Source organism: Deinococcus aquaticus (genome assembly GCF_028622095.1).
Taxonomy (GTDB): Bacteria; Deinococcota; Deinococci; order Deinococcales; family Deinococcaceae; genus Deinococcus; species Deinococcus aquaticus.
Genome location: NZ_CP115165.1, coordinates 717,501 through 775,171 on the forward strand (window position 1 = coordinate 717,501; position 57,671 = coordinate 775,171).

The following is a 57,671-nucleotide window of genomic DNA, read 5'->3' on the forward strand; positions in this document are numbered from 1 at the left end:
TGTAACCACAAGGAGGCCACAGGAAGGCCACAGGGAGGCGGCGAACGAATCAACCGTTCGCCGCCTTCCTCATTTCCTGCTTACGGTCGGGGGCGGGACTGGGCGCTGCGGGCCTGCTCCTGCAGGAAGTAGGCGGACGGTCCGGACTGACGGGCGTACGCCTCGAAAGCCCGGTAGTAGCGGCTGGCCAGCAGGACCATCGCGGCGGTAATGCCCATCAGGGCGCTGAGGTGACCCCAGCCGCCGCCGCTGCCCAGCAGACTGTTGAAGACCGTGTGCAGCACCACGCTGAGCAGCAGTCCCTGCACCACCCAGGCCCGGCCCCGCTGCCAGTGCAGGCCACCCAGCGCGTAGCCCTGCGGTGCGCTGAACAGCGCGTGCGCCAGGGTCGCCAGCAGGGAATGCCACGCGCCGGCCCCACTGCCGAAGCCCAGGGTGTAGGTCAGGTTCTCCATGAGTGCGAAGCCCAGCGCGGCCGTCACGGCGTACACCAGTCCGTCCATCGGTTCGTCGAAGGCCAGTTCCGTGATGGCGGTCGTGGCGGCCACGAACTTGAACCCCTCCTCGATCAGGGCGGTCAGGATCACCACGGTCAGGACGGCCAGCGGCACAGTGGACGACAGCATGCGGCCCAGGCTGGCTTCCAGCGCCGCCGCGATCAGCCACGCGAACATGCCCCACGCGAAGGTGCGGGCCAGCAACCACAGCGGCTCCGGGTGCCGGTCGCGCCGCACGAAGAACCACAACCACGCGAACGTGACAGCCACGGACACCAGCAGCGACAGCAGCAGCGACAGCAGCAGCGAGAGGGTCAAGCAGCGCTCCCGGAATCCTTCAGCGGGACCGGACGAGTCCGGCAGTGCGGGCCTGCGCCGTGCGGGTCTGCATGGACGCACTCGCCAGGTGCGTCAGGGCCAGGGCCAGGGCGTCGGCGGCGTGGTTATTGAACAGTTCGCGGATGCCCAGGCTGGCCTTGACCATGTAGATCACCTGCTCCTTGTCGGCGCGGCCCGTTCCGACCAGCGACTGCTTGACCTGCATGGGGCCGTAACTGTGGACCGGCACGCCCGCCTGCGCGCAGGCCAGCTGCACCACCCCGAACGCCTGCCCGACCTTGAAGGCCACGTCCGCCTGCCGGCGCAGAATCTGATCCTCGATGGCCACCGCGTCCGGCTGGTACTCCGCGATCAGGCGGCTGACCTCGGCGTGCAGGTACTGCAGGCGGCGCGGCATGATCCAGGCGCTCTCGGTGGTCAGGCACACGTGGTGCAGGTGCCGGGCCTTGCGGACATCTCCTTCCACCAGCCCCAGGCCGAGGTTGGCGAGTCCGGGGTCAATACCAAGAACGATCACCCCCCCAGGATACGCGATGCGGCACGCTCCGACCGGAAAAAACCCCCGCCAGTGCGGGGGCCGGAAGCACACGGGTAAAACAGGCGTTACAGGCGGCTCTTGGGGTCGAAGGCGTCGCGCAGACCGTCCCCCAGGAAGTTGAAGGACAGCACGGTGATCAGGATCGCCAGTCCGGGCCAGAACGCTAGGTAAGGGTGCTCCAGCACGACCTCATTGGCGTTGGAGAGCATGTTGCCCCAGGTGCTGACCGGCGGCTGGATGCCGAAGCCCAGGAACGACAGGGCCGCCTCGCCCAGGATCGCGCCGCCCACAGCCAGGGTGCCGTTCACGATGATCACGGCCACCACGTTCGGCACGAGGTGACGGAACATGATGCGGGCGTTGCGGGCCCCGAGCGCGCGGGCAGCGTCCACGTACTCCAGGTTCTTGAGTTTCAGGACCTCGCCGCGCACGAGGCGGGCGGTGCCCATCCAGCCGAAGAACGTGAAGATCCCGATGATGATGAACACGCTGGCGTTCGGCGTCTGGCGCAGTGCCACGATGGCCGGGGCGTCACTGGCGAGCAGCAGGGCGCTGAGGGTCAGCAGCAGCGGCAACTCCGGGATGGACAGCATCAGTTCGATAAAGCGGCTGATGACCGTATCTACCAGCCCGCCCAGAAAGCCGGACAGCAGGCCCATGACGGTGCCCAGGCCGACGCTGAAGATGGCGACGGTGAAGCCCACGATCAGGCTGACTCGGCTGCCGTAGATGATGCGGGACAGCATGTCGCGGCCCAGGCTGTCCTGCCCCAGCAGGTGCTGCGAACTGGGCGGCGAGTAGATGCCTTCCAGGTCCTGGGTGTTCGGGTCGTACGGAGCGATCAGCGACGCGAAGATGGCCATCAGGATCAGCGCGACGATGACGATCAGGCTGATCATGGCAGCCTTGTGGCGGCGCAGTCGGCGCAGGGCGATCTGCATGGTCGAGCGGCTCTTGGCGGGCCGGGCGGCCGGGGTGGTTACAGCGGTGGTCATGGCAGCCGTCCTTTAGGAGTACCGGATCCGGGGATCGACGAGGGCGTAGGCGAGGTCGGTCAGCAGCTGGAACACCACGGTCAGTATGGCCAGCATCATCAGGCAGACCATGACCACGTTGAAGTCCTTGGTGACCAGCGCGTCCAGGATGGCCTTGCCCATGCCCGGCCAGGAGAACACGGTCTCGGTGATGACGGCCCCGCCGAACAGCCCCGGAATGCTCAGGCCCATGATCGTCACGATGGGGGTCACGGCGTTACGCAGCGCGTGCTTGTACAGCACCCGGCGGTCCGCCAGTCCCTTGGCGCGCGCGGTGCGCACGTAGTCCTGCGTGAGCGTTTCGAGCATGTTGGCGCGCATGAACCGCATGGTCACGGCGATCTCGCGCAGCATCAGGACCATCAGCGGCAGCAGCAGGTACTTCAGTTTATCCAGCGTCACGGCCAGCCACCCGGCTTCCGGGGGCACGTCGCCGCCCAGACCGCCGGGCGGCAGGGACAGCAGCCCGCCCGTGAGTTGCGGCAGGGAAATCGCGAAGAAGTACAGGGCCAGCGCACCCACCCAGAACACCGGGGCGCTGACCGCCACGAACGCGAAGAAGGTCAGCAGGTAATCCAGCACCGAGTACTGCCGCACCGCGCTGAAAATGCCCAGCGGCACGGCGATCAGGGTGCTGATCACCAGGGCGGGCACGGTCAGAAGCAGCGTGTTCGGCAGGCGGTTCTGGAAGATGTACTCCAGCGCGGGAATCCCGAAGTCCTGCGAGTACCCGAAGTTCCCGGTCACGGCCTGCTGCAACCAGAAGAAGTAGCGGGTGATCCAGGGCTGGTCCAGGCCGTACGCGGCGCGCAGGCGGGCAATGTCCTCGGGGGTGATGTTACTGTTGCCGAACACCAGCTGATCGACCGGGTCGCCGGGTTGCAGGGCGGTCAGGCCGAAAATCACGAGGCTGATCACCAGCAGCAGCGGAATCATCTGAATCACTCGTCGTAGTGCGTAGGTTCCCATGTTCGAACTCCTGAAAAACGGCGCGGGAGGGAAAGCGTGTGTGCCTTCCCTCCCGCGCCAGGTACCGGGCGGTCCACGCGCGGTGGCCCCGCCCGCTGGCGTTTACTTCTGCTTGTACTCCTCGACAGCGCCCTTGCTGGCCCAGCCGATGTTGGCAGCGTTCCAGCTGGGGTACTGCGTGTAGGCGCTGAAGGTGTAGTTCACGAGTCCTGGAACCTTGGTGTAGGTATTCACGCGGAAGTACAGCGGCAGCGAGGGCACCTCGGCGTTCCAGATGGTCTGCATCCGGTCGAACAGCTTGATGCGGTCGGCCTGGTTGAATTCAGTCTTGGCCTGAATCTGCAGCTTGCTGAACTCGGCGTTGTTCCAGCCGGGGTTGTTCTGTCCCGAGTAGCCGTTCGCGGCGGTGGGAATACCGGACGACTTGAACAGGTTGCCTTCCTCGAAGATGGGGTTGTTGGACCAGGCGTACATGGCCATGTCCCACTTGCCGGTCTCGCCCTTGCTCAGGAAGTCCGGCCCGAAGATCACGCTGGAGGGGTAGTTCTGAATGTTGACCTGCACGCCCACGGCCTTCCACTGGGATTGCAGGATCTGCTGCACGCGCTCGCGGGTGGTGTTGCCGGCGGTCGTGGAGAAGTTCAGGGTGAGTTTCTTGCCGCCCTTCTGCAGGATGCCGTCGCTGCCGGGGGTCCAGCCGAGCGCCGTGAACAGCGCCTTGGCCTTGGACTGGCTGTAGTTGTAGTCGTTGACGTCTTTCTTGTACAGCTTGCTGATCGGCCCGATCCAGCTGTTCGAGACGGCCTGACGGCTCTGGAACAGCGCCTTGGTCAGGGCGTCACGGTCGATGGCGTACAGCAGCGCCTGACGCATGCGGGGATCGTCGAGGTCCAGGTCCTTGGAACGCTGGCCGCGGGTGTTGATGTCGATGTGCTCCCAGACGGCGCCGGGCACGAAGTAGGTCTTGTACTTCCCGCGTTCGCTGCGGGCCAGGTCCACGCCCTGGTCGAAGGTCAGGCCCACGGTGCCGACAGCGTCAAGCTGGCCGGACAGGATGTTGACTTTCAGGGTGTTGGTGTTCGGGATGAAGCGGTACGTGACCGTCTTGACGTAGTTGTCGAGGTCCTTTGGCTGGCCCCAGTAGTTGGTGTTGCGGGTCAGGGTCAGGCTGTTCCCGCTGCGCCACGCGGTGGGCTTGAAGGGCCCGGCCACGACCTTGGGCAGGTTGCGGGCGGTGGTGTACGCGGAGATGAACTTCTTCCACTCCTCGTTGGTGACCTTGGCGTCCTTCTCGTTCTTGGTCTTGGCGTCGAAGGCGTTCCAGGCGGCGCTCATGACGTGACTGGGGGCCAGGCCGGGGCTGGTCTGGTCCGCGAACAGGTACGGCGGCTCGTAGGTGATGGTGAAGGTGTCGGCGTCGGTGGACGTGATCTTGGCGCGGTTCCAGGGTTCACGGTCGGGTACGGGCACGCGGTCGTCGTTCTCCAGTTTCAGCCAGAACTGGAAGTCGGCGATCTTGATGGGCGTGCCGTCGCTCCACTTGGCGTCCTTGCGGATGGAGTACGTGACGCTGTTGCGGATCACGTCGCCCTTGGCGTCCTTGACGATCTTGTAGTCGCCGTTGGCGATGCTGGGCACACGGGTGGCGATGTCGGCGTAAGCCTCGCCGTTATCGTCCAGACCGATCAGGCCGGCGCCCATGTACCCGTTGATCTCGCTGGTGATGGCGAGGTTGTTGGTGTTCCAGGGATCGTAGATGTTCGGTGGCTCCTGCGAGGTCCCAACCACGAGGCTGTTGTTCGCAGGCCCGGCGAGCGCGGCGCCGAGCAGAAATACGGTAAGGGCAAAGGTCTTCTTCATAACTGGCCTCCCTGAACACTGGGCTGATGGTGCTGCCCCTTTCCTTGAATGATGAGCGTCAGTATAAGGCGCATTAAGGCTGAGTCAAGAGAGGTTACTACCGTTGCGTTAAGGCGGCTGCCCGCCCGCCGCACCACCCCCGACCGGCCGCCTACAGGCAAACGACCCGAACCAGTAAAGGGTTCGGGTCGCCTGAACTTCAGGAAGCTCGGGGCAGTGGGGCGGTGCAGGGGGTTAGTGGCTGGAGCAGCCGCCACTGCCTTCGCCGTCCGGGGACTGCGCGCTATCGGTACGGAAGGAGGAGCCGCAGCCGCAGGCGGACGTGGCGTTGGGGTTGTTCACCGTGAAGCCGCCGCCCATCATGTTCTCGACGAAATCCACTTCACTGCCGCGCAGCAGGGGCAGGCTCATGCGGTCGACCAGCAGTTTCACACCGCGGTCCACGACGATCAGGTCACCTTCGAGTTCGCGGTCGTCGATGGCCATGCCGTACTGGTAGCCGCTGCAGCCACCGCTCTTGATGAACACGCGCACCCCGGCGTTCTCCTTGCCGCTGTTGGCGAGGATGCCCTGGGCCCTCTGCGCGCCAAATTCGCTGATGCTGATTTCACGGGCGGGAACGCCGCCGGACTGTTCGGGGGTGGTGGTCGCGGTCATGCGTGAAGCGTACTACCATTCAGGCAATAAAAAAGTGCCTGGAAAGCAAATTGGGTTCCGCCCCCGTGACCTGCCCAGGAGGCCGTGCCTGCTGCGCGGCTTACATTCCTTGAGCGCCCTACTGTTAAGATGAAGTCATGACGAACCCGTATGCCGAGTGGTTCGAGCAGCTCCGCAGCGAGTACGGCGAGCAGCTCCGCACCATGCCCCTTCCGGACGGACTGCCGGAACACCTGCGGACCCTGATCAGTTCGAACGACGAAGACGCCATTCAGTTCATGGTCAAACTGGCCTGGCAGTTCGGCGCTCAGGTCGGGTACGCCGCCGGAACCCGCCAGGGCGACACGCCCGCCGCGAACATTCCCAGCACGCCCCGCGTGCAGGCCTGATACCAGCCGGGAATCAACGCGTTCACGCTTCACGCCGCCTCCTGATCGGGGCGGCGTTCTTCATGCCGTCACCCCGCTCCTGTTCAGTGCAGTCCGGACCTGGGGGCACTCCAGCAACCCGGCTGCGGGTCCGGGTCAGGCAGCAGTCCGCGCGCGATCAGTTCGTGCAGGGTGTCGCGGGCCAGTTCTGCCAGGGTCTCGGCGGGGGCGTCGGCGGGCGGCAGGTCGGCCAGCCCCAGCTGACGGGCGCGCAGGCTCAGGTGGAGGGCCAGTTCATCCATGCGGCCCATTCAAGCACGGAGCCGGGGCTCATGCACCGCCCGTATCAGCAGGCTCCTCTCACCGGACCCGCCTCATCAAAAACCTCCGCCCGGCGTAGGCCAGGGCGGAGGGAGCAGGAGTGCGGTCTGATTCAGTCGTCGGCGTGGGCGTGTGCGAGGCTTTCGCGCTCGTCCGCTTCACGCAGGGCGCGGATGCCGCGCACGATGCCGATCACGGCGAAGTACGACACGGCCGGCACGAGGAGGGTCAGGATCCACAGGATGGTGTTGGCGTTCCCGGTGGTCAGGAGGCCCGAGCTGATCAGTTCGGGTTTGTACCCGGCGACCGACATGACGATCATCATGGCGAAGAACGCGACACCGGCGGCCAGCCTGACCGGGTGGTTGGTGGGGTTCTCGGCGTAGTACTGGTTCTCGGTGGTACGGTCCAGCATGGGCACGGCAAACATCAGGGCCATGACGATGCCGGGCAGCACCAGCGCACCCACGAACTCAGCGCCGATCAGGCCGCCGAACAGGTGCCATTCGAAGCTGGGGATGATGGCCAGGGCGCCGAACACCCACAGCAGGTACCAGTCGGGTTTGATGTTGTTGATGGGCGTGGTGCTGGGCGGGCCGAAGAACTCGACCGGGTGGACCGGCACGAAGGCCGCGAACAGCATGACCAGACCGGTGAACAGCAGGGCCAGCACCAGCATGATGGGCGTCTGCTGGGTGATCAGGGGCACGCCCACGATCTTCTTGTACGCGAGGCGCTTGGCGTACTGCGGCTGCGTGTGCTTCTGCTTGATCATGATCAGCATGTGCGCGCCGGTCAGGGCCAGCAGAATGCCGGGCAGCAGCATGATGTGGTAGCCGTAGATGCGCGGGATGATCCCGGCGCCAGGGAACTTGCCGGCGAAGGCGGCCTGCGCGACCCAGTCGCCCACCCAGGGAATGGACGCGGTGATGGCGTACACGACCTTGACGGTGTTATAGGCGTAGTTGTCGTAGGGGAGGATGTAGCCGGTCACGGCGGTCAGCGCCGAGAAGATCAGCAGCAGCATCCCGATCCACCAGTTGATTTCACGGGGTTTCTTGAACGCGCCCGTGAAGTAGATGCGCATCATGTGAATCACGGCGGCCGCGACCATGATGTTCGCCATCCAGTGGTGGGTGCGGCGCAGCATGTCCCCGAAGGGCATGGCGTTGATCTTCAATGCAGAGTGGTAGGCAGCGGGCACCAGGTTGGGCTTGGTGGCCGTGCCCGGATCGAAGGTGTTCACGACCAGCGAGTTGCTGGGTTCGTACGCCAGGGCCAGCAGGATGCCGGTGATGATCAGCACGATCAGGCTGAACAGCGTGATCTCTCCCAGGAAGAAGGAGTGATGCACCGGGAAGGCTTTGCGCAGGAACTTGTCGTTCAGGCGCGAGATGTGCAGACGGTCGTCAAGCCACTGGTTCATGCGAGCTGCTCCTCCACTTCCTTCTTGAATTTTTCCCACTCAGTTTCACTGAGGAACGGGTAGGGCATGCTGGCGAAGAAGTCCGTCACGACCAGCTGATCTCCTTCGAGCTTGATGGGCAGCTGCGCCAGCGGGCGGGGAGGCGGGCCGCCAATAACCTTGCAGCCCCGTTTGGGGTCGTACTGACCGGAGTGGCAGGGGCATTTCATGCCGTCGCCCTGGTCGCTGTCGGCCACAGAGCAGCCGGCGTGGGTGCAGATGTCGCTGTAGGCGACGATCTCGCCGTCGACGGTGACGTCCAGTTTGGTGGGCTCCACGATCTGACCCTTGGGGAAGCGGTACAGGGCCAGGATGTTGTTCGGGTCGCCCTTGCGGATGACTTTGTTGCCGTCCTTATCCTTGCCCATGGGCCAGGCGCGCACCAGCTGCTCGCTGAGGTCACTGACCTTGATGAGCTCGCCTTCCTTGCTTTCCGAGGCGTGGACGAGCACGTCCCCCTTGACGGGCGGGGCCTTGTCGGGAGTCAGGCGGAAGACGGGGTTGGCGGTCCCCAGCGCGCTGACGAGGCTGACCGTGCCGACGGCGGCAGTGGTGCCCATGGCGACGTTGATGAATTTCCGGCGTGTGATCTCGGGGTCCTGTTTCTTGTAACGGGTCATGATTCAAACCTCTCGGCCAAGCCTCTTGGCTGGGGCGGTGAGCAGCCGGGGGCCGCTTACCAGGGGAATTCGCCGCTGGTGTCCTCGACCAGCACCTCGCCGTCCATGAAGTATTTCTTGTACAGGCCGATGCTCGCGGCGAGCAGCAGCAGGATCATGGCGGCGTAGAAGCCCTCGGCGGTCACGTTGGGCATGACCGGTTCCTTGGCGCCCCACCCGGCGTAATCCGTGACCATCTGGCGCACGAACAGAACGCTGAACAGGATGCTCAGGCCCAGGGTCGTCAGGATGCCCAGGGTGGCCAGGGGGGTAGAGCGGACCTTGTGAATGCCGGGGTGCAGTTCCAGACCTTCGGCCCAGACGCTGTACAGGCCGATCAGGCCGTAGGTGAGCAGCACCAGGATGAAGGTGCCCAGGAAGATCTCGGGCAGTTTGAGGTCTTCAGGAACGAAGCGGCTGCGGTTTTTCAGGACGGCCGGGTCGACCTTGGTCTGGCCTTCGGCCACCAGGGCGGGCGTCAGCAGTTCATCGGGCTTGTTGCCCCAGGAGTTCAGGACGTAGTTGGCGACCGCGTAGACCTCGTTGTCCTTGAGCTGCGGGAAGGCCGGCATGCCGCCCTTGCCCTTGGTGATGATGGTGTGCACATACACCGGATCCGTGAGGATCTTCGTGTCACCAGTCAGTTTGGGGCCCACGCCACCCTGGCCCTGCAGGCCGTGACAGCCGGCGCACCCGGCGGTCTGTTCAAAGAGAGTCTTCCCGAGCGTCGGGTATTCCTTACTGATGTTCGCCACGACCGCAGGGTCGATCACCACGGGTTCAGGCGCCGTTTCCTTGTTGAACAGGAACAGCAGGATGATCCACATGATGGCCGCGCTCACGATGGCGACCCAGGGCATGACAGCGTCGTTTCTTTCCACGTTCCCTCTCCCTCAGCGTGAAGTGGCCTGTACTTCCCCGCCACGTGGCGGCTGGAACCCCTTCTCGGCCTTCTCTCAAGACCTGTTACGGGTCAGCATAGCACGCCCCGAATGCGCTCCCAGTCGCGTTTTGAAGTGATATTCAAACGGCTACTTGACGTGCTGGCGGGCCGGCTGTCAAAGAGCTTTCCGGAGGACTCAGGCACCCTTCATGTTGCACCTTACCGAGCGGTTAAATGTCCCCCTGAATCCGGCTTTCCCCGGTGGAATCCGGCACCCTGCCGGACGCGGACAGCAAGGCCCACAGCGCCGGGGCCAGGGCCACAACGTCGCGGTTATCCGGATGTTCGCGCAGGTCGCGCCCACCTTCTGTCAGAAGGGCCACCACCAGCGGGCGCGGCGTGAAGACCACGCCCACGTCATGGTGCACGCCAGTCAGTTCACCGCTCTTGCTGGCCACCCGGTACAGCGGCGTTCCAGTCGCGTCGGCCGGTACGCCCCGCCCGATCAGGTCGCGGTACTGCTGGCGTTCCAGAATGCCCAGGGCCAGCGCCGTGTGCGCGGCGTCCAGCAGCTCGCCCGTCACGAGCCGCCGCAGCAGGGCCGCCTGATCCCGGGCGGTCGTGGCGTTGCGCTCGCCGCGCCGCTGGGCCTCGTTGCGCTGACCGGGCGGCAGTTGCAACTTCCCAACCAGCCGCGTGCTGCCCAGGCGCTGTTCGGTCAGCCAGTCGTTCACGTCGTCCACGCCCAGCTGTTCGATCACCAGATTGGTGGCGGTGTTGTCGCTGACAATGATCATCAGGGTCAGCACGTCCTGCCAGCTGAGGGCGAGGCCCGCGCCCAGTTCGTGAAGCACGCCCGCACCTGGCACCCGGTCCTCGGCGCGCAGGGTCACGCGCCCGTCCAGGCTCAGGTCGCCGCGCTGCGCGGCCTGAAGCGCCATGACCAGCAGTGGCACCTTGATGGTACTGGCAGCCGGGAACACCCGGTCCTCGTTCAGAACCGCGACGGGCTGACCGTCCAGCGTCCCCACCCACAGGCCCACCGTTCCAGCGAACCCGGCGTCACGCAGACGGGCCTCGAAGCCAGCCAGAGCCTGAGCTTCGTCCTGCTCTCCCCTCCCCCGCGTCATGTCAGTCCGGAAGGATCAGCCCGGCCAGCGACGCGAACGGGTGCGCCGTGCCCACCGGGCGCAGCGTGCAGAAGGGAGGCCCGCCGTCCGGTTCCACGCGGTGCGGGCACTCCGGGCACTCCGGGAACGCCTGATCGGTGTACGCGAGGTCCGGCTCGGCGCTCTCGATCACCCACTGGCGGTCGCACCCGGCGCGGAAGGTCACGGGCGCGGCCACCTTCGCGCGGCGGCTCATTCGAGGTTCGCGATTCCCTCGCGGATGGCGTACAGCGCCGCCTGCGTGCGGTTGTTCAGTTGCAGCTTCGTGAAGATCTCGCTGAGGCGGTTGCGGACCGTCTTCTCGCTGATGTCGAGGCGCAGCGCGATGTCCTGGTTCGAGAAGCCCTGTGCCAGCAGTTTCAGGATCATGGTCTCGCGCTCATTCAGGTCGGCGTGCTTCTCGCTGGGCAACTCCTCGCGCTTGTCGCGGAAGTCGTCCAGAACGTTCTGGGCCATGTCGGCGTCCAGCAGCGCCTCGCCCCCCGCGACCCGACGGATCACGTCGAGCAGGGTAGTCGCGTCGGCGTCCTTGAGCACGTAACCGCGCGCTCCGGCCTTGACGGCCTCGAACACGTACCGGTCCTGGCGGTACATGGTGATCATGATCACCCGCGCCGCCGGGTCGATTTCCAGGATGCTCTGGGTGGCCTTGACCCCATCGAGCTCCGGCATCTGAATGTCCATCAGGATGACGTCCGGGTGCGTATCGGCCGCGTAGCGGATCGCCTCCCGTCCGTTGGCGGCCTCACCGATGACGCGCATCCCCTCGGATTCCAGCAGGCTGCGCAGTCCCTGACGGAACAGCGCGTGATCGTCCACGAGCAACACGCGAATCATGCCCGCAGTGTAGGCCACCCGGCCCCGCATGAACGCAGCGCAGCCCCCCAAGTCCCCCGGCCGACCCACCCGCCCGCAGGCGGCGCGCACAGATGCAGAAACCTGTAAGTCCCGACCCGCTAGACTGACCGGCGTGATCACCTGGTTCGATGCCCTGCTCGTGACCCTCTGGGCCGTCCTGACTGCGCTTGGTGCCCGGCGCGGACTCGCCGGACTGGCCTGGGGTGTGGGCGGCATTGCCGTGTGCTTCCTGGCGAACTCCCTGGCCGCCGGGGCGCCCGCCGCGCTGATTATTGCCGCGCTGCTGGGCGTCGGGACGGCCGCCGCCATCGGCCGCCTGATTCCCGCGCCACTGGAACAACCCTGGCACCTGGGCGTGGGCGCTCTGGGTGGGTTCCTGCTGGGCGGCTTGCTGATCTCCACGCTGGCCCTGGGCTTCCCGATGGACGTGCGCGTGGACGCCAGCGGCGCGCGCGCCACCTACCCGTCGGCCAGCCTGCCGGACGCCGTGTACAGGGGCGTGCGCGACTCGGCGTTGCAGGGCAGCCTGCGCGGCGTCTGGAGCGGCGGCCCCGCCCTGAAAACCCTGCTGATTCCTGACCAGACCCGCTGAAGCCAGCCCCCGCAGCTCCGTCCGCCCGCTACTGCACCTGCACGGCGGGCGTTTCCGTGGACGCTTCCGCGTGCGGTTCGGGCGGCGGGTCGCCTCCGGCCCGCTGGCTCAGGACGGTCGCCGCGACCACCAGCAGCCCCCCCAGCGCGCCGCGCAGACCCACCTGTTCTCCGATCAGCAGGAAGCTGAACAGCGTGGCCGTGACCGGCTCCAGCGCGTAGATCAGGCTGGCGCTGGCGGCACTGACCGTGCGCTGCCCGACCGTCTGCATCAGCGTCGTGGCGGCCGTGGCGATCACGCCCAGGTACAGCAGCGGTGCCCACGCGCCCGCCGGGGGCCACAACGAACCCGGCGCGGCCACCAGCGCCCACACCCACGCCAGGGCCGTGACGCTCAGCACCTGCATCAGCGTGAACGGCAGGGCCGCGTGCCGGTGCGCCATGCGTTCCAGCGTCACGATGAACCCCGCGTACGTGACCGCGCAGGCCAGCGCCCAGACGTCCCCGGCGACCAGCGTGCCGCCCTCCCAGGACAGCAGGCCCAGCCCCAGCACCGCCAGCGGCAGCGCCGTCCACAGCAGCGCGGGCATGCGGCGACGCTGCGCGAACACCAACCACACCGGCACCAGCACCACACTGAGCGCCGTGAAGAACGCCGCCCGGTTCGCGGTGGTGGTCTGCAGCGCGATGGTCTGCGTGCCGTACCCGGCGATCAGCCACGCGCCCAGCACCGCGCCGTCCCGCCACAGCGAACCCCGCTGCCACCACGCGCCCGGAGCGGCCGGCCGGTCCGCCAGCGTCCGGGCAGGCCAGCGGATCAGCAGCAGCGGCAGCAGCGCCACCGACGCGATCAGGAACCGCCACGCGATCAGGACCGGCGGGGGCAGCAGCTCGCCCAGGGTCTTCACGACCGCGAAGGTGCTGCCCCACAGGCACGTCACCAGAACCAGAAGAATCACACCACGCGCCTGAACCGACATGCCCGCGATTGTAGAGCCCGTCAGCAGAACAGGCCCCCCGCGCGGGGGAGCCTGTCCAGTGAAGCCGATGAGGAACCGGTCAGCTATGAACCGATCAGCGGATGGTGGTCTGGAAGCAGGTGCGGCCAGACTCGCCGGGCGCCAGGGTGCCCAGCGACACCGTCATGGTGCCGCGCGTGAACGTGCCACCCGTGGTGGTCAGGCTGCCGCCGTCAGTGTCAGCGGCGCTGCTGCTGAGGTACGAGGTGAGCGCGCTGCGCGTGAGCTTCACGCCGAAGCCGGTCGCCGTGGTGGGTTCATCCGCATCGTAGGCGGTGGTCAGGGCGTTCGTGTTACCGGGCACGTGATCCACGACCACGAAGTTCGGCAGGGCCGCGCCGCCCAGGTTCTCGAAGGCGATGCAGTACTCCAGAATCTCGCCGGGCAGGCCGCCGCCGGACGTGCCGAACGCGGTGTTCGTCGTGACGTTCCGCACCTCTTTGGTCAGCTTGCCGTACACCATGTTCGTCACGGCGCTCGCCGAGTTGTTCGCGGGCGTGGGATCGGTGTTGGGGCCGCTGACGGACGCGGTGTTCGTGATCGTGCGGGCCGCCGGAGTGCTGCTCAGGGTGGCTGTCGACGGGGCCGTGGCCGTCACGGTGACGGTCACGAAGGCCGTGTCGGCCGTGGTCGCCGCGCCGGTATCGACGGGCAGGGTCGCCCCGACACTCACGTTGTTGCCGGTACCGCTGGAGGCCGCGCAGGTCGCGCCGCCCGTTCCGGCGCAGGTCCAGCTCACGCCGGTCAGGTCGGCGGGTACGGTGTCGGTCACGGTGGCGCTGCTGGCGCTGGTGCCGTTGTTCCAGGCGCGGATGGTGTACGTGACGGTCCCGCCGGGCTGCGCGAAGGCCGGGCCAGTCTTGCTGACCGCGAGGTCGCTGGTGACGGCGGCGTTCACAGTGACCTGCACGGTCGCCGTGTCGCAGGCGGCCGTGACCACCGCGTCGCACAGCTGGTACGTGACGGTGTACGTGCCGGCGGGCGTTCCGGCAGGCACGACCAGCTGGCCCCCGGCGTTCACGGTCAGGCCGGTGATGCCACCGTTGTTCTGGACGGTGACGGTGGCGTTGGTGGTGGTGGCAACCGCGCCGCCCACCGTGTCGTTGCCCAGCACGGTCACGGTTCCGCCCGCGCCGAAGCCGAAGTTGACGGCCGGATCGATCACGGCGTCGATGACGCGGGTCGTGACGGCGCCGCTGGTGTTGTTGGCGGGCGTGGGGTCAGTGGTGCCGGCGGGCGCCGTGACGCTGGCCGTGTTGCTCAGAGTGCCGCTGGCGGACGCAGTGCCGGTCAGGGTGTACGTCAGGAAGTTGCCGTCTGGGGTGGCGTTCGCTGTGTTCGTATCCAGGGTGAGGGTGCCGGTCGTGACGGTCACGACGTTGCCCGGGAAGGCCTGCGTGCCGCAGGCGGCCGTGCCGGTCGCCGCACAGGTCAGGGCTGTGACCGTGAACCCGGCCGGCAGTGTGTCCGTGATACTGGCACCCGTCACGCTGCTGGGGCCGTTGTTCCACACACGGATGGTGTACGTGACGACGCCGCCACTGCCGACCGCGAGCGGGCCGCTCTTATCGATGGCCAGGTCGGCGGCAGGCGTGACGGTGGTGTTCACGCTGGAGGAGTTGTTGCCGGTGGTCGCGTCCGTGATGCCGGACGGAGCCGTCACCGTGGCGGTGTTCGTGAACGTTCCGGTCGTGGTGGCCGTGCCCTGAATGGTCACCGTGCAGGTCTGCCCGGTCGACCCACTGAACGAACCGTTCAGGGTGCTGCCCGTGAAGGTCGCCGTGCAGGTCGTGCCGGTCCCCGCAGCGCTCACGACGCTCAGGCCCGTCAGGTTGGCAGGGACGGCGTCCGTGAAGGTCGCGTTCGTCACGGCGCTCGGGCCGCTGTTGGTCACGACGATCTGGTACTGCACAGTCGAACCCTGCGTCACGCTCAACGCCGTGGTCTGGAAGGTCCCGGTGGTCCCCAGGCGCTGTGATTTCACGATACCCAGGTCGGCAGCGGCGGGCGTGACCGTGATCGTCTGCGTGGCCGTGTCGCAGGCCGTGGTTGTCGTGGTCGAGCAGATCTGGTAGGTCACGGTGTACGTGCCGGGCAGGTTCGTCAGGGACGCCGCCAGGACCAGTTCACCGTTTCCGTTCACGCTCAGGCCTGTCAGGCCGCCCGCGTTGGTGATCGTGACCGCCACGTTGCCCGTGGTCGCGGTGGCCGCGCCGACCTTGTCGTTCGCCAGAACCGGGAAGGTCGCGCCCGTACCGAACGTGACGTTCACGTTCGCGTCGTTCACAGCGTCCACGATCTGCGTGACGGCGGCGGCGCTGGTGTTGTTCGCGGGCGTGGGATCGGCTGCGCCGGCAGGTACGGTGACGCTGGCCGTGTTGCTCAGGGTGCCGCTGGCAGGCGCGGTGCCGGTCAGGGTGTAGGTCAGGAAGTTGCCGTCCGGCGTGGCGTTCGCTGTGTTCGTATCCAGGGTCAGCGTGCCGGTCGTGACGGTCACGCTGCTGGCCGTGAAAGTCTGAGTACCGCAGGTGGCGGTGCCGGTCGCGGCGCAGGTCAGGGCCGTCACCGTGAACCCGGCGGGCAGCGCGTCCGTCACGCTCGCCCCGGTCACGGAGCGGGGTCCGTTGTTCCACACGCGAATGGTGTACGTGACGCTGCCGCCACTGCCGACTGCGGCCGGGCCGCTCTTGTCGATCGCCAGATCAGCCACGTCAGGAAGCGTGACGGGCGTGGGCGACTGCATGTCGCCGTTCGCCGTGGCGGGCGGGGTGCTGCCGTTGGTCGAGGTGTCGTTGGCCAGCAGGTCCACCGGGGGAATCGCCGTGCCGCCCACAAAGGTGTAGCCGGGGTTGGGGGCGCTGCCGGTCGTACTGGCGTACACGGTGTTGTTCAGGACGCTGCCGCTGGCGGGCACGCTCGCCTGGTCGGGGTACGTGACGCGCACCGTGAAGGTCACGGTGGCGCTGGCCCCGGCCGCCATGGTGTTCGCGCCGGTCAGCAGTGCGGTGTTCGTGGTGCCGTTGAAGCTGCTGTTGACCGTGACCGCGCCGCTCGTGACGGTCGGGCTGGCCACGATGCTCAGGGTGGGGGTGCCGGTCGTGAAGACGCGGGTCAGGTCCTCGGTGAGTTGCACGTTCGGGTTGCTGACCGTCCCGGTGTTCTTGACGGTCACGGTGTACGGCACGTCGAACACCAGGGCGCTGTTCGCGGTCACGGTCCCCACGGACTTCACGGCGTCGATCCGGTTATCCGGGAATACGCAGGACGCCCCGTCGGACTGAGCGGCCACGGCTCCGGTCGCCAGGGTCGTGAAGGCCCCGGTGGTCGTGCTGATGGTGCCGTACGTGCCGCCGTTCTGGTACGCATACAGGGTGCCGCTGACGTCGAAGAACGCGCTACCGATGTAGTTCGAGAAGTCACCCGCGCCTGCCGCCGGGCTGCCCAGCAGGGTGGTGGCGCCCGTGGAAGCGTCGATGCGGTACACGCCGCCCGGCGTGACGACACCGTACAGGAGGCTGTCCACGGGGTTGAACGCCAGATCGAAGATGTTGATGCCCGTCCCGCCGTTGATGGTGAGGGTGCTGGTCGCGCCCGTGCCGATGTTGTACTTGTAGATCACGGCGTCGTTCGTGAGTTTCTTGATGTACATGGTGCCGCTGGCGTCGATGGTCGCGGCCGCGATGGTGGATCCGGCCGGAATTCCCAGGTTCGCGGTGCCGACCTCGACTGCGCCGCTGCTACCCAGGCGGTACAGACGGAAAGGGTTGCCGGTGGTGAAGGGCGTGATGTTCACGGCGTAGAAGTACCCGTCGGCCTTGTTGAACGCCAGGGCGTTCAGGCCGGGGCCGAAGCCAGTGCTCCACTGGGCCGTGCCGCCCGAGGCGAGGTTGTTGCGGTCCAGCAGGTACAGGTTCGACAGCAGCGTGGCCGTATTCTGGCGCAGCTGGTAGAAGCGCGCGTCGCAGGTGAACGGTGCGCCCGCCGTGCTGGCGGTCGTGGTCAGGGTGGCCGTGGCGGGGGCGGCGCCCGTGGCGGCCTGGGCGTTCACGGTGCCGGTCACGTTCGCGGCGGGAATGGTGTTCGTGCGGGTGGTGGCGCCCGCGTTCACGATCGTGACGTTCACGGTCACGCTGCACGACCGGTTCGCGGGGATGCTGCCGCCCGTGAGGCGGATGGCACCGTCGTTACTTTCGGTGGCGTTGGCACCCGTCGTCATGGCCGTGTTGCCAGTCCCCGTGACAATAGTGCCTCCGCAGGTGTTAGCCGTGACCCGCAGCGGCAGCGGCAGGCTCAGGCCCATGGTGGCCGCGATGTTGTCCGTGACAGCCAGAGCGCTCGTGGCGAACGGGTACGGGTTGGCGACCGTGATGTTCAGGGCCGTCACGCCCCCCGCAGAAACGGTGGTGGGCGCGAAGGACTTGCTGACGTTGAAGGTCGGGGCAGTGATCGTCAGGCGGTAATCCTCGACCTCACCGCTGTCCAGGCGACCAGTGGGGTCCTCCACGCCTGCCGTGTTGTAACTGGCACGCAGACGCACGTAGTTCGTTCCGGTGGTCAGGCCGGTCAGTCCAGTCCAGTTCAGGACCACGCTGGTGGCACCGGCCGCGAAGGTGGCACAGGCCCGCTCGCCAGTGTCGAAAACCCCGTTTCGGTTGTAGTCCACCCAGCCGCATACCTGACCGGCAGCGCTGGCCCCGCTGATCGGCACGGTCAGGCTGTAGGCGTTGTCGGCGGTCGTCAATGCAGGGAACGTCGTGATGGCGTCCTCGTCGGCTCCGTCGCCGTTCGTGCCGTTGTTGTCTGTCCCAGCCGTAACGGCGTTGGGGCTGGACGCGACGGCCGTCCCACCGTTCAGGGTATCAGGGTTCTCGGCGTCAATCGTGGCGCCCAGCTTCAGGTCGCCCACCACATGACTCGCGGCGACAGCCGAGTCGTAGCTAGTCGGGGCGTCCCCGAAGTCCTCGTTCACGGTGAACGCAAGCGAAACGGCATCGGGAATGTTAGGATCATCAGCCAGATTCGTATCAGAACCGAAAATTCGCCTCTGGTTGAGCTGCATGTTGAACACAAGCTGACTGAACGTTCCGTTGATCCTGACAGTTCCGCATCCTGCGGTCGTCCCACGGTTGTTTGTCGTCGCCACACAGCTCGTTGCTGTGTCCGTGGAGTTGGCTGTCAGTCGGGTTGTGCCAACGCTGAGGTTATTCGGATTACCGAGAGCGGAGAAAGTTACTCCGCTGGTAGCGATGTTGAAGATCGCTTGTGAACGGTTATCGTACGTGGCACCCTCCGTACCTAAACTGCTCAAGCCTCCGAAGCCAGCGATGTGCATGATTGGATTGGTGACTGGTCTACTGAAATTTATCGTCAACGTTCCCTGATTACAGATATTTCCGCTTCCAGAACCCACCGTGCATCCAGTGCCAACTACCCTGTAAAAAAGAGCTGGCGTCGCAGCTACATCCAAGTTATTCGGGGAATAGAACGCAGCCGACGGTGAACCAATTGAGTTCAGCCGAACAGCGTCGATTGCTGTTGGCGTTCCTACAAATACAGAATTATTAATGTTAGACGATGCGGCAGTGATGGTTAAACCAGATACATACGAAGCATTTACAGGTCCACTTGTGTTGGCGTTATTGACACCTCCCGGTCCGGAGAAGGTGCCGTTGATCTGGTACGCGCCGGCCACTGTCGAGCAGATGGCGGTTGCGACCAGTAGAAGGTGACGCAGGAATCTGGGGGGTGCGGTCATGTGTGGTCCTCGCTTTCCGGGTGGGGTGGGGGGCGGGTCATTTCGTGAGATTTTCGCGTTCCGGATCTTGCGGTGGCCTTACAAGCAGGGTTGAAAAGTGCGTTCTCATGAAGGAAAAAGGGGGGAGGGCGGCGGGGTGTCCGCAGCTCTCCCCCACTGGGCGGGTAAGGGTTACTTGTTCTGGCCGAGGGTTTCGTCGATGGTCAGGTCGAGGCGCAGGTAGGCGCCCTGGCGGGTGTAGGTGTTGCCGATGCCGGTGAATCCGGCGGGGTTGTACCCGGCGGTGATCCAGGTGCCGGGCAGGGCGCGCAGGGACGCTTCGAGGCCGTAGCCGTACTGGGTGTTCTGGCTGGCGGGCTGGGTGATGGCGCGGCCCCAGGCGCCGATGCCGATGCGGTCGGTGACGTAGTAGGTGCCGCTGGCGCCGAACTGCGCGGTGAAGCTGCCGGGGTCGTTCAGGAGGGCGCGGGTGTCCAGGCCGGCGCGGACGGCCCAGGTGGGCTGGCGGTACTCGGCGGCGAAGTTGCTGCTCAGTTCGGGCTGGTTGCCGGCCAGGGTTCCGTTCACGTAGCGGACGGTGCCCAGGGAGTTGAAGGTGCGGTTGCGGTAGGCGTAGCCGAGGGCGGCGCGCTGGCCGTTCTTGCCGGCGCCGAATTCCATGAGGCCGTCGGCGGTGAGGCTGAGGTGGTCGCTGAGGCTGCCGCTGATGCCGGTGCGCAGGACGACGCCGAAGCCTTTGGTGGTGTACGTGAGGTCGGTGCCGGCGGTGGCGTTGATGCGGTCGGTGGCGTAGTGCAGGTCCGCGCCGGCGCCCAGGTTGGTCTGGGCGGTGCCGATGTCGTAGGTGGCGCTGCCGCGCAGGCCGGCGGTCAGGCGGTCGGTGAGGGGCAGGGTGGTGCTGACGCCGAAGCGGGCGCGGTTGCCCTGGCCGCCGGCGTTGGGGAGGTCGTACGCGACCTGGTAGTTGGTGTTGCCCAGGCGGCTGTCGAGGTTCAGGCTGGCGGTGTGGCCCTTGTTCCAGTTGATCTGGTCGGTCAGGCCGACGCTGACGCTGTCGGTGACGGCGTAGCGGGTGGTGATGGTGGTGGTCGTGTCGAGGTTCCCGGTGAGGGGCTGGGTGTGCACCACGTCCACGTCGATGGGTTTCTGGTGGTAGCCGGCGCTGACGACCGCTCCGATGCCGTACTGGTCGCCGAAGGCGTACTTGAGTCCGGCGCCGACGCTGAACGGCGCGAGGCGGTAGTCGGCGCGGCCGGTGACGCTGCCGCCGCTGGTGTCGGCAGCGGTGGTGCCCAGGGTGTTGTGGTACTCGGCCTGCAGGCTGCTGCTGAGGTTGCCGGTCAGGCGGCTGTCGACGCTGGCGCTGGTGGTCAGGCCGGGGCTGAAGGGCGCGAGGCCGTCGTACTGGCCGTCCTGGTAGCGCACGCGGGCCTGGATGGTGCTGCGCCCGAGGGTGGTGCTGAGGTCGGCGCTGCCCTGGATGCCGCTGGCGTAGGCGAGCAGGCCGTCGGCGCGGGTGGTGCCGTTGTCGTACGTGACGCGCGCGCCGGTCGTGACGGTCTGGTCGAGGCTGATGGCGGCCACGCCGGCCGTGTAGTTCTGGCCGGTGTACTTGACCTGCGCGCCGAACGCGGCCTTGCGCTGGGCCAGGGGGTTGTTCAGGCGGTAGCTGGCGAGGACGGTCACGTCGTTCAGCTGCGCGTCGCTGGTGTCCAGGGCGCGGGCCAGGGTGATGATGCCGGTGCGGTGGTCGAGGATGTAATCCGCGTTGCGTTGCAGGGTGACGCGGCGCAGTTCCTTGCCGGTGTCGCGTTCGGTGATCAGGACTTCCAGGGTTTCGCTGCCCGGGGCGATGTCGCCGTTGGCGAGGCGCAGCAGGCGGGTGCCTTCGGGCGTGACGCGCTCGTCGCTGACGCGGTCTTCGGGGACCAGGGCGGCGAAGGCGGACACCTCGGGGTTGCTCTTGCTGCTGACGGTCAGGGCGGTCAGTTGCTCGCCGACCGGGAGCACGTCGATGGGCAGGCTGGTCTGGCGGTACGCGGCGCGCAGGGACGGGTGGTCGTAGCTCAGGGCGACGGGGTCGATGCCCTGGAGGGGTACGCTCTCGGTGCTGCTGTCACCGTACACGCTGAAGCGTTTCAGGGTGTCGCGGTTGGTGGGCAGGCCGTCCTTGTCGGCCGCGACGTACAGTTTCCCGCCGGCCAGGGGCGTTTCGTAGGAGGCGCGGGCCGTCCAGGTCAGGTCGTCGGCGAGGCTCAGGTTGCCGTCCAGGCCGAGGGTGGCGCTGATCACGCCGACGCCCACGCGGCTGCCGTCGGGTTTGACTTCGAAGGTATACGCCTTGACATCCTGACCGACCAGCACGCCGAGTTTCAGGATGGCGGGCGAGGCCTGAGGGTGCAGGATCAGGTCGCCCTCGCCGTCCACGAGGTTGATCTGGTAATCGGCCTCGGTGGGGTTCTGGTCGGGCGTCTGCACTTCGAGGTTGCTGCGCACGGTCAGGCTGGACTGCGTGGTCAGGTTGCCGTGGGCGTCCAGGGCGCGGAAGTGCACGCGCAGCGGGGTGCTGCCGTCGGCGGTCATGAAGCTGGGCGTGACCTCGACGCGGGTGGTCGCGCCGACCAGTTGCACCTGAATGCGGTCCGCGCCGACGTTCAGGGCGTTCGGGCCGGGTTGCAGGGGCACGCCGACGTACGTGACGCGGCGGGTCCCGCGTTCCGGGTCGCTGACGACCTCGCCGACGCTGCTTTCGGGCATGACGGCGCCGTTCACGCGCAGGCTGGCGTCCTGGGTGGCGGGCACCTCGACGACCACGCTGATGCGGTCGCGGATGCGGATCTGGCTGCCGTCCAGGGGGTACTTGATGGCACCCGGGCTCTCGGTGAGGGGAGCGGCGGCGGCGGTGACGCTGCGCGCGGCCCCCAGGTCCGCCTGATCCACGCGGCCCTCGAGGGGTTCGCTGCGGCCACCACGGTAGCGGGCCAGCAGGGCCGGGGCGGGCAGTTCGGGCAGCGGGCCGGCGTGCGCGAGGTCGTAGGTGACCGCGCCGCGCAGGGCCGCGCCGCCGGCCGTGGCGGGGCTGCTGGAGGGTTCGGGCAGCACCCAGTACAGCGTGCCGCTGGGGCCGCGCACGGGGTCCGGGATGGGCTGCCCGTCCAGGCGGCTGCTGCCGGGCACCAGGGTGGCGGCCGCCGGGACGCTGTGCGCGATGACCAGTTCAGTCGCCTGCCGGGGCGCGTCGAAGGGCAGGGTGACGGTGCTGGCGCGGCGCTGCTCGGGGGCCGGGGTGGGCGCGGCAACCGGGACAGGCTGCGCGGCCAGCTGGCCGCCGACCGTCTGGGTGGCGGCGCAGTCCGGGGTGCGCAGGTACGCCTCGAAGGTCTGCGGTCCGGCGGCGGTCACGCGGGCGCGGTAGCTCAGCTCGCGGGTCTCGCCGGGTTGCAGCGTACCGCTGAACTGGGCGCTGCTCAGGGCTTCCAGACCGGCGGGGACCGTGTCGGCCAGCAGGTACGGCGCGGCGCGGGTGCCGGTGTTCGTGACGCGCAGCGTGACCGTGACCTCGTCGCCGACAGTCGCGTCAGGCAGCGGCTCGCGGCTCAGTTGCAGAGTGGTGACGTCCGGGCGGACGTTCAGGGTGACGCTCTGCTGCTGGCCCCAGGGGGACAGGCGGGCCGTGACGGTCAGCGGGCCGCTCTGGGCGGCGGTGCCCGTCAGGCGCAGTTCGCCGGGGCGGGCGGCGCTCAGGGTGCCCTGCAGGTTGTTCAGGCCCTGCACGTTCAGACCAGCCGTGTCGAGGCTCAGGTCCAGTGGCAGGTCGCCGGCGTAGGCGGTGCTGGCGCGGGCAATCAGGGTAACGGTGTCGCCCACGCAGACGTCGAGCTTGTCGCTGCTGAGGCTCAGGGCGACGGTCGGGCGGATCTGGATGTGCGCCTCGCCCTCACCGTTTTTCGGAACGGTGACGCGGCCGGTATCCACGCTGACGTCCGCGCCGGCGACCGGGTCGGGCACCACGGCGTACTGGCCGGGCGCGACGCGCTGCGTGAACAGGCCGTTCACGGTCACGGGGGTCGTACCGACGATGGCGGCCGCCGACGTGGGCTGCGCGCCGCCGGGCAGGATCAGTTCGGCCGTGACCCGCAGCAGCCCGGTCTGGTCGACGCGGCTGATAATGATGGGTTCGGGCACCCCGGCGCGGGTCAGGCTGAAGCCCACGGTGTTACTGAACTGGCGGGCCGTGGGCAGCTGGCGCAGTTCCACGGTGTAGTTGCCGGCCTGCGCGGGCAGGTTCAGGTCCGTGAAGCCCAGGTCGGCGCTGACGGTCAGGGGCGTGACGTTGCCCTGACCGTCGCGCAGGCGGGCCTGGAGTTCCTGGGGGCCGTCGCCGTCGTACATGCGCAGCACGTGAGCCTGACCGTCGGTGCTGACGTTCACGGCGGGCACCCAGTCCTGCGAGTGCACGTTCACGTTCAGGCGGTCGGCGCTGACCGACGCGCTGATCCCGGCGAGGCGCACGGCGAACGTGTTCTTGCCGTTGCCCTGCGTGACGGCCTTCAGGCGGTAGCGGCCGGCCGGGAGGGTCTGGTCGAGCAGGGTTTCCCACTCGTGCGCGCCGGGCGTGAACGTGCGGGTCAGAACGGCGGCGCCGTCCTCGCCGATCAGCGTGAAGGTGGTTGTGACGTCGCTACGGTTGGCGTCGTACTGCTCGTCGCCGTAGTAGGTGTCGCTGCGGTAATCGCTCTGGTCCAGGCGGGGGCTGTACAGCTCCAGGCGGACGGGACCGGCGAGCGGCACGCTGAGCGTGAGGTCCTGATCCCCGACCGACCAGGTGAGGCGGTCACCGACCGTGGTGAGCGGCAGGCTGGTGCTGATTTCCTGGGCGCTGGCGCCGACACTGACGGCCAGGAGGGCCGAGAGGGCAGTCGCGAAGCGTTTGAAGTCGGGTTGCACGTTCAGTACCTCCAGCTGATGACGGGATCGGTGGTGGCGGCCCGTGGCTCGCCTGTCCAGTCAAAGCGGTAGGTGAAGTTTCTCTCACCTGCACTGAGAGTACCCGCGTAGGTATTTCCACCTTCTTTCAAAACGGCACCTGTAGGCAGCGGGTCGGTCAACTGCACGCCTTCCAGGGCGCGGGGAGTGACGACGCGCAGCGTCACCACGTACCCGCCCTCGGTGGCGTACACGGCCTTCTCGACCGTCACGTCACCCACGGTCAGGGTGGTGCGGCGCAGGGCGCTGATATCGCCGCCCAGCGGGGCCAGCGGGAAGTCCACGCTGGTCAGGCCGCGCACGAACACGGTCTGCGTGCCACTCAGCGCGCCGTCCTGGGGGACTTTCAGCGGCGGGTACGGGGTGGTGTTGGGATCCAGGCGCAGGGCGTGCGTGCCGGTCGGAACGTTCGGGAACGAGTAACGCCCTTTCGGATCTGTCACAACCTGCCGTCCGCCGGCCAGCAGCACGCGGGCGCGCTCGACGGGGGTGTCCAGCAGCGGATCGAACAGGCCGTTGCGGTTGCGGTCCACGAACACGGTGCCCACGATGTCCGCGATCGGCGCGAACTTCAGGGGGTTCAGTTTGGTGGTGGCCGTGGCGCGGTTACTGGCGATGGCGCGGGCCACGCCGCCCGCCCCCTTGCCGCTGACTTCCACGGTGTTGATCAGGTCGCCGGTCGCTTCGGGCGTCACGCGGGTCTGGTACGTGATGACGATCGAGCCGCCGGCCGGGATGGTCCCGCCGTTCCAGGTGAGGACACCCGCCGCGATGGCCGGGTCGGCCAGCAGCTTGCCGCCCAGGGTACTGGTGCCGGGAATGTACTCCAGGCCGCGCGCGGGCGTGTCGGTCACGACCGAGTCGATGATGGCGGTCGTGGTGGACTCGTTGGTGATCTTCAGGGTGTAGGTCAGGCGGTCGCCGTAGGTGGCTTCCCGCGCGCTGACGGTCTTCTCGATCAGCAGTTTCGCCGTCCAGACCGGGGTCTGCACCTCGTTGCTGGGCAGCGGCTGGGTCAGTTCGGTGGTCACGAGGTTGAAGATGTTCTTCAGGGCCTCGCCGTCCTGCGCGCGGGTCGACACCTGCGTCACGACCGTCAGGCGGCGGGTCTCTCCGGGGGCCAGGGTGCCCAGGTTCCAGCGGACTACCTGCGAGCCCGGCTGACCGCTGACCGCGCCGCCGTCACTGGCGCCCATGAAGTCCACGTGCGCGGGGATCGGGTCGGTCACGACCGCGTTCGTCAGGGGGCGCGCGTAGGGGTTCCGGACCGTCAGGGTGTACGTGATGGTGTCGCCCTGCGCGACCGTGCCGCCCGCCGGGATGACCACGGTCTGCCCCGCGCTGCCCTGCGTGCTGGCCTCAAAGGACTTCGTGAGTTCCGGCAGGCCAGACTCGACAGCGCCGACCAGGTCGTGCGTGGTGTTGCTGGTTCCCCGGTCGCCGTTGACGGTGATCAGGGATTCCAGCGGCCCGGCCTGCTGCGCGTCGTAGCAGATGCGGACCAGCGCCGTCTGGCCGGGGTCCAGCACCAGCGGTTGCACCAGCGGCTGCCCGTTCTCGCCGTACAGCACGCTGGTGGCCGCGCCCTGCGGGTACGTGACGGTAATGCGGAAGTTGTCGCGCACGTCCCCGGTGTTCTTGACGGTGTGATCGAAGCACACCTGCTGCCCCACCACCGCGAACGGGCGGCTCTGCGAGTCGGCAGGCGTATTCTCGGGCGCTTCGGGCACGCCGACCGGACCGATCGCCACGGCCGGCAGGTACCGCACGTCGGCGCTGGCGCTGCCGCTGCTGCTCTTGCCACCGGTCTGCGCGGTCGCGGTGTTCGGAATGACCTGATTCTCGGCAAACGCACCGGCCAGCATCCGGAAGGTCAGGGTGATGCCGGCGCCCGGAGCGAGGCGTTCGGCACGCACGCGCACGCCGCGTACCGGCGCGACCTCCTGGGCCGTCCAGGTCACGCCGTCCTGGGTGTACTCCAGCGTGCCGGTGTTCGTGCGGGCGCTGCCAGTTACGAAGGTCAGGCCCTGCGCGGCCTGCTCGGCCAGCAGGTCGGTCAGGATCACCTCGCGGCTCTCGCCCTGGCCGGTGTTACTGGTCGTGACCGTCACGGTCGTCTCGCTGCCGGGCCGCACCAGCGCAGGCGTGAAGGACTTCTGCACGCCCAGCACCGGGGGCGGCCCGACCTGCACGCGGCTCACGTTGTTGCTGTCGGCATTCTCGCCACCCACGCAACTGGCGACCAGGTTCACGTACGCGTCGCCCTGCGCGTCACTGGTGTTCACGACCAGCAGCAGGGCCGCGCTGTCGTCGGGAGCCAGGGTCACGCGGCTCACCTCGGGCTCGTTCGTGTCCGGCTGACCGTTGCCGTTCAGGTCACGAATCACACGCAGCGCCGGGCTGATGGTACTGCCGGCCTCGCCGCGCGCCAGCACCGGGAAGTCCCCACTGGTGTTCCCGGTATTCACGACCGTGTACTGGAACACCGCCTGCTCACCGGGCAGCAGCGTGGCCGACTGCCCCGGCTGCGGCACCGTGCCGTCCGGCGTGACACTGACCGAACACACCGCCTGCACGACCGTGACGATGGTGTTCGACACCGCCCGGATCGGGTCCGGCGAGGTCGGAGGAATGAATTCCGCCTGCGCCTGGTTGGTGATCTCGGTACCGGCGGGGGTGCGGGCGGCGCCAGCCTGACCCGCCAGGATCAGCAGGCCAGTCAGCATCAGATTGGGGGTCAGGGGGAAGCGGGTCACGGGAGTCTCCTTGCGGGGCGCGCCGGGCAGGGCGCGCGGGGAAAAAGGGTGGCGCACTCAAATGTGCGAAATTCAATATTGGTTCTGCTGTTGTGAAGAGGCGCGCCCCGCCTCAGTGCAGGGCGCGCCTCGGGTAGATCAGTTGACGGTGACGGTGAAGTCGGCGGTCAGGGTGCCGCTGGGGGCCAGGGCGTCGGGGATGTTGTTGTTATCGGCGTCAACAGCCACGTCGATCACGGTACCGGCAGCCAGTCCAGCGGCGGGGGCCGTGGCACTCCAGGCGCCGGCCGTGGTGCTACCGACAGGAGTCACGCGGTAGATGGTCTTGGTGGGGACGGGGCTCAGGGCCACGCTGGCGAAGGTGGTGTTGGCGGGCACGGTATCGCTCAGGAAGAACTTGGTCACGGCGGTGTTGTAGGTGTTCTTACCGATGATCTTGTACCTCAGCGTGTCGCCGGGCTTGGCGCCGTTCGCGCCGCTGGCGGTGTAGTCGGTGGGGTTGTCGATGCCGTTCTTGGGGTCGGTCCCGGCAGCCACGCCGGCCTTGGCGATGAACTTGGCGACGGCCACGGTCCCGGCGGGGGCCACGCGGACGATGTTGTTCGTGTCGGTCATGGGGATGGTGCTGTAGTTCCCCACGGCGTTCTGCGTGACGGTGTAGTCGCCGGTGGCCGTGCCGGTCGGAATCTGAATGACGGCGAGAGGCTTGTACTCGGTGCCGGGGGCGACGACGGGCGTGATGAACTTGCTGTAGTCAGGGCTGGCCGGGTCGGTGCTGACGCGGGGCAGCAGGGAGCCGTCCGGCGCGTAGTACAGGACCGGGACGACCGTGGTGGTCGTGGCGCCCGTCACGGGGTCGATCACTGGGACGGTGACGGTGCCGCTCAGGGTGTAGCTGTCGTTGTACTGGCCGTTGTTCACGACGTCCATGGGGAACACGGCCGTCTTGTCCGCGATGTCCGGGCTGCTGATGCCGCTGGCCACGCCGTTGGGGTTCACGGTCTGGACCGGGGCGGGGGTAACGACGGCACCCAGCGTGCCGGTGGCGTCACCGAACTGCGCGGCGGGCGGCAGGATGGTGTTTTTGGTGTTGCTGTTCGACACCAGGTCGGCGTCCTTCAGCGAGTCCGCGCCGATGATCACGCTGACCGGGCTGATGGGGGCCGAGTCGTTGACGTCGGGGTAGGTGACTTCCGTGCGGTACACGGCGGTGCTGCCGTTCGGGACGGTCACGGTGGGGTACTGCGCGACGGTCGGGTTGGTGGGGTCGACGGACACCTTGATGGGTTCGCCCGTGACCGGATCCAGGAAGCGGATGGTGACGCCGGTCGCGGTGTTCGTGAACACGCCGGTGGCCGGGTCGAAGGTGTAGGCGGGGTCGGGCGTGCCGTCGGCCAGCGCGGGGAACAGCTGGACCTTGTCGGTCGCGCCGCCGGTGTTGGTCAGGGTGTTGGTGAACACGACCCGGTCGGGCGTGGCGTTCGTGTCGGCGATCGGGTAGGCGATCTGCTCGTCACCGGCGACGTTCGTGGCGATGGGCGTGCCGCCGGGGGTGGGGTCGGTCGCGCCGCCGGGCACGGGGCTGGGCGTGGCGGGGGGCGTGGTGGGGGCGGGCGTGACGTAGCCGGGCGCGCTGACGACGGGCGTGTTGTCGCCCACCTTGCCGACCGTTTCGGTGGGCACGCTGACACTGGTGACGGGCGGCACGCTGGCCGGGGGCAGGGGGTTGCCGGCGCTGTCGACGGGCGTGCCGGGGTTGCTGTTGGGGTTGTTGTCCAGCGCGGGGGCGTACACCGTGATGCGCGTGAACTGCAGATCGGTGTTGACCGCCTTGTTCTCTTCCTGAACGGTGGTGCCGCTGGCGTAGCCGTTGCCGGGGGTGACCAGGGGATCGGCGCCGGCGGTGCCGGCCACGGTACCCTCGGGGGACGCACCGAACACGCTGGTGGGGCTGATCAGGGCCGGGTCGGTGGGCAGGGTGATGACCTGCGCGATCTTCACGATGCCCTCGTCGGCGGCGGTGGCGGGATCGTCGGGGGTGACGGTCACGGGGGTGCCGGGCGTGATCTCGGCGCCCAGGCTGCCGTCCGGATTCACGCGGTAGTACTTGACGGTCGAGCCCGCAGCGCTGCCGGTGGTGTCAGCGTTCACGGTGATGTCCAGGGGCGTGTTGCCCTTGTTGACCAGCGAGTAAGGGGTGGTGATGATCTGACCGGGGACCGCGCCGGTGGTGAGGACCGGGGTGGTGGTGATGGTGTTGGCGTCGGCCGTGCCGTCGGTGTAAACGATGTCAAAGTCGGGCTTGGGCAGCACGACGGTCTGCACGGTGTTCGAGGTGCTGTTCAGGGGAGCGCCGGTGGCAGGGTCATCGAAGCTGGCGGTCGCGGTGTTCTCGATGGTGGTGCCGGCCAGGGTACCAGCGGCGCTTGCGGAACCGGCGGCCAGGGCGGCCATCAGGGCGATCAGTTGGGTGCTACGTTTCATGGTTTTCCTCCGGGAAAAGAAAGTGGGCGGGTCGGGGCGGGCGGGGTGAAACTCTGAGCTGAAGTCAGCGGACCTGGGCGCGGTAACCGAATTTCAGTGACTGGTTGGCGCTGATTTCACGGATCGTCCAGCGGACGGTCGTGTACTCGCTGGGTTTCACTTCCACCTCCTTGATCACGCTCTTGCCGTTCTCGGTGACCGTGATCTTCTTTTTCAGTGGGGCCACGGCGAAGGTCTTACCGCCGTCGATGGAGTACTCGGTGAGGGCCACGTTCATCCCTTTTTCCGGGGCGACGTACACGGTGGCCTTCGGCACGGGCAGCGTGACGGGCACGCTGGCCAGGACGTTCCTGGAGGTGTTGCGGACCGTGACGACCTGGCTGATCAGGTCACCCGGCAGCACGTTCCTGGGGCTGGGGGACAGCTGCTCGGTGACCTTGCCGTCGACCTTGACGCTGCGGACCAGGGCGGTGCTCAGGTCCAGGCTCAGCGGGCTGGCGTTCTGAGCCAGGGCCGTGCCGATCAGCAGGGTACTCAGGATGATGGGGATGCGGATGTTCATGCGTTCTCCTTGAGGGCGGCTGGCCGGGCTGTGCAGAGCAGACCGGGCGTACAACTGCTCGCAGCGTAAGAATCCGCGTCTTACCACCTACTTACATTCTTTGTGAGAATTCCGGCAGCATGGGCCTTCACAGGTGGCTTGCCGGGTCTCGCACCTCACGGGTAACGCAAAAAACTCCATGCAGGAGCCGGTTTCTGTCAGGCACACCCGGCAGATGCCGTCAAGAAGATCTGCATTCCCCCCTCTGGGGGTGTTGTGCAGCCGGCCCGGCAGGCCGGAAGGCGTACCCGCACGAAACCGCCCCGGATGACGCGGGACGGCGTGGCGACAGCAGGGGTCGGCACGGGCATGACCGGGACAGCGGAACCTACCGGCCGAAGCGGCGGTCGCGGCCCTGGAAGTCACGCAGGGCGCGCAGGAAGTCCACGCGGCGGAAGCCGGGCCAGTACACGTCGCAGAAGTAGTACTCGGAGTACACGCTCTGCCACAGCATGAACCCGGACAGGCGGATCTCGCCGCTGGTCCGGATGATGAAATCGGGGTCCGGGATGTCGGCGGCGTACAGGTGCGCGCTGATGTGCTCAGGAGTCAGGTCGGCGGCGGCCTGCGCGAGGGTGCGGCCGCCCTGCTCCTCGGCGTTCAGGTGGCGTTTGACGGCGTCCACGATCTCCTCGCGGCCACCGTAGCCGACGGCGATGTTCAGGCGCATGCCGTCGTAGTGCGCGGTTTTCTCTTCCAGGTCCTTCAGGGCGGCCAGCACCTGCGGCGGGAAGCCGTCGTGCTGCCCGATGGCGCGCACGCGCACGCGGTTGGCGTGAATGCGGGGATCGGTGGCGAGGTTCCGGGCTTCCTTTTCCAGCAGGCCCAGGATGTGCGCCAGTTCGGCCGGGTCGCGGCTGGCGTTGTCGGTGGACAGCACCCAGATGGTCGCGGCGGGAATCCCGAGTTCCAGGCACCACTGCAGGACCTCGTGGGCCTTGTCCGCTCCGAACGAGTGGCCCATTTCACGCTGGATGCCGCTGGCGCGGGCGAAGCGGCGGTTCCCGTCGAGGATCAGGCCCAGGTGGCGGGGCAGGTGACCGTGGGCCGTGACCTCGCGTGCCAGACGCTGCTCGTAGCCCCACAGCAGGGCGCCGCGGGCCGCATTCCGCGTTTTCTGAATGGACTGAACGGCGACTTTGAGCGGCTCACGCGACATGCACTCAGTCTAACGCCGCGGGCGGCGTTCTCGTCCCCCGAACGGACGAGGCGGTCCTGTGCGCCCGCGCGGTCACAGCAGCGCGGGCTGCGCGGCCAGGGCCAGCGCCTTCTGATCCAGCCGCGACAGGGCCTCCTGTGCAACCAAGTGGCGCGGCAGGTCAGCCTGCGCGGCGTACAGGTGCAGCGTGACGCGGCGGTGCGTCATGACGTGAGTCAGGCTGCCCAGGAACGCCCCGGGGTGGGCAGGCAGACGCGCGCACAGCCGCTCCAGGGCCGCCTGCGGGGTCTCGCCGCTGGCGAGCGGTTCGGCGGGCAGGCCCATCAGGCCGCCCAGCAGCGCGCCCACGCGGCGTTCCAGCACCGCCTGCTGCGGCGTGCCGATCAGCACGGCCACCACCGGCACGTCCCGCACGGCGGCGCGCACCTTCGGGGCGGGGTAGGCGGCGGGCGCCCCGGACGCGAACGCTGCGCACCACGGTTGCAGCGGGCACGCGCCGCAGCGGGGGGCGGCGGGCGTGCAGACGGTCGCGCCCAGGTCCATGACGGCCTCGTTCCACGCGCCGGGCCGCGCCGAGTCCAGCAGCGCGTCCGCGCGGGCCTGCACCCAGGCGGGCGTGGGCTGGGGTTCGGCGTGCAGGCGGGCCAGGACGCGGCGCACGTTGCCGTCGTTCACGGCGCGGGCCTCGTTCAGGGCGAGGCTGCTGACGGCCGCCGCCGTGTACGGTCCCACGCCCGGCAGGGCCAGCCACCCGTCGTACGAGTGGGGAAAGCCATCCTGCGCGACCTGCTGCGCGGCGCGGTGCAGGTTCCGGGCGCGGGCGTAGTACCCGCAGCCCTCCCAGGCTTTCAGCACCGCTTCCTGCGGCGCGGCCGCGAGATCCTGCACGGTCGGGAAGGCTGTCAGAAAACGGTCATAGTAGACCGTTCCGCGCGCCACCTGCGTCTGCTGAAGCAGGATTTCCGCGACCCACACGCGGTACGGGTCCCGCGCACCTTCCTGACCGCCGCGCCAGGGCAGGGTGCGGGCCGTGCGCCCAAACCACGCCAGCAGCGCTGCACGCACCGCGGACAGATCAGCCGGGTCCAGGGCAGCGGCGGGCGGCGCGGAGGCGGGGGATGCAATACGGGTCACGCGGGCAGTGTAGAGCCACCCGGACTGCGCGACGGGCGCGCCCGACACCATCCCACGCAGCTCCCTGCACCTGCAACGACACAACAGAACACCCCGGAGCTTCGACTCTCCGGGGTGCAGGACGGGTGGGCGGCGTTCAGGCCCGCGCAGCCTCGCGGGAGGGGGCGCGCACGCGGCGGCGAACGCCATCGGCGTACTCGGACAGGTCGGCCAGCAGTTCCGGCACGCCCACGCGCAGCAGGTACTGCCCGCCCGGCAGGGGCGTCAGGGCCAGGAAGGGCGCGCGGGTCAGGGTGTCCAGAATGCTGCCGAGTTCGGCGTAGTTCACGCCGCTGCCCAGCCGCTCGGCGAGGCGGGGCACGCTGACCACCGAATGCGCCGGCTGCTGCGACAGCGTGAGCAGCACGAAACTGAACGCGCCGCGCTGCGCGAGGTGAGAACTGACCAGTTCCGCCACGCTGGCCGCCGATTCCAGGTCGATGCTCCCGGCCTTCCAGTACCCGCGCAGGTCCACCGGGGACAGCGGCGCCAGCTGTGCGTGCTCGATCAGGGCGGCCAGCGCCTCACGCGTCAGGCAGGGCGTGTTCGCCGGGCGGCTGTCCTCGTCAGTCAGGAGCACGCAGTAATCGGCGTTTTCCTTCCAGGCGGGCGTCTGCACGGCGCTCTCGCTGGTGGCGACCAGCACCGAGTACCCGTGGGTGCCCAGTTCGGCGTTCAGGCGCAGCACGCCGCCGCCCAGGTGTTCCAGGCGGTAGCCGGTCAGGGCGGCCAGTTCGGCCAGTTGCGCCCCGGCATCCAGCGTGACGGCGTCCAGCGTCGCCGCGTCCGTCCGCGCGGCAGGCACGGCGGGAGCCGTCAGGACAGCCGCCGGGCTAGCAGCCGGGCCAGCAGGAGGCAGGTCGAAGTTCACGTCCAGCGGGCGCAGGGGCGCGGCAGACCGGCCGGTGGCACCCGAGGGCGCATGGGCCGCTTCAGGCGCGCGGCGTTCGGAGGTCCGGGCGTCCGTGACACGGTTCCCGGCGGGACGGGATTCGGTGGCCCGGCCTTCCGGTGCCACCCGGGCTTCCGGGGTGCGGACCTCAGTGACCCGGGATTCCGTGACGCGCACCTCGGCCGCGCGGGCCTCCGGGGCGGCGGCCTGCGCCTTCTGCCCGCCGTCCTTTTGCCCACCTTCCTTCTGCGCGCCGTCCTTCTGGCCGTCCGGGCGGGCCGCGCCGGACTTCTGCGCCGGCGCGGGCGGGGTGACCGGCACGGTCTGCATGCGGATCTCGCGGACGTGCGGGGTGGACGACACGACCACGCGGCGCGTTTCGGGCGGGCGGGGCGTCTCGCGGCGCGGCTGCGGGGCCGGCGCGTGCGGTTTCACGACCGCCTCGACCTGATACCTGCCCGGTGCCAGGGGCGTGAGCGTCAGTACGTCGTTCACGCCCAGGTGCTGCGCGTGGTACAGCCCGCCCAGCCCCCACACCCGCATGCGGTCCAGGTCCACCTGCACCGCGTGCTCATCGCCTTTCTCGTCGACCAGCACGGCGGGCCCCGCGTTCGGGAAGGTGCTTTCGAGGTACTTGAGGAGGCGCAGGCTGCCTTCCTGAAGGCAGGGGCGGGTAACGATGTACCGGATTGATTTCACGCGTTGACTCCTCCGTTGAAAGCGTCCCTGGGCGTTCTGGGCGCGGCAGGTGTGGGTAAATTGTTCCTAAACTAGCAGAAATACTCGCGTGCAACCGCACATTTCTTCGCAGGGCAGCATCACCGGGCCTCATGAGGGGAGGCTGGGCGTTCCATGACCCGCGCACGGACGGCCCGGCCGGGCCCCTGCCGTATCCTGACGGGCATGACCGACGCCACCTTGCAAGCCGTTCAGCTCGTGCAGGCCTACTACGCCGCCTTCAACCGCGGCGACGCGGCGGGCATGCTGGCCCTGCTGACTGACGACGTGCGCCACGACATCAACGAGGGCGACACGCAGACCGGCCTGGACGCCTTCCGCGCCTTCCTGGCGAAGATGGACGCCCACTACCGCGAGCGCGCCGAGGATCTGGTCGTCATGGCCACCCCGGACGGCACGCGTGCCAGTGCCGAGTTCGTCATTCACGGCGAGTACCTGCGCACCGACCCCGGCCTGCCCGAAGCGCAGGGGCAGCGCTACGTGCTGCCGGTCGGCGCGTTCTTCGACGTGCGCGGAGGAAAGATCGCCCGCGTGACCAACTACTACAACCTCGCGGACTGGACCCGGCAGGTCGAGCAGGCCAGCGCTTGAGCCTGAGCGTCACCACGGTCGGCGGGCCGGACCTCGCGCCGTTCATTCCGGCACTGGCCCGCCTGAGAACCCTGGTGTTCCGCGCGTACCCGTACCTGTACGACGGCGACCCCGGCTACGAGGAACGCTACCTGCAGACGTACCTGGACGCCCCCGACGCCATCATCGTGCTGGCCCGCGACGGCGAGGACGTGATCGGCGCCAGCAGCGCCCTGCCGCTCACGCAGGAAACCGACGACATCCGCGCGCCCCTGCACGCCCCGGAATTCGACCCGACTGACGTGCTGTACCTGGGCGAGAGCGTCCTTAAAGCCGAGTACCGCGGGCGCGGCCTGGGTCACGCCTTCTTCGACCACCGCGAGGCGCACGCCGCACGCCTGGGCCTGAACACCACCGCGTTCTGTGCCGTGCAGCGCCCAGACGACCACCCAGCGCGGCCCACCCCGTACCGCACGCACCACGCCTTCTGGGCCGCGCGCGGTTACACCGAACGCCCGGACCTGACCACCACCCTGACCTGGAAGGACCTGGGCGACGACCACGAAACGCCCAAACCCATGCGCTACTGGATCAGGAAAACCCAGGCAGGGGGATAGTCACGGACGGGTGAAAGGAACGGGCCGACCGCTCAGCGGTGACCGTTCTGGGCGGCCTTCTCGGCATCCAGGCGTTTCTTCGCCTGCGCCCACGAGAACGACCGGAAGGCGTCCACTGCGAACCACACGGCCAGCACGGCCGCCACCGCCACCCACACCCAACTCTGGGACTGCGTGGCAAGGAACGCCAGGACCGCGCAGAGCACGGCCAGCGCAACGCTAGAGGCGAACACGATATGGGGGGGTACGCGGCGACCGAACATGCCACGCAGCGTACCCCCCGCACTCTTACTCGCCTCTGTCGCGCATCCTCCGGCTGAGAATCACGCCCCGCGCCCCGCCGGGCCCGTCCCCGCAGACCTGCGTTCTGGCGGATTGCTGACGCTCTGCCCTGGCGCGGGCGTGGCAGACTGCGCGGGATGCCGGATTTCGATGTGATCGTGATGGGCGCGGGCCACAACGCGCTGGTGACCGCCGCGTACGCCGCGAAGGCGGGCCTGAAGGTGGGCGTGTTCGAGCGGCGGCACATCGTGGGGGGCGCCGTGAGTACCGAGGAACTCGTGCCGGGGTACCGCTTCGATTACGGCGGCAGCGCGCACATCCTGATCCGCATGACGCCCGTGGTGCGCGAACTGGAACTCACGCGGCACGGCCTGCACTACCTGGACGTGGACCCGATGTTCCACGCGTCGGACGGCGAGACGCCCTGGTTCATCCACCGGGACGCCGGGCGCACAGCGCGGGAACTCGAGGCCCTGTTCCCCGGTCAGGGCGAGGCGTACACGAAATTCCTGGACGACTGGACGCCGTTTGCGCGCAGCGTGGCGGACCTGTTCAACTCCGCGCCGGGACCTCTGGACATGGGCAAGATGGTGGTCAGCAGCGGCAAGGGCAAGGACTGGATGGAGCAGTTGCCGCGCATCCTGCGCCCGTACGGGGACGTGGCAAAGGAGTACTTCACGGACGAGCGGGTACGCGCCCCGCTGGTGTGGATGGCGGCGCAGAGCGGCCCCCCGCCCAGCGACCCGCTGAGTGCGCCGTTTCTGCTGTGGCACCCGCTGTACCACGAGGGCGGCGTCGCGCGGCCCAAGGGCGGCTCCGGCGGTCTGACGCAGGCCCTGAAACGCGCCATCGAAGCGGACGGCGGGCAGGTGTTCGTGAACGCGCCCGTCAAGGACATCCTGGTCAAGGATGGGAAGGCTCAGGGCATCCGGCTGGAGAACGGCGAGACGTACACGGCCCGCGCCGTCGTGTCCGGGGCGCACATCCTGACCACCGCTGGCGCCCTCCCCGACGAGTTCGTACCCGCTGCCGCCCGGCAGGTCCGCGTGGGCAACGGCTTCGGCATGGTCCTGCGCCTCGCCCTGAGCGAGAAGGTCAAGTACCGCCACCACAAGGAACCCGACAGCCGCGTCGGCCTGGGCCTGCTGATCAAGAACGAACAGCAACTCATGAAAGGCTACGGCGAGTACCTCGCGGGCGAACCCACCAAGGACCCGCCCCTGATCGCCATGAGCTTCAGCGCCGTGGACGACTCGCTCGCCCCGCCCGGCGGCGAGGCCCTGTGGCTCTGGGCGCAGTACTACCCCTACGAACTGAGCAGCGGTTCATGGGAAACCCGCACCGCCGAGGCCCGCGAGAACATCCTGAACGCCTTCGAACACTACGCACCCGGCACCCGCGACACCATCGTCGGCGAACTCGTGCAGACGCCCCAGTGGTTAGAGACGAACCTCGGCCTGCACCGCGGCAACGTCATGCACCTCGAGATGAGCTTCGACCAGATGTTCTCTTTCCGCCCCTGGATGAAAGCCAGCCAGTACCGCTGGCCCGGCGTGCAGGGCCTCTACCTGACCGGCGCCAGCACCCATCCCGGCGGCGGCATCATGGGCGCCTCCGGCCGCAACGCCGCGCAGGTCCTCGTCAAAGACCTGACGAGGCGCCGGTGGCGGTGAGCAGTTGATGGTGGATGGAGGATGGAGCATGGATGTAGCTTCCCCCCTCTCCCCTGGCGAGACTCGCAGAGCTCCGCAGGAGAGAGGGGCCGGGGGTGAGGGGGCCACCCCGCCGCGTTCCCACCCATCTCATGGGCAGGGAGACTTGAACTGCCGTGTGGGTGCAGGCGTTGTTGTCCTGCACGCTGAGACCGTCCTGCTGGTCCGCCGGAGCGATAATGCCCTGTGGGACGTGCCGGGCGGCGGCGCGGAGGCCGGGGAGTTGCCGGAGGACACGGCGCGGCGTGAACTGCGCGAGGAAACAGGCCTGAGCGTCGGCGCGCTGCGGGGGCTGGGCGTGTTCCCTCACCGGCACACGTACCCGGAGGGGAACGTGGTCGCCTGGGAGACGCACGTGTTCACAGCCGACTTTGCAGGTGGGGAGCCGCGCGCCTCGGATGACGCGGCGCAGGTGCGCTGGTGGCCGCTGGCAGCCCTCCCCGACGACGTGTCGGACGCGACCCGCGCGTATTTCACAGCGCTTGTTCAGCTCCCTCTCCCTGGGGGACTCGTCAGAGCCGCTTGCGGAGAGGGCCGGGGTGAGGAGTCCTGATGAGGTTCTCCCCCACCGTGTGGCGGTTCGGACTGGCGTTCGCGGCGCTGGGCGTGGCGTTCCTGGGGGCGTTGCTGGTCATGGGCAGGAATCCCGTGGGTTGGGTTCTGATTGCGCTGGGCCTGCCGTTGTCGGGCGTGCTGGCGCTGGCGGGGGACGCGCTGGGTCCGGCGTTCCCGGAGGTGCTGGGCGAGCGGCTGGCGGGCCTGCTGTCGGCGACGCGGCTGTGGATGGCGCTGGTGGCGCTGTACGTGGCGCTGAAGATTCCGGTGCCGCTGTGGCCGGAGGGGTTCCCGGTGCTGGGGCTGGCGAGTACGGCGGCGTTGTGCGCGGCGGCGCTGGCGTTCGTGTGGGAGCGCGTGGGGTGGCTGCGGGCGGCGCTGATGCTGGTCGTGTCGTTCGGGGTGGGGCTGGGCGTGGAGTTGCTGGGGAGCCGGACGGGCATTCCGTTCGGGGAGTACACGTACGCGGGGGCGCCCGCGCCGACGCTGCTGACCGTGCCGTTGATCGTGCCGCTGGGGTGGTTCGCGTTGACGCTGACGGCCACGAGCCTGTCGCGCGGGCGGCCGTGGCTGGCGGGCGCCCTGATGATGCTGTGGGACGTGGGCCTGGAGCCACTGATGACCGCGCAGGGGTACTGGACGTGGACGGATCCGCTGCCGCTGTGGGCGGGCGCGCCGGTGCAGAACTTCCTGGGCTGGTGGGCGGTCGGGTGGGGCCTGTCGTGGGTGTTCGCGGGGCTGGCGCCGGGGCTGTTCGGGCGGGCCGGGGTGGGCTGGGCGCTGCCCGGCTGGCTGGAGCGGGTGGACGGGAACGTGCAGGCGAGCCGCGTGCCGTCCCTGAGCCTGCTGCCCGGTGCGCGCCGGGCCGGCGAGGGCCTGGATTTCCGGGTGGTGTACGCGACCGAGGCGTTCTTCCTGCCGGGCGGACTGGTGCTGGTGGGCCGCTACGCGGAGGCGGCGGTGACGCTGAGCGCCATGGGGCTGGGGTTGGGGCTGGCGCGGGCGCTGCGGCCGGGTCGGCGTGCGGTGGCCCGTGCCCGGTAAGCCCAGGTCCGGGCAGCCTGGGGGCGGGCGGCACGCCTGGACGACGTGGCTGCTGTCGCGCAGCGTGAGCCGCAGTGTGCGCGGCGCTCTGGGCGGCGTGTGGGTGCGCGGGCCGGTCCCGGCGGGCGGCGCGGTTCTGGCCCCGAATCATCACAGCTGGTGGGACGGGTACGTGCTGCGCGAGGCGGCCCTGTGGGCGGGCAGCGAGTTCACGGTGCTGATGGGCGCGCGGCAGCTGTCGCGCTTTCCGTTCCTGCGGCGGGTGGGCGCGGTGCGGGCCGACGAGGTCCGCGTGGGCGTGCGCCGGGCGCGGGTGGGGTGGCTGGTGGTGTTCCCGGAGGGCGCGGTGCAGCCGGCCGGGCCGCTGCGGGCCGCGCAGCCGGGCGCGGTGTGGATTGCGGGCGCGGCGGACGTGCCGCTGGTGCCGGTGGCGCTGCGGGTCGTGATGCGTGGCGCACAGGCGCCCGAAGCCTTCGTGCGCTTCGGGTGGCCGGTGGCGGGGGCGGCGCTGGAGGACGCCCTGCAACGTGAACTGGCCGCCCTGGACGCCGAGCTGCTGGACAGCGACCCGGAATCGCCGCCCGCCGGGTACCTGCGGGCCGTGCCGGGCCGCGCGAGCCGTTCGGAACGGGTGGATCTGCCCTCCAGGCTGCTGACCTGGATCACTGGGGACAGAGGATGAGGATTCATTGGACTCCCGCGTGGGGGCGGGCGCAGCGGCCCGTGCAGGCGCTGCTGCTGGGCTGGCTGGCGACCAAGGCGGCGGTGCTGGCCGTGAACGCCGTGACCTTCCCCCGCCTGCGGCCCGCGCCCACCCCGGCCAGGGGGCCGCGCGTGTCCATCCTGATTCCCGCGCGGGACGAGGCGCACAACCTGCCGCGTACCCTGCCCGGCGTGCTGGCCCAGGGGGCCTTCGAGGTCCTGGTGCTGGACGACGGCAGCGGCGACGGGACCGCCGACGTGGCCCGCCGCCTGGGCGCGCGGGTCCTGACGGGCGAGCCCAGACCGGACGGCTGGAACGGGAAACCCTGGGCCTGCCAGCAACTGCTGCGCGCGGCGCGCAGCGAGGTGCTGATCTTCACGGACGCGGACGTGGACTGGCACGCGGGCGCGCTGGGCGGCCTGCTGAGCGAACTGACCCGTTCGGGCGCGGACCTGCTGAGCATCCAGCCCCGGCAGTCGAACGCGGGCCTGGGCGCCCGCCTGCTGACGCCCCTGGTGGACGCGGCGGTGCTGTCGTACTTCCCGTTTCCGCTGACGCGCCTGCGCCACCCCATGACTTCCATCGCCAACGGGCAGGTCATGGCGTTCCGCCGCGCCGCGCTGCGCAGCGTGGGCGGGTACGCGCCCGTCCGCGCCGAGGTGCTGGAAGACACCCGCCTCGCGCAGCACCTGGGCGCACAGGGGTTCCTGGTGTCCACGGCGCTAGGCCGCGCGTGCATCGGCGTGCGCATGTACCGCACGTACCCGGAGTCGGTGGCGGGCTTCAGCAAGAACGTCCTGCCGCTGCACTTTCACTCGCGGCCGCTGCTGCTGCTGGCCGCCGCCGGGCACCTGGGCGCGTACACCCTGCCGTGGCTGCTGCGCCCCTGGCTACGCGGCCCCGGCTGGACGGCCCTGCGCGTGGCCGGGCTGCTGGAACGCACGCTGGTCAGCGTGGTTGCCGGTCGCCGCGCCCCCGCCGACCTGGCCGAGGGCCTGCTCGGCCCCCTCACGCCGCTGCTGGCCCTGCCCGTGTACCACCGCGCCCTGCGCCGCACCGTCACCTGGAAGGGCCGCGAGTACCGGCAGTGACGGAGACCCCTCACACCCATCAATAGGCTTCTGTCCCCTCTCCGTTGGGGAGAGGGCCTTGCCGCAGGCAAGGGGTGAGGGGTCTCCCCTGCCTCCACCCCCGCCCGTTCATGTGCAGCTCAGGTGTGGGGTGGAGGCTCGGGGCATGATCGGTTCACGGGCGGTCCTGATGGCGTGTGCGGTTCTGGCGCTGGCTCCGGCGGCGCTGGCGGCGGGATTCCGGGAGAAGTCGTTCGTGCAGGTGAACGGGGGCGCGTGGCAGCCCGCGCGGTTCTGGTGCGACACGCCGGAGCGGGTGCTGGCGCTGTCCGGGGGCGGGGCCGGGTCGGGCATGCTGACGCAGTGGGCGGGCGGCGCGGGTCGACTGACGGCGCGGTCGCGGACGCCCGTGACGGTCGGCGCGGACGATGCGGGCGCGGGGCAACTCTACACGCCGCTGACCTTCGTGGGCGGCGCAGCCCCGCCGCCGGGTTTCTTCGTGCACAGCAGTAACGTGGAGAACGTGCAGGACCCCGCGTACCGCATGACGCACGTGAACGAGTTCCGCGTGCCCGCCGGGTCGTTTAACTGCCGCTACGTGCCGCAGGCGGCGGTCGTGGCGGCCACGGCGCGGCACAGCGTGACCGTGTGGGAATCAGGCGGGCGGGTCACGTACGCCAGTCGCAACCGCGACGGCACGCCGGGCGTGCAACTGACTGGCGGCACGCACGTCACGGGCGGGGAACGGGACGAGTACCGCTGGAACCGGGGCGGGTACAGGTACATGCTGGTCGTGGGCACCGCGCGGGCTCCGGGCGGCGAGTTGCGGGTCGAGCGGGCCGGGGGGGTCCTGAGCCGCGAGCCGCTGCTGGCGTACACCGTCAGCCGCGCCCGTTGAGGGCCGCGTGCGCCCGCCCCTGCCCGCGTTGCGTGCCTCCCGCTGCTCTATGCTCGGCAGCGTGAGCACAGGTCAGGGTGTGGGGGCGTGAGGCGGCAGCCGCAGCATGTCGCGGTGATCGGCGCGGGCTTTGCGGGCCTCGCGGCGGCGCTGCGGCTGGCGCGCGCCGGGGCGCGGGTGACGGTACTGGACGCGCTGGACGGGCCGGGCGGTAAGGCGGCGCTGGGCTTCCCGGAGTTCTCCAGCGGCCCGACGGTCGTGACCATGCCGCAGGTGTTCCGGGCGCTGCACGCGCGCCTGGACCTGCCAACGCCCACGCTGACGGCCGCGCGGCCCACCACCACGTACCACGGGGCGCGCGGCCGGGTATTCGCGCCCGAGGCGCTGCACGTGGCCGGCAGTCTGGACTCCACGCTGGCGCAACTGTCGCCCGCCGAGGGAAGGCGCTACGCGGCGCTGCTGGCCTCGTCGCGGCGCATGTACCTGGACGCGCAGGACACCTTCCTGTTCGCGCCCCCACCCGGCCCGGCCCGGCTGGCCCGCTACGCCCTGACGCGGGGACGGCGGGCCGCGCCCCTTGTCCCGCTGCGCGGCCTCGTGCGTTCCGGGTCGTTCATGACGCCGTTCTGGTTGCGGTTCGCCACGTACCTGGGCGCCGACCCGTACCGCGCGCCCGCCGTGCTGCACAACATCGCGTGGGTGGAACTCGGGTACGGCGTGTGGCACCTGCGCGGCGGCCTGCTGGACCTCGCCCGGACGCTGCACGCGCAGGCCGCCTCGCTGGGCGTGCGCTTCGAGTTCGGCACGCGCGTCACCAGCCTCAGCACGCACGGCGGTCAGGTGCTGGGCGCACACACCACGCAGGGGGCCTTCGCGGCGGACGCCTGGGTCAGCGCCGCCGACCGCGCCCTGACGCTCTCCTGGCTGGGCGAGAGCGAGAAACCCACGCCGCGCGGCGTGAGTGGCTTCGCGCTGCAACTGCGCCTCTCGGAGGACCGGGGGCAGTCGCATCACATCTACTGGCCCGCCGAGTACGCCCGCGAATGGCAGGACATCCGCGCCGGCCGCCTGCCGCGCGACCCGACGCTGTACCTGCACCTGGACGGCACGCGCGCCTTCCTGCTGGTGAACGCCCCACCGGACCCCGGCCTGACGGACGACCCGCGCGAGTACGGCGCGTGGCTCCTGGCGCGCCTCCAGGACCGCCTGCGCACCGGGGACAGCGGCCCGCTGCCCGTGCAGGAGTGGCAGGCCCTGTCGCCCGCCGAGTACGCCCGCACCGCCAAGGCCGGCGCGCTGTACGGCCGCGCCCCACACGGCCTGAGCGGCAGCCTGCGCCCCGGCTGGCAGCTGCCGCACGCCCGGAACCTCGCGCAGGTGGGCGGCACCGTCCACCCCGGCGGCGGCGTACCCCTGAGCATCCTCAGCGGCTGGAACGGCGCTGGCCAACTGCTGGGCCTCCCCTTCGACGACCTGGACGGCCGGCGCGTGCCAGGCATGACTGGCACCACAGCAGACACCTGGGACAACCTGACCGGGCCGGAATTCTGAACCGGGGGTAGGATCGCGGCGCTGCGCAGCCAGACCGAATACGCAGCCGGACTGAAGCGGAGGCCAGATGACGCGCCTTCACCCGGGGCATAAGATGACCTCATGACGGCCCCGCCCGAGCTGCTGACCTTCGGTGCCCTGCGGGCGGCGCAGGTCCCGTTCCGGCGCGAGAAGCCACTGCTGCTGCTGGCGTACCTGAGCCTGCGCGGCCCGCAGGAGCGCCGGGCCGTGGCGCGACTGTTCTGGCCGGACGCGACCGATCCCATGAACAGCCTGTCCGTGGCGCTGGGGCAGCTGCGCCGCGCGTCCAGCACGCTGGCGCTGGTCCACACGACCGACACGCAGCTGACTACCACCCTGACCTGCGACGTGCCCGCCCTGCTGCGCGCCTGCGCCGACACCGACCTGAGCGGCGCGCAGACCCTGTACCGGGGGGCTTTCGCGGCGGGCCTGCCGGACGCGGACCTGTCGGATGAACTGGCCGGGTGGGTCACCGCGACCCGCGAACACTGCGCGGCCACGTACCGCGACCTGCTGCTCGGTCAGGCCCGTCAGGCGGCAGAAACCGATGCCCTGCGGGCCGGGGAGTGGGCCGCCCAGGCCTACGCCGTGGCCGGGGCTGCGCCGCCCGCCCCGCCGCTGTTCCGGGAACTGCACGTCCTGCTGCGCGCCGCCGGACACCCGGACGTCCCGCTGCTGGAACGCGACGCGGCCAGCCTGAACGTCACGCTCAGCGCGCCGGCTCCGCCGCTGCCGGGCCGGCAGGCCGAACTTCAGCAGTTGACGCACCTGTCGGCCGGCGAGACGCTGTGGGTACGCGGACCGGCCGGGATCGGCAAGAGCGCACTGCTGCGCGCCGTTCCAGCCGGGACACTGCTGCGCGCCCGGACGGGGCAGCCCTACGCCACGCTGCTGGGTCTGCCAGACCTGCCTCACCCCCCGCCGGCGGACGGGCCGGGCTGGGCGCGGCACCTCGGCGCGCAGCCCGGCCCGCTGCTGATCGACGACTGGGAGACCTGCGACCCGGAGTCCCGCCGCGCGCTGCTGAGTCTGAGCGCCACCCGTTCGGGACCGCCGCTGATCCTGGCCAGCCGCGAGGGTCCGCCCACGCTGCTGCCGCAGCTGATCCTGCGGCCACTGCCGGCCGGTAACGCGCAGGAGCACGCAGAGACCGGCGGGCTGCCGGCGTTGCGGCCCGCCGGGCGCGGCGGCCTGTCCCTGGCGGACGCCTACGCCGCGCTGCTGGCCCCGCATGCGCCGCGCGTCCGGCAGCTGCTGGCGTGCCTGGGCGTGCAGGACACCCCGGACCTGCGCGCCACGCAGGCGGCGCTTGAATTCGGCGGTGACGATATGGCCGCCGCGCTGGAGCGGCTGCGGCAGGCCTACCTGCTGGAGGGCACCCGCCCGACTGCGCCCGCCGCCTTGCGCGCGTGGCTGGATACGCAACCCAGCCTGGAAACCGAGGTCCTGACCCTGCTGGCGGCGCAACTGCTGCCTACCGACGCCCTGGGGCACTACCTGCGCGCGCACGCCCTGACCGGCTCCAGCGACTTTCCCGGTTTTCAGGCGGCGCTGGCCGGACGCGCCCGCGCGCTGCTGGCCGCGGACCGGCACGTGGAGGCGCACGAGCTGCTGCGCCCCCACGCCCGGTCGCCCGGCACCCGCCTGCTGCTAGCGCGCGCCCTGGACGCCATGGGTCACCACCGCGAGGCGCTGGGCATCCTGGGTGACCTGCCGGACACACCACTGGTGCAGGTGTACCGGGGCCGCGCCGTGTGGCGGCTGGGCGACCGCGAGCAGGCGACCGTGCTGGCGAACGCCGGCCTGAACGGCGACATGGAGGCGCGCGCGCAGGCGTTCAATCTGCTGTCCTCTCTGGCGCTGGCCGCCCAGGAGTACGCGCAGGCCCATGACGGAGCGCAGCGGTCCGCCGGACTGTTCCTGCTGCTGGGCGACGACCTGATGCGCCTGAAAATGACCTGCGTTCAGGCGGTGGCCGCGCAGCACCTCGGTCTGGATGTGAGCGCCCTGCTGCGCGAGATGCTGGACGCGCCACTGGATCACCTGCCGCCCCAGATGCTGCTGAATATCGGGTGGGTGCTGGAGGAACGCGGGCAGCTGGAGGAGGCCCTCGGGTACGCCCGGCAGGCCGCCGCGAGCGCCGAACGCACCCACGACCTCTCGGTGGCGGCCACCGCGTGGAACAACGTGGGGGTCCTGAACCACAAGCAGGGGCACCCGGAACCCGCCGCCGCCGCGTACCGGCAGGCCATCGGTATCGCCCGGCAGAGCGGGGAGGTCCGCGTGCTGGCCATGGCGCTGGGCAACCTGGCCGAGCTGCAAGAAAGCCTGCCCCTGATCGACGAGGCACTGAATATTCTGGAAGGAGCCGGGCACGACGACCTGGCCTCCTATTTCCGTCAGCAGCAGGCGGCATTCAGGGGTCGTTCAGGGGAGACCTGACAGGCTGCGGGCATGCCAAGGAGCGCCTACCTCATCGACGGAACGCCTGGGCCGGAGGACACCCATGAACAAGCACACGCTGATTTCCCTGCTGGCACTGACCCTGGGGCTGGCCAGTGCCACCGGCCTGTCCCCGGTGCCCGGTTCGGGCCGGCCGGACGCCTTCGCGCGCGCAGGCGACCGCCTGCCCCTCAGGTCGCTGGGCCTGGACACGGTGACCGGGGCGCAGATTCAGATTCCGGGCGTCCCGCCCAGGACGCTGAAGATGACGGTGAACGCGGCGGGCAGGACGGAGCTGACGGTACCTGACCTGCCGCCGGGGCGGGTGACCGTGACCCTCACCCGCGCCGGGCAACGGATCACCCGTGAACTTGATGTCCTACCGCCCACCACTGGCCACCCGGCCTTCCGGAGTCTCACCAATCCCGGCCTGAGCTTCGAGCGGGAACAGGTGCTGCCCGATCAGGTGCAGGTGCTGCTGAATCCAGCCCTGACCGGCGCGGCACTGAACCGCCGCCTCGAAGCTCTGCGCCGGTACGGGACGATCACGACCGAGACGCTGCGGCTGCCCACCACGAACGCCCGGCTGGCCCCGCCGACCGGATCGCCGTGCGGCGGCACCCTGGCCGTCATTCAACTCGGGCGCGGTCAGGCGCTGGAAGAAGTTCTCAACGCCCTGCTGGCCGACACCAGCGGCGACATCTGGTACCCCGACCCGATCAGCAGCACCAAGACGCCCGCCGCCCTCGCGCAGGTGCGGCCGGGACCCTTCCAGTCCGCGCCGCTTCAGCAGGCCGTTCCTGGCGTGCGGGGCAACCTCCCCGCACCGCAGACCGGCAGTTTCTACTACCAGCCCAACCTGACGCCGTCCGGGCCTCGGCCAGCGCTGGGGATGCCCCGCCGGGGCCTGGGTGGGGCAGGCAGCACTATTGCCGTGCTGGACACCGGTTTTTCTCCGGTGCTCGACCTGCACGGCGAACTGCCGTCCAGCCGGGTCATGACGCCCCTGAACGCCCTGCAACCGGCCGGGGCGGGCACCTTCACCGGCACCGGCGATTTCTGGGAGGGACACGGCACGCAGGTCGCCATCCTGGCGGCCGGGGGCCAGAGCGGCGTGGCCCCGCAGGCCACGGCGCTGCCCGTCAAGGTCTGCGGACCTGACCTGGACGGCCGGGCCGTCTGCACGACCCGCAGCGTTCTGCGAGGCGTCTGCTTGGCGCTGGACAGCGTGCCTGCCAACCGACTGGTCCTGAACCTGAGCCTGGGCGGGTCCGTTCCCACGAACGCCATTCACGCCGCCCTGAACTGGGCCGAGCAGCAGGGTGTGGTGGTCGTCGCGGCCGGCGGGAACCAGGGCCTGAACGGCCACCCGCCCGAGTACCCGGCGGCCTTCGCGCGGCCGGGCGTGGGTTCACAGAGGCAGCTGAACCTGCTGGCCGTCGCGTCGGTCAGGCCCGGCGGTCCGGCAGGCTGGACGTACTCGGGTTTCAGTACCAGGGGCAACTACCTGAACGTCAGCGCGCCCGGCGAAGCGCTGGACATCGGTCACCCGTACCTGTACAGCGGCACCTCGTTCGCCGCGCCGCTGGTCGCCGGGGCCGCCGCGCTGGTGCAGGGCGCCGGACTGAACCGCGCGCCCGCAGCGCCGCAGAACGCCCTGAGCACGGCGCTGTCCGCACAGGCCGCCAGCGCCTTGCAGGCGGTGAGCGTCAAGGCGTTCATGCTGAGTCCCGCACGCGTCCGGTCCATGCCGGGTATCGAGCCCACCCCGGACCTCTCGAAGTACTGATACGGACCCGGTTGAAGCGGGGCTACGCCACGCCGCCACGCCGCTGCGCCGCCCTGCTCCTTCCAGGCCTGACAGAACACCACCCGCGCCCCTCTTCGCGCATGACCCCCGCCCCGAGCGGGGGATTTTCTTTTGGCGGTACCGGCCCGGCAACGGCCCGGCGAGGAGGGCCGCGCCCTTGTTCAGCAGCGTTCAGGGGCCGTTCAGGGGGGGACGCGCACACTGCCCTCATCACAGGAGGTTCAGCCACAGCGCCACAGCCGAGAACCACGTCACTGTCCGCCCCAGGTCGTTCGAGTTACCCACCGGAACCCGCCCGGTTCCACAGGAGAAGATCATGCCCGGAATCACTGCTCTGTCTGCCCCGCGTTCCCTCGCCCGCCTTTCCCTGGCCGCCCTGGCCATCAGCGCCTCCCTGAGCCTGAACCCGGTCTCGGCGCAGCGCACGGCTCCTGGCACCCTGCCGGGTGTTCGCGCAGCGAACGACCTGCGGGGCCTGCCGGACCTGCCGGAGAGCGCCTTGCCGGTCGACGCCGCCGGAACTCTGAAGGTGGCCGCGCCGAACGCGGCCGAGACGGAACTGGCGCGCGGCTGCCGGGACAACCTGCTCCAGAACGGCGACATCAGCGCCTTCACCATGGGTGGGAGCAGCAACTTCCCGCCGTCGGTCGTGCCCGGCTGGAGCCCGTCGGTGTACACGCCGCAGGTCGTTCCCACGTCCGGCTTCGGCGGCTCCAAGGGCTGGCTGCTGGCCTGGGGCTACGGTCAGGGCGGCGAATCCTTCCAGCAGAACGTGGCCCTGCCCGCCGGCACCTACAAACTGACGCTGGCAACCCGTCAGTACAACGCGGCGACCACGCCCACCCCCGCGCAATACCGCATTGCCTTCCGGAGCGGCGCAACGCCCAACCCCTGGGGCACGCCCGGCGTCGTCACGCTCGATTCGGCCCCCATGACGAACGCGAACTGGGCCGCCCAGACCTACACCTTCACGACGACCACGGCCACCAACGTCATGCAGGTGAATACCTTCAACGTCAACCCCGCCAGCGTCGTGAACGGTCACCCGGAGCGGGTGTCGTGGATGGCCTACGACTCCTTCTGCCTCCAGAAGGTCAAGCCGGCGGCGCTGCGGCGCGGTATGACCTGGACGGTGCGCGAGGTCAAGGATCGCCTGGTGAATGTCGGTAATCACTCCGCCACCAACGCCTATCTCGGTGACACGCCCGAAACGGCGGTACTGCCTATGCTGTGCATCCTCCCGGGCACTCTGCCGGTGCCGGCCGGGATCACCCCGGACTTCTACCACGGCTGGTCAAAGAGTCAGGTGCGCCTGACGACACCGGTGTCCGGATCGGTGATGAATTCACAGATTCTGGCTGACGGCATCTGCGCCACGCAGTTCGGGCAGGGCTGGCGCATGGGCGAATTCCATGACGGCAGCGGTGGGCACTCCTTCTGGGCGGTCGCAGGAGACCCGAGCGTGTTCGCCGCGTTCAAGCTCGGAACCAAGTTCTGGACCTTCATTAATGACCAGAACGCCAACGTCTGGAACTCGGTGCCCTGAAATCCGTTACCGCGCCCGCACCCGGACAGACACTGCCGGGTGCGGGCGCGGCTTGTGCCAGAGTGCGGTTCCTGACAGCATGCCGGGGCATGCGTGACTTCCGTTTTCTGCCCGAACCGCCGACCCGTCCGGGGAACGGGCATCTTCAGGACTGGGCTCTGAGTCCTCTGCCGCTGATCGAGGAGGGTGCGGGGCGGGCGCGCTCGGCGGGCGTGGATGTGTTCCGATTGCGACTGGGCCTGCCGGCGGTGGTGGGGGTGGGCGCCGCGTGGAACCGGGCGGTGCTGACGGACCTGGGGACCTTCCGGAGTGCGGGGAGCCTGTCGCGGATCGTGCCGTACCTGTCGGGTGGGGTGATCCTGTCGGACGCGCCGGGGCACGGCGGGCGGCGCTCGCTGATGAATCCGGGGTTCGGGCGGGCGCACATGCTGGCGCTTCAGGCGCGGACGCGGGCGGCGCTGCCGGGCGTGCCGGGCGGGGAGTTCGATGCGCTGGCCTGGGCGGATGGGGCGGTGCTGAGGGTGCTGAACGCCGCGTACTTCAGTGGGGAGTTCGACGCTGGGCTGCTGCACGCGTTTCTGGCGCCGCTGCGCCGTCCGTTCCCGGTGCCGGCGATTCCGCGTCCGCTGCTGTTCGCGCGGGTGGATGCGGAGGTGCGCCGCCTCGCGCACGCGCGCCTGACGGGGCGGGGGCATGACGATCTGCTCGCGGTGCTGGCCCCACTGCCGGGCGGGCTGGAGGAGGCGCGGGTGTCGCTGGCGGCGGCGCACGACACGACCACGCACGCACTGGCGTACGCGATCTGGTTCCTGGCGCAGCATCCGCAGTGGCACGCGCCCGAACATCACGCGGCGGTCCTGAAGGAAGTGCTGCGTCTGTTCCCGCCGGGCTGGATGGGCAGCCGCCGCCTGGGCCGCGACCTCGACTGGAACGGCGTACGGTTGCCGCGTGGAGCGCTGGCGCTGTACTCGCCGTACCTGAGTGGGCGTGACCCGGCCGTGTGGGACCGCCCCGACGAGTTCGATCCGGGCCGCTGGGCCGCCAGACCCCCCGCGTGGGCGTACCTGCCGTTCGGGGGCGGCGAGCGGCTGTGCCTGGGCATGCACCTCGCGCAGATGCTGATTCACGACACGCTGGCGGCGCTGCCTCCCCTGCGGGCCGTGCGGGGCGACCCGGCGCCCCTGCCGGGCCTGACCCTCGGGCCGCGCGGGCCGCTGGTCGTGCAGGCAGGCCGCGCATAGCCTTGACCGCCGCTGCATACCGCGCTATGGTTTTTATCAACACCGCCCTCCGGGGCGGATTTTTATTACCGTGCAGTCTCGCCGGATGCTGGCCGGGTTGCCTGCTAGCCTGCGGGCATGACCGAGCCCGCTGCCGCGCCGCTGCCCCCTGACGCCGTTCCGCCGCAGCCCGCGCCGCAAGGGCCGCAGCGGGGGCCGGTGCAGGACCGCTCGCCGCTGCCGGACGTGCTGCGCGGCCTGAGCCTGCTGGGCATCCTGGTCGTGAACATGCAGGACTTCGCGGGCTTTCTGGAGTGGCGGCAGACGGGCCTGGACCGCGTGGCGCAGGTTGTCACGGACGTGCTGGCGAACGGGCGTTTCATCTCGATCTTCGCGATGCTGTTCGGGTGGGGCGCGGCGGGCCTGCTGGCTCGGCACGGGGCGGGCGTGTTCCTGCGGCGGCACGTGGCGCTGCTGCTGGTCGGCGCGGCGCACTTCATTCTGGTGTGGCACGGGGACATCATCAGTCTGTACGCGCTGGTGGGACTGGGCCTGCTGGCGACCGTGCGGATGAACACCCGCGCGCTGCTGGTCCTGGCGGGCGTGCTGGGCGCGTGGTACCTGGGCCTGGACCTGCTGGCGGCCCTGGCCAGCCGGGGCGAGGCGGGCACGCGCTGGGCGAGCCTGCCGGACCTGAGCAGCACTTACGCGGGGAACGTGGCGGCCCGCGCCGCCGAGTTCTCGCCGGAACTGCTGGGCAGCGCGCTGTTCAACGGACCGTGGCTGCTGGCGCTGTTCTGCCTGGGCGCGGCGGCGCAGCGTTCGGGGCTGCTGCTGCGCCCGCACGAGCACACGCGCACGCTGCGGGGGCTGGCGGTGGGTGGGCTGGCGGTGGGCCTGCCGCTGGGGGCGCTGCTGGCGTACCTGAACACCCGCCCGGAGTACGCGGCGGGCGCGCTGGCCCTGCCGGTCCGGATGGGGGGCGGGCTGGCGTCCGCGCTGGGGTACGTGGGCGTGGCGGGGCTGCTGGCCGCGCGGGGGCGGCTGGGGTGGCTGCGGCCCCTGGCGGCCAGCGGGCGCACCGCCATGAGCAATTACCTGATGCAGAGCGTCCTGATGACCGCGTTGTTCTACCCGTATGCGGGCGCGCAGTTCGGGCGGTGGGGCGCGGCAGCCGCGCTGCTGCTCTCGCTGCTGCTGGGGCTGGCTCAGGTGCCGCTGAGCGCGTGGTGGCTGTCGCGGTTCCGGGCGGGGCCGCTGGAGTGGCTGCTGCGGCGCGTGGTGTACGGCCCACCGCGCCAGTAATACGGATTCCGTCTGTTTCGTTAACAACCCGGCAGGGCACCGGGTTGCCAACTCCACGTCCGGAATCCTCTTTGCTCCTCCTCGCCTCCGCTCGGATTGAACGGCTTTGCAAGCCATTCAATCGGAGTCCGTATAAGACCGCACGGATGGGCGGCGTGGAGGGGCCACGTGGAGCACAATGCGGGGCGTGACTGACTTTCAATCTCCTTCCGTTCCCTCTGCGTCCGGGCGTCCGCTGCGGGTGCTGGCGCTGTGCCTGGGGAACATCTGCCGCAGTCCGGTGGCCGAGGCGCTGCTGCGGCGTGAACTGGAAGCGGCGGGCGTGGCAGCCGTGGTGGACAGCGCCGGGACCGGCGACTGGCACGTGGGGAGGGGGGCCGATCCGCGCAGCCGTGAGGTGGCGGCCCGGCACGGCCTGCACCTGAACGGGCAGGGTCGGCAACTGTCGATGGCAGATTTCTACGAGCAGGACGTGATCCTGGCGATGGATACCTCGAACCTCGCGGACGCGCGCCGCCTCAGCCCGCCGGACGGGGAGGCCCGCCTGACGCTGATGCGGGAATTCGATCCGCTCTCGCCGGGCGCGGACGTGCCGGACCCGTACTACGGGGGCGCGCGGGGCTTCGAGGACATGTTCGTGATGCTGGAACGCAGCGCCCGTACCTTCGCGGCGGCGGCCAGAGCGGCGACCACAGGGGGCAGGGGCGGTGCAGGCGGGGATTCCGACTCAACGGATTGAGGGGGCCGCGCTAGACTGCGGCGTATGGATAACCGCACGAACCTCGACGACTACCTCGCGGGGCTGGGCATCAGCGACGCCGACGAGAGCGAGCTGCCGCCGCCCGCTCCGGACGCTGCGCTGAGCGCCACTCTCACGCCAGAGACGCCCGAGGACCCCAGGTCCGCCCTGGAAGCCTTCCTGACCGGCCTGCTGGGCCGCATCGATCCGGACCTTCAGGTGAGGGTCACGCAGGCAGACGACGCGCTGGAAGCCGAGATCACCGGCGAGAACGCCGCGAAACTCGCCGGGCGGGACGGCCGCACACTGGGCGCCATCGAGGTGCTCGCGTACACCGTGCTTGCCAAGCAGGAGGGCCGCGGGAACCTGCGCGTGCGGGTGGATATCGGCGGGTACCGCAAGCGGCAGGCCGAGGCGCTCAGCAAACTGGCCGAGCGGCTGGCCGTGCAGGTCGCCAAGAGCGGCGAGCCGCACGAGTTGCAGCCCATGCCGGCCTCCGAGCGGCGCGTGATTCACATCACCCTGAAAGAGCACCCGGACGTGATGAGCGAGTCCATCGGGGAGGGCAACGCCCGGCGACTGATCATCAAACCCCGGCACGGGTAAGGGCGTGCAGCTGCGTGACCTGTTACGGCAGGGCGCGGCGCGGCTGGGCAGCGCGGGCGTTCCCTCCCCGGAGGTGGACGCCCGCGAACTGCTGCTGAGTGCCCTGCACCTGACGCCCACGGCGCTGCTGACGCGCGCGCACGAGCCGGTCGGCGCGGACGGTCAGGCGCGCTACGCGGCGGTGCTGGACCGCCGCTCGGCGCGTGAGCCGCTGCAACACATTCTGGGTGAGGTCGAGTGGGGCGGCGTGCGGCTGCGCAGCGATCCGCGCGCCCTGGTGCCCCGCCCGGAAACCGAGTGGCTGCTGCACCTGCTGCTGCCGTACGTGCAGTCCAGGACTCAGCCGCGCGTGCTGGACGTGGGAACCGGCACGGGCGCGCTGGCGCTGGGCGTCAAGGCCGCCTGCCCCGGCGCGGCTGTGACCGCCACGGACCTCAGCCCCGGCGCGCTGGCCCTGGCACGCGAGAACGCCGCCCTGAACGGCCTGGAGGTCACGTGGGTGCAGGCGGACCTGCTCACGGGCGTCCCTGGCCCGTTCGACCTGATCGTCAGTAACCCCCCGTACCTGCCGGACGGGGACCGCGCGCACGCCGACCCGGAAGTGCAGCGCGACCCGGACCTGGCGCTGTATTCCGGCCCGGACGGCCTGACCCTGGCCCGTAGGCTGGCCGCACAGGCCCCGGCCTCACTGGCAGCGGGCGGGGAGTTGTGGCTGGAACTCGACCCGCGCAACGCCGCCACGCTGGCCGCCGAGCTGCGCGCAGGCGGCTGGGACGCGCAGCTGCACGCCGACCTGACCGGCCGCGAACGCTTCGTGCAGGCGCGGCGGGCCGGGGGGCCGGGCTAGCCCCCGCCCGCTGCGGCCTGCTCCAGTCGTTTGCGGCTCAGAGCGGTCCGCACGGCGTTCAGGCGGTCACCATGCAGCGGGTAACGGGCCAGCAGGGCGACGGCGATCAGCGCGCCGACAATCGGCGGGACGGTCATGAAGAACCGGAAGCCCCCGGCGACCGCGTCGGGTTGCGTGGTCAGGGTGGGGTCGTAGCCGCTGGCGCGCGTGACTGCCCCGAAGGCCTGCGCGGTCAGTGCGGCGCTCAGGGTGGTGATGAAGCCGGACATGCCGTAGTACAGGCCCTCGCGACGCTCGCCGGTGTGCAGTTCGTCCTCGTCGATCACGTCGCCCAGGATCACGTCGCCCATCAGGATCATGCCCGACAGCGCCACTCCGAACAGCACGGTCGAGACGAGCGCGCCGGCCAGCGTGTTCACCAGCGCCAGCGGAATCAGCGCGGTGGCCCCCAGCGCGAAGGCCAGCATCAGCGTGCCGCGCGCGCCCAGGCGGGGGGTCACGTAGGTCCGCCAGGGCCACAGGGCCGCGCCGGCCGTGACGAACGCGGCGGCCAGCAGCAGGGTGGTGGCGGCGCCGCCCGTCTCGCCCAGGCTGTAGCGCACGTAGAACCCCATGCCGGTCGCCAGCGTGCCCGTGCAGAAAAACCGCATGGTCTGCGCGGCCACGACGGTCAGGAACGCCGGGTTGCGGAACGTGACGCCCGCCGCCCCGAAGAACCCCAGCCCCGGCGCGCGGGTGCCCGGACGCTCGAACAGACTGCCCAGCCCGGACAGGATCGCGGCGGCGGCCAGCACGGCGAACAGGGCCGCCATGACGCCCCACCCGAGCAGACCGGCCAGCAGGGGTGGCAGTGCTAGCCCGATCAGCAGACCCGCGACCTGCACGACGTTCATGCGCCACGCGACGTCCGTGCGTTCCTGAAAGGTGCGGAACATCTCGGGCAGCAGCGACAGGTAGCCGGTGCCAACGGCGGTGTTGAAGGTCTCCCAGAGCGTCCAGACGACCACGAAGTACACCAGCAGCGCCACGGGGCTGCTCACGCCGTCGAACGGTGCCCAGAACAGCAGCGCGAACAGGATCAGGGCCGGCAGGAACCCGAAGCGCACGAACGGAATGCGGCGGCCCCAGCGCGAGCGGGTGCGGTCGCTCAGGAACCCGATCAGGGGATTGTTCGCGGCGTTGTACACGGCGAAGCAGGTCAGAGCGGTCGCGGCCCAGGCGGGGTCCATGCGGCGGTCGTCCACGTAGTACAGCAGCAGGAAACTGGTCGTCTGCGCCGGGATGGTCAGCCCGAAGTTCATGACCGCGTACCGCCAGCGCTGCGCGGAAGTCGTGTCCGGGGCCATCGTGTCCGGAACCGTCGTATGCGGCGTCAGGTCGGGCGGGGGCGTGGCGGTCACGGCAGGGCCGCCCGCAACAGCGGCCGCAGCGGGCGGTAACTGCTGACCTTCACGCCGCTGCGTTCGATCACGCCGGGCAGACGCGGGTCCATGAACGCCGCGTGGTTCGCCACCCGGCCCTCCCAGTCGCTGGCAATGGCGCGCAGTTCCGGCGTGTCCCGCGCCGGGTGCAGGATGAAGTGCGTCAGGCCCGGCGGGAGGCTACCCAGCAGGTCCTCGATCAGCGGCACCTGATCCCCGCCCGAGTGCAGCGGCAGCATCACGAGGTGATCCACCAGCGGCAGCCCGCGCGCCTCCAGCGTCTGCCAAGAGTTTCCACAGGCGAGGGAATAGCGACCAGCACGAAGGCCCAGGAGGCAGGGGCTTGAAATTCCCCGGTCTCATGGGCCTTTATGCGAAGTGACTATGCCTCGCATCCCCAGCCTACCGCACAGCATCATCACCGCTCAGCTGAACCGGGTCACCAGCCTCAGTGGCCTCATCCCCTACAGCACCCTGTGTAAAAGTGCCATCTCCAAAGAGATGGCGCGGGACTCCTTCGCCTCCACGGAGGACTTCAAGCGTCGAGCCAGGAACGCGCCGGAGGGCGCGTTCCTGGCCATTGATTTCGTCATGGTGCCCCACGCCGGACGGACGATGGAAGGCGTGAACTACCACTACAGCGGTCAGGCCCAGACCCGTCTGGGCCATCAGTTCACCTCCGCGGCCCTGGTCAGGTTCGGTGAAGATCCAGTTCCGTTGCTGGAGCGCTTCAAGGTTTCCCAGGCCCTGCATACAGAGCGCTATCCTTACCGTACAGCGACTCAGGAAATGATCCACGTCGTCCAGGATTGCCTCGCGGCGGGCGTCCCCATGGCGGGTCTCCTCCTGGATGGGGAGTTCGGGCGGGACGCGGCTGTGACCTTCAGTCGCGAGCATCAGATTCCGGTATTGATCCGTGCCAAAGCCAATATGACCGTGCAGTTCGAGGGTGAGGGACTCACCCTCGGTGCGCTGAGTCGGCAGTTCCCTCCAGAACGCTGCCACCTGTACGCGGAGTTCGGGTGGCGTGTCCGTCGATTGTCGGTCACCCGTGAGGTCGGTGGGTTCGATGTCCTGATCGTGTGGCGCAAGGTGCACGGGGAGTGGACACGGTTTTTCCTGTTCAGCACGTTTGGTGGTGACGTCACGGTTCGCTCACTGCTGCGGGCCTGGAAGGCCCGCTGGGGAATTGAGGTGATTCACCGGTTCTTCAAGCAGAACCTGGGACTGGGACGCTGTCATTGCCGGACGATCCAGGCGCAGGAGAACTGGGTGTGGTGCGTGGTGGAGGCCTTTCACGCGGTGTTACGGGTGCGTAGGGAAGTACCGGGAATGACGTGGCGGGCCGCACAACGGCAGGCAGCTCAGAATGCCGAAAAGTACGTCCTGACCGGGATGGAGCAGGACGGCCCCCTGCTTGACGCCGCGTGACACGACATCAGCAGGGAAGTGGAAACTCTTGGTCTGCGTGAACTGCGCGGCCTGCGCCGCGTCCCGCGCGTCCAGGCCGTGCGAGCGCCAGCCGGCACTGTCCAGGCGCGGGAACATCGGGACCGCGCCGTGCCGCAGCGCCAGATCGATGCAGTCCGGCAGGAACAGGGGGTGCGCGACGGCGCCCATGTGGGCGTCCACGTGCGAGACCTCGATGCCCAGGGCCAGCGCCCGGACGATCTGCGCGTCCATCTCGGCGCGCACGGCCGCCGGAACGCCGTACAGGCGGGCCGCCTCGACGGTCGCGTGCAGGTGCCCCTGCGCGTCCAGCAGGCCGGTGGCCGGGTCGCGGGTACTCAGGGCCGACCAGCGGTACTCGCTCCACTCGCTGGTCAGGGTCAGGTGCACGCCCAGGTCCGCGTCCGGGAATTCACGCGCGACCCCGGCCGCCGCCGCCGCCCACGCGCAGGTCATCATGACCGACGCCGACGACAGCGTGCCAGTCCCGAACAGGTCCAGGCAGGCACTCACGGTCGCCTGACACATGCCCAGGTCGTCCGCGTGAAAGATCACCACGCGGTCGTCCGGCGCGTAGCCCAGCGCGGCCAGCGCCGGGTTGGGGGATGGTGGGGTCGGTGGGGTCATTCACGGCCTCCTTGGCGGGCGGGGAGTCGGGCGGGCAGGGTGGTGGGCGCGGCAGGACCGGTACGGCAAGTGCCATTGCTGACAGTGCCATTGCGAAGCACCGGGGCAGAGGCGCGGGGCCGGGAAAGCGAACCGTGGAACGCAAGTGGAACAGGGAACACGGCCAGCATGCCACGCCCCGCACCCGCCTGCACACCCGAACCGCATGTCCGCCGCACCGCACAGAAAGCAGAGGAAGCCCGCCACGCGCGGGGGCGCAGGCGGGCTTCAGGTGGGCAGGCGGGCCGTGTTCAGTCGTCGGCGGCCTGGGTGCTGGCGGGTTTTTCCGGGTTCTCGATGAATTCGGTCGGGTCGTACAGGTCGAAGCCGATTTCCTTCTCGTACTCCTGGATTTTCACGTGCAGGCGTTTCACGTCGCCTTCCACGGCGCCGTAGTCGAAGGTGTCCCAGATGGCGGTCGTCTTGAAGTTCCCGCCGTCGAAGTCCGGGACCTCGCGGGTCTTGCGGATGCCTTCTTCCAGGGCCTTGCGGCTCTCGATGCCCATGTTGCGGAAGGCGACCTGCATCACGTCACGCTGGAAGTCGCGGGGACCGTAGATGCCGGCGCGGTACACCGTCTCGTAGAAGTGCTCCCAGTTGGGCACCAGGGTCGCGGCGGGCATGCTGAACTGCCCGATGACGTTCTTGATGGCGTTCAGGGTGCGTTCCGGGTAGTAGTACAGGTACATGCGCACGCCTTCCAGGAAGAAGTTGTAGTGCGCGGCCTCGTCCACGGCGATGGTCTGCGCGACCTTCGCGAGGACCGGGTCGCTGACGCCTTTCAGGTGCGGCTTGTCGCTCTTGCCCTGCGCGATCTTCATCATGT

General features: G+C 69.4%; 47 protein-coding genes and 1 pseudogene (2 of these 48 cut by a window edge). 21 read left to right on the plus strand and 27 right to left on the minus strand.

Annotated elements, in window-relative coordinates; translation table 11 throughout:
• Positions 1-5, plus strand: the end of a protein-coding gene (gene moaD, locus M8445_RS03485) for a molybdopterin converting factor subunit 1 (protein ID WP_273989713.1). It extends 730 nt beyond the left edge of the window; 5 of the gene's 735 nt are visible here — the last part of the coding sequence; the start codon falls outside the window, past its left edge; its stop codon occupies positions 3-5.
• Positions 6-80: 75 nt separating this feature from the next.
• Here moaD and M8445_RS03490 read toward each other — a convergent pair whose 3' ends face one another.
• The 6 genes from M8445_RS03490 to M8445_RS03515 all read right to left on the minus strand — a co-directional run bounded on the left by M8445_RS03490 (position 81) and on the right by M8445_RS03515 (position 5,894).
• Positions 81-815 carry a PrsW family intramembrane metalloprotease gene (locus M8445_RS03490; protein ID WP_273989715.1) on the minus strand — a complete coding sequence of 245 codons (735 nt, stop codon included), beginning with the start codon at positions 813-815 and terminating at the stop codon, positions 81-83.
• 19 nt (positions 816-834) lie between these two features.
• The gene (ruvC, locus tag M8445_RS03495) at positions 835-1,353 is read right to left on the minus strand and encodes a crossover junction endodeoxyribonuclease RuvC (protein WP_189066168.1); all 519 of its coding nucleotides are present in this window, start codon (positions 1,351-1,353) and stop codon (positions 835-837) included.
• Between the two features lie 86 nt (positions 1,354-1,439).
• Complete coding sequence (locus tag M8445_RS03500; protein WP_273989717.1) at positions 1,440-2,369, minus strand: ABC transporter permease; 930 nt, start codon at positions 2,367-2,369, stop codon at positions 1,440-1,442.
• Between the two features lie 12 nt (positions 2,370-2,381).
• Positions 2,382-3,377, minus strand: coding sequence for an ABC transporter permease (locus tag M8445_RS03505; RefSeq protein WP_273989720.1), 996 nt, complete (start codon positions 3,375-3,377; stop codon positions 2,382-2,384).
• Positions 3,378-3,479: 102 nt separating this feature from the next.
• Entirely contained in the window at positions 3,480-5,237 is a 1,758-nt protein-coding gene (locus M8445_RS03510) for a peptide ABC transporter substrate-binding protein (RefSeq protein WP_273989722.1), read from the minus strand.
• Positions 5,238-5,471: 234 nt separating this feature from the next.
• Positions 5,472-5,894: a HesB/IscA family protein gene (locus M8445_RS03515; protein WP_273989724.1), complete on the minus strand. Its 423-nt coding sequence runs from the start codon at positions 5,892-5,894 to the stop codon at positions 5,472-5,474.
• A gap of 137 nt (positions 5,895-6,031) precedes the next feature.
• Here M8445_RS03515 and M8445_RS03520 point away from each other — a divergent pair, with 137 nt between their 5' ends.
• Positions 6,032-6,283, plus strand: a complete 252-nt coding sequence (locus M8445_RS03520; RefSeq protein WP_273989727.1) for a DdrH — start codon at positions 6,032-6,034, stop codon at positions 6,281-6,283.
• An 83-nt stretch (positions 6,284-6,366) separates the two neighbouring features.
• Here the strand turns inward: M8445_RS03520 and M8445_RS03525 are convergent, their stop codons facing one another.
• The 7 genes from M8445_RS03525 to M8445_RS03555 all read right to left on the minus strand — a co-directional run bounded on the left by M8445_RS03525 (position 6,367) and on the right by M8445_RS03555 (position 11,596).
• Positions 6,367-6,564: a hypothetical protein gene (locus M8445_RS03525; protein WP_273989729.1), complete on the minus strand. Its 198-nt coding sequence runs from the start codon at positions 6,562-6,564 to the stop codon at positions 6,367-6,369.
• 131 nt (positions 6,565-6,695) lie between these two features.
• Positions 6,696-8,009, minus strand: coding sequence for a cytochrome b (locus tag M8445_RS03530; RefSeq protein WP_273989731.1), 1,314 nt, complete (start codon positions 8,007-8,009; stop codon positions 6,696-6,698).
• Positions 8,006-8,668: a Rieske (2Fe-2S) protein gene (locus tag M8445_RS03535; protein ID WP_273989733.1), complete on the minus strand. Its 663-nt coding sequence runs from the start codon at positions 8,666-8,668 to the stop codon at positions 8,006-8,008. Before M8445_RS03535 ends, M8445_RS03530 begins: the two co-directional genes overlap by 4 nt.
• A 56-nt stretch (positions 8,669-8,724) precedes the next feature.
• Positions 8,725-9,588 (minus strand): c-type cytochrome, encoded by an 864-nt coding sequence (locus M8445_RS03540; RefSeq protein ID WP_273989734.1) that lies wholly within the window; start codon positions 9,586-9,588, stop codon positions 8,725-8,727.
• 232 nt (positions 9,589-9,820) lie between these two features.
• Positions 9,821-10,720, minus strand: coding sequence for a serine hydrolase (locus M8445_RS03545; protein WP_273989735.1), 900 nt, complete (start codon positions 10,718-10,720; stop codon positions 9,821-9,823).
• Position 10,721: 1 nt separating this feature from the next.
• Positions 10,722-10,955, minus strand: coding sequence for a hypothetical protein (locus M8445_RS03550; RefSeq protein WP_273989736.1), 234 nt, complete (start codon positions 10,953-10,955; stop codon positions 10,722-10,724).
• The gene (locus tag M8445_RS03555; protein ID WP_273989737.1) at positions 10,952-11,596 is read right to left on the minus strand and encodes a response regulator transcription factor; all 645 of its coding nucleotides are present in this window, start codon (positions 11,594-11,596) and stop codon (positions 10,952-10,954) included. The genes M8445_RS03550 and M8445_RS03555 overlap by 4 nt, the downstream gene beginning before the upstream one ends.
• A gap of 133 nt (positions 11,597-11,729) precedes the next feature.
• Here M8445_RS03555 and M8445_RS03560 point away from each other — a divergent pair, with 133 nt between their 5' ends.
• Positions 11,730-12,209, plus strand: coding sequence for a hypothetical protein (locus M8445_RS03560; RefSeq protein WP_273989738.1), 480 nt, complete (start codon positions 11,730-11,732; stop codon positions 12,207-12,209).
• A gap of 28 nt (positions 12,210-12,237) precedes the next feature.
• On the opposite strand, the gene M8445_RS03565 is transcribed toward M8445_RS03560, so the two are convergent.
• The 9 genes from M8445_RS03565 to M8445_RS03605 all read right to left on the minus strand — a co-directional run bounded on the left by M8445_RS03565 (position 12,238) and on the right by M8445_RS03605 (position 33,732).
• A complete protein-coding gene (locus M8445_RS03565) occupies positions 12,238-13,188 on the minus strand; it encodes a DMT family transporter (protein ID WP_273989739.1) in 951 nt (316 codons plus the stop codon).
• A gap of 94 nt (positions 13,189-13,282) precedes the next feature.
• Positions 13,283-18,196, minus strand: coding sequence for a beta strand repeat-containing protein (locus M8445_RS03570; protein WP_273989740.1), 4,914 nt, complete (start codon positions 18,194-18,196; stop codon positions 13,283-13,285).
• A gap of 957 nt (positions 18,197-19,153) precedes the next feature.
• Positions 19,154-23,929, minus strand: coding sequence for a DUF11 domain-containing protein (locus tag M8445_RS03575; protein ID WP_273989742.1), 4,776 nt, complete (start codon positions 23,927-23,929; stop codon positions 19,154-19,156).
• Positions 23,930-23,931: 2 nt separating this feature from the next.
• Entirely contained in the window at positions 23,932-26,724 is a 2,793-nt protein-coding gene (locus M8445_RS03580) for a DUF11 domain-containing protein (protein ID WP_337961609.1), read from the minus strand.
• A 138-nt stretch (positions 26,725-26,862) separates the two neighbouring features.
• A complete protein-coding gene (locus M8445_RS03585; protein WP_273989743.1) occupies positions 26,863-29,208 on the minus strand; it encodes a hypothetical protein in 2,346 nt (781 codons plus the stop codon).
• Positions 29,209-29,272: 64 nt separating this feature from the next.
• Positions 29,273-29,770, minus strand: a complete 498-nt coding sequence (locus M8445_RS03590; protein WP_273989744.1) for a hypothetical protein — start codon at positions 29,768-29,770, stop codon at positions 29,273-29,275.
• A gap of 367 nt (positions 29,771-30,137) precedes the next feature.
• Positions 30,138-30,968 (minus strand): isoprenyl transferase, encoded by an 831-nt coding sequence (locus M8445_RS03595; RefSeq protein ID WP_273989745.1) that lies wholly within the window; start codon positions 30,966-30,968, stop codon positions 30,138-30,140.
• A 72-nt stretch (positions 30,969-31,040) separates the two neighbouring features.
• Positions 31,041-32,093: an A/G-specific adenine glycosylase gene (gene mutY / locus M8445_RS03600; RefSeq protein WP_273990822.1), complete on the minus strand. Its 1,053-nt coding sequence runs from the start codon at positions 32,091-32,093 to the stop codon at positions 31,041-31,043.
• A 145-nt stretch (positions 32,094-32,238) separates the two neighbouring features.
• Positions 32,239-33,732, minus strand: a complete 1,494-nt coding sequence (locus M8445_RS03605; RefSeq protein WP_273989747.1) for a hypothetical protein — start codon at positions 33,730-33,732, stop codon at positions 32,239-32,241.
• Positions 33,733-33,936: 204 nt separating this feature from the next.
• On the opposite strand from M8445_RS03605, the gene M8445_RS03610 reads away from it, so the two are divergent.
• Both M8445_RS03610 and M8445_RS03615 read left to right on the plus strand, forming a co-directional pair.
• Positions 33,937-34,362, plus strand: coding sequence for a ketosteroid isomerase-related protein (locus M8445_RS03610; RefSeq protein WP_273989749.1), 426 nt, complete (start codon positions 33,937-33,939; stop codon positions 34,360-34,362).
• Positions 34,359-34,958 (plus strand): GNAT family N-acetyltransferase, encoded by a 600-nt coding sequence (locus tag M8445_RS03615; RefSeq protein ID WP_273989751.1) that lies wholly within the window; start codon positions 34,359-34,361, stop codon positions 34,956-34,958. The genes M8445_RS03610 and M8445_RS03615 overlap by 4 nt, the downstream gene beginning before the upstream one ends.
• A gap of 32 nt (positions 34,959-34,990) precedes the next feature.
• On the opposite strand, the gene M8445_RS03620 is transcribed toward M8445_RS03615, so the two are convergent.
• Entirely contained in the window at positions 34,991-35,221 is a 231-nt protein-coding gene (locus tag M8445_RS03620) for a hypothetical protein (RefSeq protein WP_273989752.1), read from the minus strand.
• 156 nt (positions 35,222-35,377) lie between these two features.
• On the opposite strand from M8445_RS03620, the gene M8445_RS03625 reads away from it, so the two are divergent.
• The 15 genes from M8445_RS03625 to prmC all read left to right on the plus strand — a co-directional run bounded on the left by M8445_RS03625 (position 35,378) and on the right by prmC (position 53,309).
• A complete protein-coding gene (locus M8445_RS03625; RefSeq protein WP_273989754.1) occupies positions 35,378-36,913 on the plus strand; it encodes a phytoene desaturase family protein in 1,536 nt (511 codons plus the stop codon).
• Between the two features lie 157 nt (positions 36,914-37,070).
• Positions 37,071-37,505 (plus strand): NUDIX domain-containing protein, encoded by a 435-nt coding sequence (locus tag M8445_RS03630; protein WP_273989755.1) that lies wholly within the window; start codon positions 37,071-37,073, stop codon positions 37,503-37,505.
• On the plus strand, positions 37,505-38,551 hold the full coding sequence (locus tag M8445_RS03635; protein WP_273989756.1) for a carotenoid biosynthesis protein: 1,047 nt from the start codon (positions 37,505-37,507) through the stop codon (positions 38,549-38,551). Before M8445_RS03630 ends, M8445_RS03635 begins: the two co-directional genes overlap by 1 nt.
• Positions 38,541-39,233: a 1-acyl-sn-glycerol-3-phosphate acyltransferase gene (locus M8445_RS03640; protein WP_273989758.1), complete on the plus strand. Its 693-nt coding sequence runs from the start codon at positions 38,541-38,543 to the stop codon at positions 39,231-39,233. Before M8445_RS03635 ends, M8445_RS03640 begins: the two co-directional genes overlap by 11 nt.
• Complete coding sequence (locus M8445_RS03645; RefSeq protein ID WP_273989760.1) at positions 39,230-40,345, plus strand: glycosyltransferase family 2 protein; 1,116 nt, start codon at positions 39,230-39,232, stop codon at positions 40,343-40,345. The genes M8445_RS03640 and M8445_RS03645 overlap by 4 nt, the downstream gene beginning before the upstream one ends.
• Positions 40,346-40,490: 145 nt before the next feature.
• Entirely contained in the window at positions 40,491-41,222 is a 732-nt protein-coding gene (locus tag M8445_RS03650) for a hypothetical protein (RefSeq protein ID WP_273989761.1), read from the plus strand.
• 87 nt (positions 41,223-41,309) lie between these two features.
• Positions 41,310-42,773, plus strand: coding sequence for a phytoene desaturase family protein (locus M8445_RS03655; RefSeq protein ID WP_273989762.1), 1,464 nt, complete (start codon positions 41,310-41,312; stop codon positions 42,771-42,773).
• Positions 42,774-42,875: 102 nt separating this feature from the next.
• Positions 42,876-45,236, plus strand: a complete 2,361-nt coding sequence (locus tag M8445_RS03660) for a tetratricopeptide repeat protein (protein WP_273989763.1) — start codon at positions 42,876-42,878, stop codon at positions 45,234-45,236.
• A gap of 64 nt (positions 45,237-45,300) precedes the next feature.
• Positions 45,301-47,025 carry a S8 family peptidase gene (locus M8445_RS03665; protein ID WP_273989764.1) on the plus strand — a complete coding sequence of 575 codons (1,725 nt, stop codon included), beginning with the start codon at positions 45,301-45,303 and terminating at the stop codon, positions 47,023-47,025.
• Between the two features lie 337 nt (positions 47,026-47,362).
• Positions 47,363-48,592 (plus strand): hypothetical protein, encoded by a 1,230-nt coding sequence (locus tag M8445_RS03670; RefSeq protein WP_273989765.1) that lies wholly within the window; start codon positions 47,363-47,365, stop codon positions 48,590-48,592.
• Positions 48,593-48,681: 89 nt separating this feature from the next.
• Positions 48,682-49,833, plus strand: a complete 1,152-nt coding sequence (locus M8445_RS03675; RefSeq protein ID WP_273989767.1) for a cytochrome P450 — start codon at positions 48,682-48,684, stop codon at positions 49,831-49,833.
• Positions 49,834-49,950: 117 nt separating this feature from the next.
• Positions 49,951-51,117, plus strand: a complete 1,167-nt coding sequence (locus tag M8445_RS03680) for a DUF418 domain-containing protein (protein ID WP_273989769.1) — start codon at positions 49,951-49,953, stop codon at positions 51,115-51,117.
• Between the two features lie 187 nt (positions 51,118-51,304).
• Positions 51,305-51,856, plus strand: a complete 552-nt coding sequence (locus tag M8445_RS03685) for a low molecular weight protein-tyrosine-phosphatase (RefSeq protein ID WP_273989770.1) — start codon at positions 51,305-51,307, stop codon at positions 51,854-51,856.
• 24 nt (positions 51,857-51,880) lie between these two features.
• The gene (locus tag M8445_RS03690; RefSeq protein ID WP_273989772.1) at positions 51,881-52,462 is read left to right on the plus strand and encodes a Jag family protein; all 582 of its coding nucleotides are present in this window, start codon (positions 51,881-51,883) and stop codon (positions 52,460-52,462) included.
• Between the two features lie 4 nt (positions 52,463-52,466).
• The gene (prmC, locus tag M8445_RS03695) at positions 52,467-53,309 is read left to right on the plus strand and encodes a peptide chain release factor N(5)-glutamine methyltransferase (RefSeq protein WP_273989774.1); all 843 of its coding nucleotides are present in this window, start codon (positions 52,467-52,469) and stop codon (positions 53,307-53,309) included.
• Here the strand turns inward: prmC and M8445_RS03700 are convergent.
• Entirely contained in the window at positions 53,306-54,709 is a 1,404-nt protein-coding gene (locus tag M8445_RS03700; protein WP_273989776.1) for an MFS transporter, read from the minus strand. The two genes, prmC and M8445_RS03700, sit on opposite strands and share 4 nt — an antisense overlap.
• The gene (locus tag M8445_RS03705; RefSeq protein ID WP_273989777.1) at positions 54,706-54,984 is read right to left on the minus strand and encodes a polysaccharide deacetylase family protein; all 279 of its coding nucleotides are present in this window, start codon (positions 54,982-54,984) and stop codon (positions 54,706-54,708) included. The genes M8445_RS03700 and M8445_RS03705 overlap by 4 nt, the downstream gene beginning before the upstream one ends.
• Positions 54,985-55,114: 130 nt before the next feature.
• Here M8445_RS03705 and M8445_RS03710 point away from each other — a divergent pair, with 130 nt between their 5' ends.
• Positions 55,115-56,161 carry a transposase gene (locus M8445_RS03710; RefSeq protein ID WP_273988203.1) on the plus strand — a complete coding sequence of 349 codons (1,047 nt, stop codon included), beginning with the start codon at positions 55,115-55,117 and terminating at the stop codon, positions 56,159-56,161.
• Positions 56,162-56,260: 99 nt separating this feature from the next.
• Here the strand turns inward: M8445_RS03710 and M8445_RS03715 are convergent.
• Positions 56,261-56,806: pseudogene (locus tag M8445_RS03715) on the minus strand (ChbG/HpnK family deacetylase); the annotation flags it as partial.
• Positions 56,807-57,096: 290 nt separating this feature from the next.
• Positions 57,097-57,671, minus strand: the 3' portion of a protein-coding gene (locus M8445_RS03720) for an acyl-ACP desaturase (RefSeq protein WP_273989778.1). It continues 517 nt past the right edge of the window; 575 of the gene's 1,092 nt are visible here — the last part of the coding sequence; its start codon lies beyond the right edge, outside the window — the gene reads right to left on this strand; it ends in the stop codon at positions 57,097-57,099.

Coding starts and splice junctions, on each gene's coding strand:
- M8445_RS03500 (WP_273989717.1), bottom strand. CDS start 2,369: ATGACCACCGCTGTAACCACCCCGGCCGCCCGGCCCGCCAAGAGCCGC.
- M8445_RS03505 (WP_273989720.1), bottom strand. CDS start 3,377: ATGGGAACCTACGCACTACGACGAGTGATTCAGATGATTCCGCTGCTG.
- M8445_RS03510 (WP_273989722.1), bottom strand. CDS start 5,237: ATGAAGAAGACCTTTGCCCTTACCGTATTTCTGCTCGGCGCCGCGCTC.
- M8445_RS03515 (WP_273989724.1), bottom strand. CDS start 5,894: ATGACCGCGACCACCACCCCCGAACAGTCCGGCGGCGTTCCCGCCCGT.
- M8445_RS03520 (WP_273989727.1), top strand. CDS start 6,032: ATGACGAACCCGTATGCCGAGTGGTTCGAGCAGCTCCGCAGCGAGTAC.
- M8445_RS03525 (WP_273989729.1), bottom strand. CDS start 6,564: ATGGATGAACTGGCCCTCCACCTGAGCCTGCGCGCCCGTCAGCTGGGG.
- M8445_RS03530 (WP_273989731.1), bottom strand. CDS start 8,009: ATGAACCAGTGGCTTGACGACCGTCTGCACATCTCGCGCCTGAACGAC.
- M8445_RS03535 (WP_273989733.1), bottom strand. CDS start 8,668: ATGACCCGTTACAAGAAACAGGACCCCGAGATCACACGCCGGAAATTC.
- M8445_RS03545 (WP_273989735.1), bottom strand. CDS start 10,720: ATGACGCGGGGGAGGGGAGAGCAGGACGAAGCTCAGGCTCTGGCTGGC.
- M8445_RS03550 (WP_273989736.1), bottom strand. CDS start 10,955: ATGAGCCGCCGCGCGAAGGTGGCCGCGCCCGTGACCTTCCGCGCCGGG.
- M8445_RS03555 (WP_273989737.1), bottom strand. CDS start 11,596: ATGATTCGCGTGTTGCTCGTGGACGATCACGCGCTGTTCCGTCAGGGA.
- M8445_RS03565 (WP_273989739.1), bottom strand. CDS start 13,188: ATGTCGGTTCAGGCGCGTGGTGTGATTCTTCTGGTTCTGGTGACGTGC.
- M8445_RS03585 (WP_273989743.1), bottom strand. CDS start 29,208: ATGAAACGTAGCACCCAACTGATCGCCCTGATGGCCGCCCTGGCCGCC.
- M8445_RS03590 (WP_273989744.1), bottom strand. CDS start 29,770: ATGAACATCCGCATCCCCATCATCCTGAGTACCCTGCTGATCGGCACG.
- M8445_RS03595 (WP_273989745.1), bottom strand. CDS start 30,968: ATGTCGCGTGAGCCGCTCAAAGTCGCCGTTCAGTCCATTCAGAAAACG.
- M8445_RS03610 (WP_273989749.1), top strand. CDS start 33,937: ATGACCGACGCCACCTTGCAAGCCGTTCAGCTCGTGCAGGCCTACTAC.
- M8445_RS03620 (WP_273989752.1), bottom strand. CDS start 35,221: ATGTTCGGTCGCCGCGTACCCCCCCATATCGTGTTCGCCTCTAGCGTT.
- M8445_RS03625 (WP_273989754.1), top strand. CDS start 35,378: ATGCCGGATTTCGATGTGATCGTGATGGGCGCGGGCCACAACGCGCTG.
- M8445_RS03635 (WP_273989756.1), top strand. CDS start 37,505: ATGAGGTTCTCCCCCACCGTGTGGCGGTTCGGACTGGCGTTCGCGGCG.
- M8445_RS03645 (WP_273989760.1), top strand. CDS start 39,230: ATGAGGATTCATTGGACTCCCGCGTGGGGGCGGGCGCAGCGGCCCGTG.
- M8445_RS03650 (WP_273989761.1), top strand. CDS start 40,491: ATGATCGGTTCACGGGCGGTCCTGATGGCGTGTGCGGTTCTGGCGCTG.
- M8445_RS03660 (WP_273989763.1), top strand. CDS start 42,876: ATGACGGCCCCGCCCGAGCTGCTGACCTTCGGTGCCCTGCGGGCGGCG.
- M8445_RS03665 (WP_273989764.1), top strand. CDS start 45,301: ATGAACAAGCACACGCTGATTTCCCTGCTGGCACTGACCCTGGGGCTG.
- M8445_RS03670 (WP_273989765.1), top strand. CDS start 47,363: ATGCCCGGAATCACTGCTCTGTCTGCCCCGCGTTCCCTCGCCCGCCTT.
- M8445_RS03675 (WP_273989767.1), top strand. CDS start 48,682: ATGCGTGACTTCCGTTTTCTGCCCGAACCGCCGACCCGTCCGGGGAAC.
- M8445_RS03680 (WP_273989769.1), top strand. CDS start 49,951: ATGACCGAGCCCGCTGCCGCGCCGCTGCCCCCTGACGCCGTTCCGCCG.
- M8445_RS03690 (WP_273989772.1), top strand. CDS start 51,881: ATGGATAACCGCACGAACCTCGACGACTACCTCGCGGGGCTGGGCATC.
- M8445_RS03710 (WP_273988203.1), top strand. CDS start 55,115: ATGCCTCGCATCCCCAGCCTACCGCACAGCATCATCACCGCTCAGCTG.